This window comes from Streptomyces sp. XH2 (assembly GCF_049725035.1).
GTDB lineage: Bacteria > Actinomycetota > Actinomycetes > Streptomycetales > Streptomycetaceae > Streptomyces > Streptomyces roseoverticillatus.
This window is the reverse complement of record NZ_JBMMMZ010000002.1, coordinates 54,236-111,906: the sequence shown is the minus strand read 5'-3', so window position 1 is coordinate 111,906 and position 57,671 is coordinate 54,236. Positions and strand designations below refer to the sequence as shown.

Here is a 57,671-nt window from a genome sequence, read left to right as displayed (position 1 = left end):
CGCTTCGAGGACCCCGAGGACGGCGAGGTCTACCTCTACACCCAGTACGAGCCCGCGGACGCCCGCCGCGTCTTCGCGGGCTTCGAGCAGCCCGACCTCAAGGCGCCCTTCGCCCTCTCGGTGACGGCGCCCGCCGGCTGGACGGTGCTGGGCAACGGCGCGCAGGCCGGCGAGCCCGAGCCCGTCGCGCCGTCCGCAGCCACCTGGCGGTTCGCGGAGACGCTGCCGATCTCCACGTACATCACGGCGGTCGTGGCCGGCCCGTACCACGTGGTCCGCGACCACTACAGCCGCACGCTGCCGGACGGCACGGCCCTGGAGATCCCGCTGGCCGCGCTGTGCCGCAAGGGCCTGGCCCGGCACTTCGACGCGGACGACATCTTCACCGTCACCAAGCAGGGCCTGGACTTCTTCCACGACCACTTCGACTACCCGTACCCCTTCGGGAAGTACGACCAGGCGTTCGTGCCCGAGTACAACCTCGGCGCGATGGAGAACCCGGGCCTGGTGACCTTCCGCGAGGAGTTCGTCTTCCGCGGCAAGGTGACGCAGACGGCCTACGAGGGCCGCGCCAACGTCATCCTCCACGAGATGGCGCACATGTGGTTCGGCGACCTGGTGACCATGGAGTGGTGGGACGACCTGTGGCTCAAGGAGTCCTTCGCGGACTTCATGGGCACCTTCTCGATGGTCGAGGCGACACGTTTCACCAACGGCTGGATCACCTTCGCCAACCGCCGCAAGGCCTGGGCCTACCGCGCCGACCAGCTGCCCTCCACGCACCCGGTCACGGCCGACATCCACGACCTGGAGGAGGCCAAGCTCAACTTCGACGGCATCACGTACGCCAAGGGCGCGTCCGTGCTCAAGCAACTCGTCGCCTACGCGGGGCGGGAGGCCTTCCTGGAGGGCGCCCGGCGCTACTTCAAGCGGCACGCCTTCGGCAACACGCGGCTGTCGCACCTGCTGGAGGTGCTGGAGGAGACCTCGGGCCGCGACATGGCCGCGTGGGCGCGGTCCTGGCTGCAGACCGCGGGCGTCAACTCGCTCACGCCGCTCGCGACGTACGACGCCGCCGACCGGATCACCGAGCTCGCGATCCTGCAGGAGGCCTCGCCCGAGCACCCCGAGCTGCGCCCGCACCGGGTGGCCGTGGGCCTCTACCGCCGCGAGGGCGCGGACGGCGCGCTCGTGCGCTACGCCGGCACCGAGGTGGACGTCGCGGGCCCGCGCACGGTCGTGACCGGGCTGGCCGGCGCCGAGCGCCCGGAGCTGATCCTGGTCAACGACGAGGACCTGACCTACTGCAAGGTCCGCTTCGACGAGGGCTCGCTGGACACGCTGCGCGCGCACCTGGGCGACGTCGCGGACCCGCTGGCGCGCGCCCTGTGCTGGTCGGCGCTGTGGAACCTCACGCGCGACGGGCTGATGCCCGCCCGCGACTTCGCCGGCCTCGTGGAGCGGTTCGCGGGCGCCGAGAGCGAGGTCGGCGTGCTGCAGATGCTGCAGGCGTGGGCGCGGACCGCCCTCGTGCACTACGCCTCGCCGGCGTGGCGCGAGCGGGGCGGGCGGGAGCTCGCCGAGGGCGCGCTGCGCGAGCTGCGGCGCGCCGAGCCGGGCAGCGGCCACCAGCTGGCGTGGGCGCGCTTCTTCGCCCAGCAGGCGGCCGACGCCTCCCACCTGCAGCTGCTGCGCGGCCTGCTCGACGGGTCCGCGCAGATCGACGGGCTGGAGGTGGACCAGGAGCTGCGCTGGGCGTTCCTGGCCGCGCTGGCCGGGCAGGGCGCGGCCGACGAGGCGGCGGTCGCCGCGGAGCTGGCCCGCGACAACACCGCCTCCGGCGAGCGGCACAGCGTCCGCTGCCTGGCGTCCCGGCCGTCCGCCGCGGTCAAGGAGGAGGCGTGGGAGGCCGTCGTCGGCTCCGACAAGCTCTCCAACGCCCTCGCCGAGGCCACCATCGCGGGCTTCGACCAGCCCGGCCAGCGGGAGCTGCTCGCGCCGTACGCCGAGCGCTACTTCGCGGCGATCGAGGGCGTCTGGCGCGAGCGGTCCATCGAGTACGCGATGGCCGTCGTGCGGGGGCTCTTCCCGATGCTGCAGGACGACTCCCGCACGCTCGGCGCGGCGGACGCGTGGCTCGCGGAGCACGCGGACGCGCCCGCGGCACTGCGGCGGCTCGTGCTCGAAGGGCGCGACGATCTCGCTCGCGCGCTGCGGGCCCAGGAGTGTGATCGCGCCGCGGAGTAACTCCGCGGCGCGCGGGGTACGGTCCGGCTGCGGGGCGCTCCCGCAGCCGGGGCGCAGGGATTTCCCCGCCAGGCTGCGTACGGCACCGCCGAGCACGTCGACCTGGGTTGCTCGCCGCTGCGGCGGACACAAGAAGCCGCCTGCGGCGGAGACGAGAAGGGACTCCGCCCCGGCTCAAGGCCAAGAGCCCGGCCTCGGATCGAAGGCCGAGCGTCCGGACCCGGCCCGCAAGGCGGGCCGGACGTCGAACACCCGTGCTTTAGGGCGGCGTTGTCCTGAATTGTCGACGGGCATGTAACACCGGGTTAGGGCCCGCCGCGGACGCGGGAACGTGCCGGGCATGAACTCCGACACCCCTCTCTCCCCGCGCCCCCTGCATCACCTCTCCGACGTCCGTCACCGTGTCATGACCGCACGTCAGCTGCGCGACCACGGTGTGTCCGGACCCGCCGCCGGGGAGCGCTGCCGCCCCGGCGGGCCGTGGCAGCAGCTGCTGCCCGGTGTCTTCCTGCTCCGCACGGGGCCCGCCACCAGCGAGGAGCGGCTGCACGCCGCCCTGCTGTACACGGTGCCGCGCACCCAGGGCCCGCCCGTCCAGCCGGGCCCCGCCACCGCCACCGCCGCGGCCCGGGAGGCGGCGGCCGGCCCGTACGGCCCCGCGATGATCACCGGGGCGGCGGCGCTGGCCCTGCACCGGTTCACGTCCGTGCCCCCGCTGCTCGCCCTCGACCACATCGACGTGCTCGTGCCGCGCACCCGCCGACTGCGGGCGACCGGTTTCGTCCGGATCGTCCGGGCGCACTCGCTGCCGCAGCCGCAGCTGCTGACGGGGGTGCCCGTCGCGCCGGTCGCCCGGGCGGTCGCGGACGCGATCGGGCAGCTGACCGACGCCTCCACGGTGCGCCGGCTGCTGGCGGAGGCGGTGCGCGGCGGGCACTGCGAAGCGGCGGCGGTCGTCCAGGAGTTGACGCGGGCGCGGCTGCTGGGACGGGCCCACGTGGTGGATGCGGTGGACACGCTGCTGGCGGAGGGGCGGGCCGTCGCCGAGGGCCGGCTCTACGACCTGGTGCGCGACCACCAGCTGCCCGCGCCGCTGTGGAACGTGGACCTGCGGCTGCCCGGGGGCCCGCACCTGGGCCGGGTGGACGCGTACTGGCCGGAGCACAGCGTGGCCGTGGAGATCGACGCGCGGACGCCCCGGCAGGACGAGGAGGCCGTGTGGTCGGCGCAGTTCCGCAAGCGGGAGCACCTGGAGCGGCTCGGGGTCATGGTCGTGCACGTCACGCCGAAGAAGCTGCGCGAGTCGGCGCGGCAGCAGGCCGCGGTGGTCCGTACCGCCCTGATGGCGTCGGCCGACCGCGACCCCGCCGCATATCTGGTGGTGCTGCCCCGGTGAGGCCGCTTCAGCGGCGGGACAGCAGGAGTTCGGTGTTGCGGTCGGCGGGTGCGCCGCCGAGGGAGGTGTCGGATCCCGGTGCGTTGAAGGCGAGTTCGCGGTAGAGGGAGGCGAGACCGGTCTGGGAGAGGTCGCCGAAGTCCGTGCGGTAGGGGGCGGCGGACTCGATGAGGGTGGTGAAGAGCGAGACCGTCCCGTCGTGGTTGTCCGTCACCTCGATGACGCGCGCGAGCTGCGGGTAGTCGACGTGCGAGGCGGTGGCGATCTCCCAGAACGTGCCGCGGGGGCGGATCCGGTTGCGGTGGCTGTGGCCGTTGATCCAGGCGAGGACGTTGTTGTGGTCCTGCAGGACGGCGATGAGCTCGTTGCCGTCGTGGCGGTCCTCGCCCGGGCGGGTGGGGTCGGGGTTGAGGTTGTCCATGCTCCAGCTGGGGTGGTGGCTGAAGACGAGCGCGTACTTGTCCGCGTAGCGCTTCAGGGTGCTCTCCAGCCAGCGCAGTTGGCCGGTGCCGAGCGAGCCCTGGTAGTGGCCGCCGGGGTCGGTGGTGTCGAGGCTGATGCCGATGACCTTGTCGGAGATCTTGAAGGAGTAGTAGAGGTTGCCGGAGTCGAGGTTCTCGCGGGTGTAGCCGTGGCCCACGGGCCCGCGGCCCTTGTAGCGCGCGTCGAGGTGGGCGGCCACGTACTGCCGCGCCGTCAGCGGCACGCGCCGGGGGTCGGCGGTGACCGTGCGCATCTCCTTCTTGTGCTCCTTCAGCAGCTCCTCTATGCGCTTGCCCTTGGGGTCGACGCCCTTGGACTCGCCCTCCATCAGCCATTTGGCCTGGGCGGCGGAGACGATCTGGAGCTTCTTGTTCCCGGTCGCGGCCTCGGCGATGAAGGTGCCCGCGGCGGGGTAGCAGCCGCCGGAGAGGCCGTCGTGGTTGCCGTAGGTGGAGTACCAGGGGATGGCGAGGCCGGGGCTGTTGACCTGGCGGGTGGCCGCGGCGAGGTAGCCGGGGATGCGCGGGTAGCCGGCCTGCTTGTCCTGGTCGCGCACGGCGCTTTCGGGCTGCCAGAACAGCTTCAGGCCGCTGTTCTGGACGCCCTCGTAGTGGCGCGGGTCGCCGGTGTTGGGGGTCATGCGGCCGCCGCTCATGGCGGTCAGGAACCACTCCACCTCGATCTTGGCGTTCTCGTCGCCGTTGTCGCCGGTGGTGATGGCGAAGGAGAGCGGCGAGCCCGTCGCGGGCCCGTGCCGGAGCCGGTTGACGCGCTCGATCAACGAGACGACGCCGGGCAGGGTCAGCGCCTCGTGCGGCCGCCACGCGCCGGGCTCGCCGGCCCGGAAGAACTCGTAGCGCAGCGGGTGCTGCACGTCCGTCAGGTGCAGGTCGGTGAACTGCACGAAGGAGGCGAGCGTCGTGCGGCGGTCCTCGCGGCCGCGCTGCGGCTCGGCCAGCTCGGAGCGGGTCTGCCGGGGCCAGCCGGGGCCGTCGCCGAGCCGCCGGTAGCCGCCGGTGCCGCGCGGGGCGGCGACCGAGACGAGCGTCGTGCCGGCGCCGTTCGGGCCGTAGACGGACGCGGCGTCCGCGCCCGCGGAGGCGGCCGCCGCGGCCCCCGCCCCCGGGCCCGGATCCGGTGGCTGCGCGGCGGCCGGCACCGCGTCGGCCCCCAGGGCCAGGCCGATTCCGGTGGCGGCGGTCACGGCCCCCGCGGCCGCGAGGAACGTACGGCGGTCGAGGCGGGCGTCTGCGGATCTGTCGGATCTGCGGTGCATAGCGGTCTCCCCGAGTGCGAACGCGAAGCGGGCTGAAGCGGGCTACGGGCTGCGGTGCCGGCCGGCAGCGATCCTTCCTACCGAGGATCGTTGGCAGCGGGGGTGACCTGGGCGTGAACGCGGCCGCAACGGCCGCCGCCGATCACCGCACATCGATCTTGGCGAATGCGAACGGACATACAGCACTCGTCCCCTGGCGGGCTGACGCTCACTCAGCGTTCACTCTCGGGTGGAAGACTGGGCCGGTTGCGGGGCCGGTGCTGTAGTCCGTTTGCCCTACAGCCTCTGAGCTGCGAGAACGCCGCTGCCCGCTTCACGGCCTCCGTCACGCTTCCTCCCGAGTGGCGCCTGGCGGGTTTACGCCATCCTTACCTTCCCGCTCCGACAACTCTCCCCAAACCCCCGTCACTTCCATAAAAGTGATCGGTCATCCGGCTCCGATTTCCGGACGTCCGCTGTTCAGCGGCACCCTCACGTCAATTTCAGCCAGGGATGGTCATGACCCCCGAATCCCGCACCACCCGCCCCGGCGGCTCCAGACGCACGGCCCGAATAGCCGTCGCGGCCTCCCTCGTGGCCGCACTCTCGGCCGCGGGCGCCGTGCCCGCCTTCGCCGACGACCCGCTGCCCGCGCCGGGCCCGGTCAAGTCCCCGGCGGACAAGCTCGGTTCGCACGACGCCGCGCTGCTCGCCGGCGCCAAGGCGGGCGGCGACAAGACGGTCACCATGATGATCGCCACCGCGCCCGGGCAGACCGGCCAGGTCACCGGCAAGCTCGGGGCCATCAAGGGCGCCTCCGTGGGCCGCACGGACGACAAGCTCGGCTACGTCCGGGCCACCGTGCCCACGGGCAAGGCCGACGCCGCCATCGCCGAGGCGCAGAAGCTGGGCTCGGTGCACGGCATCGACCTCAAGCAGGAGATCAAGCTGCCGGACCCGACGCCGCGCGCCGACGCGGCCGAGGGCGCCCGCGGCGCCAAGGCCGGCACCTTCCCGGGCCCCGGCAAGGACACCCCGGCGAAGAACCCCTACCAGCCGGCCTTCGAGACCGGCGCCGTCGACTTCACCGAGGACCACCCGAAGGCCGACGGCCGCGGCGTGACCATCGGCATCCTGGACTCCGGCATCGACCTGGGCCACCCGGCGCTGCAGAAGACCAGCACCGGCGAACGCAAGATCGTCGACTGGGTCACCGCGACCGACCCGCTCACCGACCAGGACGGCACCTGGCTGCCGATGACCTCCGACGTCTTTGGCCCGTCGTTCTCCTTCAACGGCCGCAGCTACACGGCGCCCGGCAACGGCGCCTACCAGGTCGCCCTCTTCCGGGAGAACGCGACCGCCGGCGGCGACATGAAGGGCGACCTCAACCGGGACGGCGACACCACCGACTCCTGGGCCGTCCTCTACGACAAGGCGAAGGGCACCGTCCGCGTCGACCTCGACGACGACGGCGACTTCACCAACGACGAGGAGCTCAAGCCCTACAAGGACGGCTTCCAGGTCGGCTACTTCGGCAAGGACGACCCGAAGACCCCGATCGCCGAGCGCATCCCGTTCGTCGTGCAGATCCGCAAGGACGTGCCGATGGACCCCAAGGGCGGCGACTGGGTCGGCAAGAAGGCCGACTTCGTCAACATCGGCGTCATCGAGTCCGAACACGGCACGCACGTCGCGGGCATCACCGCGGCCAACGGCCTCTTCGGCGGGAAGATGAACGGCGCGGCGCCCGGCGCCAAGCTCGTCTCCTCCCGGGCCTGCACCTGGAGCGGCGGCTGCACCAACGTCGCCCTCACCGAGGGCATGATCGACCTCGTGGTCAACCGCGGCGTCGACATCGTCAACATGTCGATCGGCGGCCTGCCCGCGCTCAACGACGGCAACAACGCCCGCTCCGAGCTCTACACGCGCCTCATCGACACCTACGGCGTCCAGCTCGTGATCTCCGCGGGCAACAGCGGCCCCGGCGCCAACACCATCGGTGACCCCGGCCTGGCCGACAAGGTCATCAGCGTCGGCGCGTCCGTCTCCAAGGAGACCTGGGCTGCCAACTACGGCTCGGAGGTGAAGACCACGTACGCGATGATGCCGTTCTCCTCCCGCGGCCCGCGCGAGGACGGCGGCTTCACTCCGACGATCACCGCTCCGGGCGCGTCGATCAACACCACGCCGACCTGGGAGCCGGGCGCCCCCGTCAAGGAGGCCGGCTACGACCTGCCGCCCGGCTACGGCATGCTGCAGGGCACCTCGATGGCCTCCCCGCAGGCCGCCGGCGCCTCCGCGCTGCTGATCTCGGCCGCCAAGCAGAAGAACATGAAGCTCACCCCGGCCGACCTGCGCACGGCGCTGACCAGCACCGCCAAGCAGATCAAGGGCGCGCAGGCCTACGAGCAGGGCGCGGGCCTCATCAACATCCCGGACGCGTGGGAGGCGCTGCGCGATCACGCCACCGCCCACGACTACACGGTGAAGGCCCCGGTCTCCACCGCGCTGTCCTCCGCGCTCAAGACCCCGGGCTTCGGCACCGGCATCTACGACCGCGAGGGCGGCCTGAAGGCCGGCGAGACCCGTACCTACGAGGTCACGATCACCCGCACCTCGGGGCCCGACAAGGCCGTGTGGCACGAGCTGAAGTGGCGCAACAACGACGGCACGTTCAAGGTCGACGGCGACGACGAGGTCAGGCTGCCGCTGAACAAGCCGGTGACCGTCAAGGTCAAGGCGAAGGCGAAGACGGCCGGCCTGCACAGCGCGATCCTCACCGTGGACGACGACCGCACCGAGGGCATCGACAAGCAGGTCCTCGCGACCGTCGTCGCCGCCGAGCCGGTCGCGGCGCCCACGTACGTGGTCAAGAAGACCGCCACGGCCGTGCGCAACGCCGCCACCTCGTACTTCGTCAGCGTGCCGAAGGGCGCGAAGACGCTGGAGGTCGCGCTCGGCGGCCTGGCCAAGGACAGCCAGACCCGGTTCATCGCGATCAACCCGTACGGCGTGCCCGTTGACGAGACCTCCACCGTCAACTGCTACCCGAACTACCCGAACCCGGCCAACAAGTGCCGCCCGGACCTGCGCAGCTACGCCAACCCGCTGCCGGGCGTCTGGGAGATCGAGGTCGAGTCGCGGCGCACCTCGCCGCTGCTGGAGAACCCGTACACGCTCGGCGTCACCGCGCTCGGCGTCACCTTCGACCCGGCGGTGCAGACGGTGCCCGAGGCGAAGATCGGCACCCCGGCCGCCGTGTCCTGGAAGGCCGTCAACGGCTTCGCGGCGCTCGACGGCAAGCTCAAGGGCGGGCAGCTCGGCTCCTCGAAGACCGCCCGGCCGGTGATCAAGGAGGGCGAGAAGCAGGTCACCAAGGTCACGCTCGGCGAGGGCGTCACCCGCTTCGACGCCGCGATCGGCGCGACCGCGGACGCCAAGGCCGACCTCGACCTGACCGTCTACAAGGACGGCAAGGCCGTGGGCTCCTCCACCAGCGGCGGCTCCGACGAGCTCGTGAGCCTGACCAAGCCGGCGGCGGGCGAGTACACCGTCGAGGTCACGGGCTACTCGGTGCCCGCGGGCTCGACCGCCTACGACTACCGCGACGTGTACTTCGCGCCCTCGCTGGGGGAGATCAAGGTCGCCGACGGTGCGGCGGTCAAGCTGGGCGCCGGGCAGTCCGCGCAGGTCACGGCGGAGGTCGTGGTCGCGGGGGCGGCTCCGGAGGGGCGGTCCTTCTTCGGTGACGTGCAGCTGGTCAACGCGGCCGGGACGGTCGCGGGGAACGGCAGCGTGAAGATCGAGAAGGTCACCGGCTAGCCGGACGCGGGGAACGGAGAGGGGCGGGCGCGCGGTATGGGCGCCCGCCCCTTGCGCGCTTCGAGTGCCTCTTCGTGCGCCCCTGCGCGCTCCTACCGTGGCCCGGATTCCCGGAGGAGATTCGAGCACACAGTTGCGCTTATGCCCTGTTCGATGCGGTCTGCGGACCTTGCCGTCGAAGGGACGGTTCCGCCATGTCACAGGCCCTGCCACAGGACCCCCACACCCCCGTCTCCAGCGAACCCCCGGCGGGCCTGCTGCCCACCGACGGGCAGCCCGTGTTCCAGCCGCCCGGCACGGGCGAGGGCGGCGAGCCCGCCCCGGGCGGCTCCACGGGCACCGAGCCCGTCGAGAACTACCGGCTGCCGGAGGCGCCCGAGGCCGGAAGCGCCTTCGGCGGTCCCCTCCCCGACATCGGCGAGGCCTCGTTCGGGCCGCTGACCGGCCCGGAGACCGTCCACCCGCCGGACGACCGGGTGCAGATCACCTCCACCGGCGTCTACCCGTGGCGCGTGCACTGCTTCCTGGAGATCACGGCCGCCGACGGCAGCGCCTGGCTCGGCACCGGCTGGTTCATCGGCCCGCACACGATCGCCACCGCCGGGCACGTCGTCTTCATCAAGAACAGCGGGGTGCCCGGGCGGGACGGCTGGGTCCGCAGCATCAAGGTGTGGCCCGGGCGCAACGGCGGCACGGCGCCCTACGGGCCGGTCGTCAGCACGAACTTCCGGTCGGTGACCGGCTGGACCGGAAGCGGCGACGAGAACTACGACTACGGCGCGATCATCCTCTCCACCGACCTGGGCGCGCAGACCGGCTGGTTCGGCTTCGGCGTCTGGTCCGACGCCGACCTGCTCCAGGTCACCGGCAACATCGCCGGCTATCCGGCCGACAAGCCGTACGCCACGCTCTGGTACGACGCGCGCCGCATCGACTCGGTGGGGCCGCGCAAGGTGTACTACGACATCGACACCTTCGGCGGGCAGAGCGGCAGCTCCGTCTACCGGATCATCGGCAACGACCGGTACGGGGTCGCCGTCCACGCGTACGGCGGGGCCCGGGTGAACTCCGGGACCCGGATCACCACGCCGGTCTACAACAACTTCGTGGCCTGGAAGGCGTGACCCGATCCGTATGACCGAGCGCTCATGAGCACCCCGCCCGCGCCCGCCGGCGTGATCCGCGGCACGGTCCGCGACGCCGCGGGCGCGCCCGTCGCCGGGGCCCGCGTGGCCTTCGCCGACGGGCCGGTGCCCCTGCCCGACGTCGCCGCCGTCACCGGCGGCGACGGCCGCTTCGCGCTCACCGCCCCGGCCGGGGGGACGTACACCCTCGTGTGCCGGGGGGACGGCGGGACGGCGACCGCCCGGGTGCGCGTCACCACCGCTCCCGCCGCCCGCCCGGAGGATGTCCGGGCCGACCTGCGCCTGGGCTGAAGATTTCCCGCCCGCCCGGCCCGGTCTCGTACGCCGGTCAAAGGATTGGACTTTTGGGGCGGGTGTGACCACATGATGGAACCGGCGTGCCAGGCGGGACGTCCCTGGCAGCAGGTTGCATGTGATGTACATGAGTAGGGAGCCCTCATGAGGATCGGAATCGTCGGAGCCACCGGGCAGGTCGGCGGAGTCATGCGCAAGATCCTCGCCGACCGGGACTTCCCGGTCAGCGAGCTGCGCCTGTTCGCCTCGTCGCGCTCCGCCGGGTCCACCCTCCCCTGGAAGGGCACGGAGGTCACGGTCGAGGACGCCGCGACCGCCGACTACACCGGCCTGGACATCGTGCTCTTCTCCGCCGGCGGCGCGACCTCGCGGGCGCTGGCCGAGAAGGTCGCCGGGCAGGGCGCCGTCGTGATCGACAACTCCTCCGCCTGGCGCATGGACCCCGAGGTCCCGCTGGTCGTCTCCGAGGTCAACCCGCACGCGGTCAAGGACCGCCCCAAGGGCATCATCGCCAACCCGAACTGCACCACCATGGCCGCCATGCCCGTGCTGCGCCCGCTGCACGAGGAGGCGGGGCTGACGGCCCTGATCGCCACCACCTACCAGGCCGTCTCCGGCTCGGGCCTCGCCGGTGTGGCGGAGCTCGACGGCCAGATCCGCGGCGTCGGCGAGCGGGCCCCGGAGCTCGTCCACGACGGCGAGGCCGTCGAGTTCCCCGAGCCCGGCGTCTACAAGCGCCCCATCGCCTTCAACGTGCTCCCGCTGGCCGGCTCGATCGTCGACGACGGCCGCTTCGAGACCGACGAGGAGCAGAAGCTCCGCAACGAGTCCCGGAAGATCCTGGAGATCCCGGACCTCAAGGTCTCCGGCACCTGCGTCCGCGTCCCCGTCTTCTCCGGCCACTCCCTGCAGGTCAACGCCCGCTTCGAGCGCCCGGTCAGCGTCGAGCGCGCGTACGAGCTGCTGGCGGACGCCCCCGGCGTCGAGCTCTCGGAGATCCCCACCCCGCTGCAGGCGGCCGGCAAGGACGCCTCCTACGTGGGCCGCATCCGCGTGGACGAGACCGTCGAGAACGGCCTCGCGCTCTTCCTCTCCAACGACAACCTCCGCAAGGGTGCGGCGCTCAACGCCGTGCAGATCGCGGAGCTCGTCGCCGCCGAGCTCAAGGGCTGACCCCTCACCCGGCCCTCCCGCGCCGCCCTGCCCCCTCGGGGCCGGGCGGCGCGGGCGTTTTCGCTTCCGGAAAACAGGGCGGGCGCCGCGGGCACCCGCCGTGGAAGGATGGCCGGAAAGTCGCGAAGTTAAGGAGATGCCCAGGTGCCTGGAACGAATCTGACCCGCGAAGAGGCGCAGCGGAGGGCCCGTCTGCTGACCGTCGACGCGTACGAGATCGCGCTCGATCTCTCCGGCGCGCAGGAGGGAGGCACCTACCGCTCCGAGACCGTGGTGCGGTTCGACGCGGCCGAGGCGGGCGCGGAGACGTTCATCGACCTGGTGGCGCCCGCGGTGCACGAGGTCGTGCTGAACGGGACCGCCCTCGACGTGGCCGAGGTGTTCGCGGACAGCCGGATCGCGCTGCCGGGCCTGGTGGCCGGCCGCAACGAGCTGAAGGTCGTCGCGGACTGCGCCTACACCAACACCGGCGAGGGCCTGCACCGCTTCGTCGACCCCGTCGACCAGCAGGCCTACCTGTACACGCAGTTCGAGGTGCCGGACGCGCGGCGCGTCTTCGCCTCCTTCGAGCAGCCCGACCTGAAGGCCGTCTTCACCTTCACCGTGAAGGCGCCCGAGGGCTGGACCGTCATCTCCAACTCGCCGACCCCCGAGCGGCCGGCCGACAACATCTGGCGCTTCGCGCCGACGCAGCGGATCTCCACGTACATCACGGCCCTGATCGCCGGCCCGTACCACGCCGTGCACAGCACGTACGAGAAGGACGGCCGCAGCATTCCGCTGGGCATCTACTGCCGTCCCTCGCTGGCCGAGTTCCTGGACGCGGACCACATCTTCGAGGTGACGCGGCAGGGCTTCGACTGGTTCGAGGAGAAGTTCGCCTACGCCTACCCGTTCCCCAAGTACGACCAGCTGTTCGTGCCGGAGTTCAACGCGGGCGCGATGGAGAACGCCGGCGCGGTCACCATCCGCGACCAGTACGTCTTCCGCTCGAAGGTGACGGACGCCGCGTACGAGACGCGGGCCGAGACGATCCTGCACGAGCTGGCCCACATGTGGTTCGGCGACCTGGTCACCATGGAGTGGTGGAACGACCTGTGGCTGAACGAGTCGTTCGCCACCTTCACCTCGATCGCCTGCCAGGCCTCCACCCCGGGCTCGCGGTGGCCCCACGCGTGGACCACCTTCGCGAACTCCATGAAGACCTGGGCGTACCGGCAGGACCAGCTGCCCTCCACCCACCCGATCATGGCCGAGATCCGCGACCTGGACGACGTCCTCGTCAACTTCGACGGGATCACCTACGCCAAGGGCGCGTCCGTCCTCAAGCAGCTCGTCGCCTATGTGGGAGAGGACGCGTTCTTCCGCGGCGTCCAGGCGTACTTCAAGGAGCACGCCTACAAGAACACGCGCCTCGCGGACCTGCTCGGCGCGCTGGAGAAGACCTCCGGCCGCGACCTGACCACGTGGTCGAAGCTGTGGCTGGAGACCGCCGGCATCAACGTCCTGCGCCCGGAGATCGAGACCGACGCGTCCGGCGTCATCACCTCCTTCGCCGTCCGCCAGGAAGCGCCCGCGCTGCCCGCCGGCGCCAAGGGCGAGCCCACGCTGCGGCCGCACCGCATCGCGATCGGCCTGTACGAGCTGGAGGGCGGCAAGCTCGTCCGCACCGAGCGGATCGAGCTCGACGTCGACGGTGAGCTGACCGCCGTCGACGCGCTCGTGGGCAAGGCCCGGCCGGCCGTCGTGCTGCTCAACGACGACGACCTGTCGTACGCCAAGGTCCGCCTCGACGAGCAGTCGCTGGCGACCGTCACCGCCCACCTCGGCGACTTCGCCGAGTCCCTGCCGCGCGCCCTGTGCTGGGCCTCCGCGTGGGACATGACGCGCGACGGCGAGCTCGCCGCCCGCGACTACCTCGCGCTCGTCCTCTCCGGCATCGCCAAGGAGTCGGACATCGGCGTCGTCCAGTCGCTGCAGCGGCAGGTCAAGCTCGCCATGGACCTGTACGCCGCCCCCGAGTGGCGTGCCACCGGGCTCGCGCGGTGGACCGAGGCGACCCTCGCCCACCTGAAGTCCGCCGAGCCGGGCAGCGACCACCAGCTCGCCTGGGCCCGGGCGTTCGCCGCCACGGCCCGCACGGACGAGCAGCTCGACCTGCTGCAGGGGCTCCTCGACGGCAGCGAGAAGATCGACGGCCTCGCCGTCGACACCGAGCTGCGCTGGGCGCTGCTGGGCCGCCTCGCGGCGACCGGCCGCGCGGACGAGGCCGCGATCGCGGCCGAGCTCGACCGCGACCGGACGTCCGCGGGCGAGCGGTACGCGGCGTCGGCGCGGGCCTCCCGGCCCACCGCCGAGGCGAAGGAGGCCGCCTGGACGTCGGTCGTCGAGTCGGCCGACCTGCCCAACGCGGTGCAGGAGGCCGTCATCGGCGGCTTCGTCCAGACGGACCAGCGGGAGCTGCTCGCGCCCTACGCCGAGAAGTACTTCGCCGCGGTCAAGCCCGTGTGGGAGACCCGCAGCCACGAGATCGCCCAGCAGATCGCGGTCGGGCTCTACCCCGCGCTCCTCGTCTCCCAGGAGACCCTGGACACGACGGACGCGTGGCTGGCCTCGGCGTCGCCGAACGCGGCGCTGCGGCGTCTGGTGATGGAGTCCCGCTCGGGCGTGGAGCGGGCGCTGCGGGCGCAGGCGGCGGACGCGGCCGCGGCGAGCTGACGCTCGGTGCGCGGAGGGTGCGGGGTGCGCACCCTTCACCGCGCCGCGGGGGGGGTGTGAGGCGTGGCCTCACGCTCCCGCCGCGGCGGAAGACTGCGCCGGGGCCCATCCCTGGTTGTGAGGCCCTGCCTCACATTCCCGCCGCGACGGCGACCAGCCACAACGGCCGCATCCGGCGGTGCCGGGCCCACCTGAGCCCGTACGGCACCGCCGAACCGCGCCGTGGTGGTTTCTCGCCGCTGCGGCGGACTCAAGGGTGCAGGCACCCTTGACCCGGTGCCCCGTCCGGAGGACCCACGGCACCGCCGGTCACCGCCGCTGTGGCTGATCGCCGTCGCGGCGGATTCAAGGGCCCGGGCGCCTCGGGCGCCCTTGGTGCGGCGTACGCCCTCGCTGGACGCTCAGGCCTGCTCGGCCCTCGCCGCGCGCCGCGCCAGCAGCGCGGCGCGGCGCTCGTCGAACTTCGTCGCCTGGTCGTCCAGGCCGCCCATGAACAGACCCAGCTCCTCCTGGGCCCGGAGGCCGTCCGGGCCCAGGCCGGTGATTTCCAGGACCTTCAGGAAGCGCAGCACCGGCTGCAGGACGTCGTCGTGGTGGATGCGCAGGTTGTAGATGCCGCCGATCGCCATCTGGGCCGCGGCGCGTTCGAAGCCGGGGATGCCGTGGCCGGGCATCCGGAAGTTGACGACGACGTCGCGGACGGCCGCCATCGTCTGGTCCGGCGCGAGCTCGAAGGCCTTTCCGAGCAGGTTGCGGTAGAAGACCATGTGGAGGTTCTCGTCCGTGGCGATGCGGGCGAGCATCCGGTCGCAGACGGGGTCGCCGGAGTGGTGGCCGGTGTTGCGGTGGGAGATGCGGGTGGCGAGCTCCTGGAAGGCCACGTAGGCGACCGAGTGCAGCATGCTGTGCCGGTTGTCGGACTCGAAGCCCTCGCTCATGTGCGACATCCGGAACCGCTCCAGGGCGACGGGGTCGACGGCCCGCGAGGTCAGCAGGTAGTCCCGCATGACGATGCCGTGCCGGCCCTCCTCCGCGGTCCAGCGGTGCACCCAGGTGCCCCAGGCGCCGTCGCGGCCGAAGAGCTGGGCGATCTCGTGGTGGTAGCTGGGGAGGTTGTCCTCGGTCAGCAGGTTGACGACGAGCGCGATGCGGCCGATGTCGGTGACCTTGGACTGCTCGGGCGCCCAGGCCTCCCCGCCCATGATGCCGTCGAAGTTGCGCCCGTCGCTCCAGGGCACGTACTCGTGCGGCATCCACTCCTTGGCGACCTTCAGGTGCCGGTTGAGCTCGGTCTCGACGACCTCTTCGAGTGCGTACAGCAGGCGGCTGTCGCTCCACACGGCCCGGGCATGGTGGCGGAGGGGGGCGATGGTCACGGACAGCTCCAGGGGAAGATCGTACTTACGGCTGCGTAGGTTACGACACCGTAGGTTACGCGGGCCGTAAAGCGAAATCCCTAGTTCCGGAAATGAGGCCGGGAACACATGCGCAAAAGCCCGGTGCCCCCGGTCCGAGAAGGACCGGGGGCACCGGGCTGAAGCGGGACGAAGCGGCTGGCGCCTGCGCGGCTAGCGCGTGCGCGGGTGGTGGGTGTCGACGGTGTGCGGGTTGTCCGAGTGCCTGGCGGCGACCATCGTGAGGCCGGCGATCACCAGGAAGAGGACGATCGGCGCGGCGACGTAGAGGCCGAGCGTGCTGGCCACGCTCAGGCCCGGACCCGGGTCGTCACCGTCGTCGCGGGTGAGCGCGAACGCGGGGGACGACATCAGCAGCATCAGCAGCGTGCCGGCCGAGATGGCACCGGCTCGCACGGCGTTCTTGTTCTTAGAGCTCACGGCCTCAAGATATCGGGAGCGTAAGAGGCCCGCGCGCCCGGGGGTGGGGCTACGGCTCCGCCACCGCCGCGACCTCGGCCATCAGGGCCCGCAGCCGGGGCGAGGCGGTCAGCTCCTCCAGGGACAGCGGGCGCCCGTCGGGCCCGGCGACGGGCAGCCGCCAGTTGGGGTACTGGTCCCACGTGCCGGGCACGTTCTGCGGGCGGCGGTCCCCGACGGCGTCGGGCAGCCAGACGCCGACGAGGCGGGCGGGGGTGCGCAGCAGATAGCGGTGGACGGCCAGGACGAGCGCCTCCTCGTCGTCCTCGCCGTACGGCCCCTCGGGCAGGAGCCCGAGCCGGGCGAAGAGCTCCAGCCACTCCCCCGTCTCGCGGGCGTCCTCGCGCTGCTCCTCGGCGAGGGGCCGGGTGAGCAGCCCGAGCCGGTGGCGCAGGCCGACGTGGTCGCCGGTGAGCCGGGCGGCGGTGCTGGGCAGGTCGTGCGTGGTGGCGGTGGCGAGGCAGCCGGCGCGCCACCGGCCGGGCGGCAGGGGTGCGGCCGCGCCGGTCGCGTAGTCCCGCTCGAACCACAGCACGGACGTCCCGAGCACGCCGCGCTCGGCCAGGGCCTCGCGCACCCCGGGCTCGACCGTGCCGAGGTCCTCGCCCACCACGGTGGCGCCGGCCCGGTGCGCCTCCAGGGCGAGGACGCCGAGCATGGCCTCGGGGTCGTAGCGCACGTACGTGCCGCGCGTGGGCTCCTCGCCCTGCGGCACCCACCAGAGCCGGAAGAGGCCCATGACGTGGTCGACGCGCAGGCCGCCGGCGTGCCGCAGGAGGCCGCGCAGCAGCTCGCGGTAGGGGCGGTAGCCGCCGGCCTCCAGGGCGTCGGGGCGCCAGGGCGGCAGGCCCCAGTCCTGGCCGCGGGGGCTGAAGGCGTCGGGCGGGGCGCCGACGGACATGCCGGCGGCGTAGGCGTCCTGCTGCGCCCAGGTGTCCGCGCCGGAGGGGTGGACGCCGACGGCGAGGTCGTGGACGAGGCCGATGCGCATGCCGGCGGCGCGCGCGGCGCGCTGGGCGGCGGCGAGCTGCTGGTCGGTGAGCCAGGCGAGCCAGCGGTGGAAGTCGATGCGGCCGGCGAGCCCGGTGCGCGCGCGGGCGGTGGCGGCGGAGCGGGGGTCGGCGAGCCCGCCGGGCCAGGAGCGCCAGTGCGGGCCGTGCACCTCGGCGAGGGCGTTCCAGGTGCAGTGGTCGTCGAGGGCGCGGCCCTGCTCGGCGACGAAGGCCTCGTAGGCGGTGCGGCGGGCGGGGGCGAGCGGCACCGTGCGGACGAGCTCCAGGGCGCGCCGCTTGAGCTCCCAGGCGGCGTCGCGGTCGATGAGCTCGCCCTTGTGGAGGACCGCGTCGCGCAGGGCGGCGGCCCGGCCGAGGAGCGCTCCGGCGCGCTCGCGCGCCTCGCCGGTGAGCAGGGCGAACTCGGGGACGTCCGCGACGCGCAGGTGGACGGGGTCGGGGAAGCGGCGGGACGAGGGCCGGTAGGGCGAGGGGTCGGTGGGGGCGCCGCCGGCGCCGGGGACGGCCGCGTGCAGGGGGTTGACCTGGACGAAGTCCGTGCCGAAGGCGCGGCCGGACCAGCCGGCGAGCGCGGCCAGGTCGCCGAGGTCGCCCATGCCCCACGAGCCGGCGGAGAGCAGGGAGTAGAGCTGGACGAGGAAGCCGTGGCCGCGCGCGGGCGGGGCGGGCAGCCGGTCCGGGGCGACGATCAGGGGCGCGGCGGCGGAGCGGCCGTCGGGGGCGTGGGCGCGCAGCAGGTGCGTGCCGAGCGGGAGCGCGCCGGGGGCGTACGCGGAGGCCGCCGGCCCGTCACCCGCCCGGGGGCCGCCGGACGCGAGGTCCAGGACGACGACCGCGCCGTCCTCGGTCTCCACGCACGCCTCGGTGCCGGGCGGCAGCGCCGGGAGCGCGCCGCGCCCCGCGCGCAGGACCACGGTGGCGGGCAGCAGCCTGCGCCGGGCCGCTTCCTCGTGGGCGGCCAGGGCGTCGCGCACGGAGGCGGGCGTGGCGGCGTCGACGCCGAGCGCGGCGAGGACGGCGACGACGGTGTCCTCGGGCACCTCCGCGCTGCGGCCGGGCGCGGGGCTGTAGGACGTCGCGATGCCGTGCAGTGCGGCGAGCCGCGCCCTGGCCGTGAGCACCTCGGCCATCACCACCTCCGCAGGTGTCCGTGCGAAAGGCCGTACCCGCCGCCGGGCGGCGGGACACCACTCGAATTCCCGTTCACCCGCGGAGGTTCGGCTTTCGCCGTCGACGCGCCGGGCAATACAGGCACTTCGGTCACGTGCGTTGACACGTCCACCGGCTGGTGATGGGCTCGCCCCCGTCTGGAGTACCGCGAGGGCGAGGGAGACGGCCGTGCACTTCCGGGGCAGCGACTCCGCACCCGCCGGCCACGGGCCCGCGCGCCCCCGGCGGGCCGGGGTGACCGTCCTGGCGGCGGCCCTGCTCAGCGGCCTGCTGGCGGGCGCGCCCGGGACCGCCGCGGCCCCCCGCCCGGGCGACGCGGCGGCCGCCGCGACCGACCCGCAGAGCGACGGCGCGCTGCCGCCGGTGTGGCCGCGGCCCCAGGTCTCGCGCGCGCTCGGCTCGTTCGCCCCGGCCGGCGACGAGGTCACGCTGATGACGGAGCCGGGCACGGACCCGTACGCGGTCGAGGCGCTGCGGGACGTGCTGCGCGCGGCGGGTGCCCGTACGGTCGTGGACGCGGCCCCCGGCGGGACGCCGCCCCCGAGCGGGCTGATCGTCTACGCGGGCGGGAAGGGCGCCGAGGAGGCACTGCGGGCGCTGGGCGCGCCGGAGGCCGGGGACCTGCCGGCCGGAGGCTACCGGCTGGCGACGGGTCAGGTGGCGGGCCGGCCGACGGCGGCGCTCGCGGGCGTCGGCGCCGACGGGCTGTTCCACGCGGTGCAGACGCTGCGTCAGCTGACGGTGGAGCGGGGCGGCGCGAAGGGCTTCGCGGGAGCGGTGGTGCGCGACTGGCCGGGCACGGCGGTACGGGGCCTGTCCGAGGGCTTCTACGGCGAGCCGTGGACGCGCGAGCAGCGGCTGGCGCAGCTGGACTTCATGGGCCGCACCAAGCAGAACCGCTATCTGTACGCGCCGGGCGACGACCCGTACCGGCAAGCCCGCTGGCGCGCCGCCTATCCCGCGGCGCAGCGCGAGGAGTTCCGGGCGCTGGCCGAGCGGGCGCGCCGCAACCATGTGACGCTGGGCTGGGCGGTGACGCCCGGGCAGGCCTTGTGCTTCTCGTCGGCGGAGGACCTGCGGGCGCTCAAGCGCAAGGTGGACGGCATGTGGGCGCTGGGCTTCCGGGCGTTCCAGCTGCAGTTCCAGGACGTGAGCTACAGCGAGTGGCACTGCGGGGCGGACGCGGACGCGTTCGGGTCGGGGCCGAAGGCGGCGGCGAAGGCGCAGGCGAAGGTGGCGGGCGCGCTGGCGGAGCACCTGGCGGCGAAGGGCCCGGAGGCGGCCCCGCTGTCGCTGCTGCCCACCGAGTACTACCAGGACGGGCGGACGGCGTTCCGGCGGGCGCTCGCGGAGCAGCTCGACCCGCGCGTGGAGGTGGCGTGGACGGGCGTCGGGGTGGTGCCGAAGACCATCACCGGGGGTGAACTGGCCGACGCCCGGGCGGCGTTCGGGCACCCGCTGGTGACGATGGACAACTACCCGGTCAACGACTTCGCGCAGGACCGTATCTTCCTCGGCCCGTACACCGGCCGCGAGCCGGCCGTCGCGGCCGGCTCCGCCGCGCTGCTGGCCAACGCCTCGTCCCAGGCCGCGGTCTCGCGGATCCCGCTGTTCACGGCGGCCGACTACGCCTGGAACCCGCGCGGCTACCGCCCCCAGGAGTCGTGGCAGGCGGCGGTCAACGACCTGGCGGGGCCGGACGCGCGCACCCGGGAGGCGCTGCGGGCGCTGGCGGGCAACGACGCGTCCTCGGTGCTCGGCGGCGAGGAGTCGGCCTACCTGCGCCCGCTGCTGGACGCGTTCTGGACCGCCCTGGCGGGGACGGACGCCAAGGCGCGGGAGGAGGCCGCGGACCGGCTGCGGGCCGCCTTCGGCACGATGCGGGACGCCCCGCAGCGCCTGTCGGGGACCTTCGGCGACGAGGCCGGCCCGTGGCTGGAGCAGCTCGCGCGGCACGGCGAGGCCGGGGCGCGGGCCCTGGACATGCTCCTCGCGCAGGCCCGCGGCGACGGCGCGGAGGCCTGGCGGGCCCAGCTGGACGTGCAGCGGCTGCGCGGGCGGATCAAGGACAGCCCGGTGACGGTCGGCAAGGGCGTGCTCACGCCCTTCCTCGATCAGGCCCTGACCAGGGCGAACGGCTGGACGGGCGTGGACCGGCCGGTGCGCTCGGCGGGCGCGGCGACCGACGGCGACCCGGCCACCGCGTTCACGGGCGCCGCGGGCGAGCCGCTGACCGTGCGGCTGGCCGGGCCGCGGCCGCTGACGGCCGTCACGGTGCTCACCGCCCCGGCGCCGGGCGCGCGCGGCACGGCCTGGGCGCACGACGTCGCCAAGGGCTGGCAGCCGCTGGGCGCGGTGTCGGACAGCGGCTGGACGCAGGTGCCGGGCAAGGGCCTGAAGGCGGACGCGCTGCGGGTGGTGTGGGAGGGGGACGGCACGCCGCCGCCCGTCCACGAGCTCGCCCCGTGGTTCGCGGACACGCCCACGGCGGACGTCGAGCTCACGCGCACGGAGGCGGAGGCGGAGCTCGGCGGGGCCCCGGCGGCGGTGGACGTACGGATGATCAACCGGCGGCCGGAGCAGGTGCGGGAGAAGCTCACCGTGCGGGCGCCCGACGGGGTCCGGGTGACGGCCCCCGCCGAGGTGAGCGTGGCGCGCGGCGGGGTGACCACGGCCCGGATCGAGCTCGCGGTCCCGGCGGGCGGCCCGGCCCGCACCTTCACCGTGCCGGTGCGCCTGGGCGACCAGGAGCGGGTCCTGACCGTACGGGCCTACCCGCAGGCCGGAGGGCCGGACCTGGCGCGCGGCGCGGCCCTGAGCTCGCCGGGCGAGGGCGTCCGGCAGCTGGAGCTGGCCCGCCCCGTACGGCTGGGGCGGCTGGTGCTGCACTGGCAGGACGGTCAGAAGCCTGCCGGCTGCCGCGTCCAGGTGTCCGCGGACGGCCGCACCTGGCGGGATGCCGCCCGGGCCACCGGCGCCGGCGGGACGGAGGTGGTGCGCACGGACGCACCGGACACCCGTTTCGTCCGCGTACAGGGCGAGGGGTCCGGGAGCGCTCTGAGGCGCGTGGAGGCGTACGAGGCGAACGCGGCCCGCTAGCGCGGCCGGTGCGGCAGGACGTGCCGCTCCGGTTGCAGCGCGTTCCGCCGGACTCTCGCCGTCATGGCGGATCACCGTTGCGACGGGCGGATCCTTCCCGCCGCAACGGCGCGGGCTCCGGCTACCGGAGCAAGCCGGGAGCATCGCCCAGTGCCAACGTTGATGGCCCGGAACCGTCAGGCGGAAATGCCGTCGATCCGGGCCATCGCGTCCTCCGCGCCGAATGCCTCCAGATAAGGCAGCCAGCGCGGATCCCTATGGCCCGTGCCGATGATGCGCCAGGCCAGGCCGGACGGCGGTGCGGGCTGGTGGCGCAGCCGCCAGCCCAGCTCGGCGACGTGCCGGTCGGCCTTGACGTGATTGCAGCGGCGGCAGGCCGCCACCACGTTCTCCCAGGCGTGCTGGCCGCCGCGGCTGCGCGGGACCACGTGATCGACGCTGGTTGCGACGCCACCGCAATACGCGCAGCGCCCGCCGTCACGGGCGAAGAGAGCACGGCGGGTGAGCGGGACGGGCCCCCGAAAGGGCACGCGCACGAAGCGTTTGAGGCGGACCACGCTGGGAGCGGGGATGGTGCACGTTGCGCTGTGCATATAGGCGCCGGTGTCCTCGAGGCTGACGGCCTTTTCATTGAGGACGAGTATGAGCGCGCGGCGGAGCGGTACGACGCCGAGCGGCTCGTACGACGCGTTGAGGACCAGGACATGCGGCACGGGTGCCTCCTTGTACGCCGGCGGCGCGTGGCTCGCGCCGGGACGATCTCCTGCAAGTGTCCCCCGGCCCCTGGTCGGAGCGCCACCATGACCAGGTAACGGGTCACGGGTGTTTTGGAACACATCTTGTTCATCCCCCGCTCAGGACCGGTCGCATCTCGAACACAGCAACGGACGATCACCTGCGCCCCGATAGTGTGGGGGGTCTTGCCCGCCCGCCTCCCGCGGGCCGGCATCACACACGGAGGGTTCCTGCAGTGTTCTGGTCCGCTGCCCTGGCCGCAGAAGAGACGCCTCGGCCTGTCTCTCTCGACGAGGCACAACGGACGGCGAACGACGCCGCCGGCTGGGTCGAGGAGAACTGGTCCGTCTGGCTCAGCAACAGCCTGCGCATCATCCTGATCCTGGTCATCGCGATCGTGATGCGCTCCTTGATCCGGCGTGCCATCACCAAGCTCATAGCGCGGATGAACCGCACGGCCTCGGCCGTGGACGGCACGGCCCTCGGGGGCCTGCTGGTCAACGCGGAGCGGCGCCGGCAGCGCTCGGAGGCCATCGGCTCCGTGCTGCGCAGCGTCACCTCGTTCCTGATCATGGGCACGGCGGCGCTCACCGTGCTGTCGGTCCTGCAGATCAATCTGGCCCCGCTGCTGGCGAGCGCGGGTGTGGCGGGCGTCGCGATCGGTTTCGGCGCCCGCAATCTGGTCACCGACTTCCTCTCCGGCGTCTTCATGATCTTGGAGGACCAGTACGGCGTAGGCGACTCGATCGACGCCGGGGTCGCCTCCGGCGAGGTGATCGAGGTGGGCCTGCGCGTGACCAAGCTGCGCGGCACGGACGGCGAGATCTGGTACGTGCGCAACGGCGAGGTCAAGCGCATCGGCAACCTGAGCCAGGGCTGGGCGACTGCGGGCGTCGACATCCAGGTCCGCGCCGACGAGGACCTGGACCGGGTGCGCGAGGTCCTCACCCGTACGGGCGAGGAGATGCACAAGGACGAGCCGTGGACGGAGCGGCTGTGGGAGCCCGTCGAGGTCCTGGGCCTGAACGCGGTCTACCTGGACTCGGTGGTCATCCGGGTGTCGGCCAAGACCATGCCGGGCAAGGCGCTGGGCGTCGAGCGGGAGCTGCGCTGGCGCATCAAGCAGGCGCTGGACGCGGAGGGGATCCGGATCGTGGGGCGCCCGCCGGAGGCGAACCTGGAGACGGAGTCCGGGCCCGATCCGATGGCGGCCGTGGCCGCCCCGTCCGTCCTGGCCAATCCCGCCTCGCCGCAGTCCAAGGCGACGACGCCGATCCCGCCGCCGGGGCAGCCGCTCGGGAATTGAATCCTCCCCTCCCGGATGGAGGGGATTTCTGGCTCAGGCCGCCTCCCGGAGCGGTGCTCCGGGAGGTCTTGCGCCATCAGCACCAGCCGGGGTGAGACCAGCCCGGATGAGCATGACGTGTGCGGGGTTCTTGTCCCGTGGGGACACGGTTCCGCACGAGGTGCAGGTGTAGGTGCGCTCACCCAGCGGCAGTGCGTGCTTGGCTCTCGCATCGCAGCGCGCGCAGTCCATCGTGGTGTACGCAGGGTGTACAAGGCGGATGTCCCGCCCGTGCTTGCGGCCCATCTCGATCAGAGCGGCTTTGGTGGCGCCGATGGCGGCGTCAGCGACTTTTCTGGCCATCGTTGTCTTGGCCAGGAACTTCGGACGGAAGTCCTCAACAGCGACGACGTCGTGGTCACGAACAGCCTTTTTGGCCCACTTGCGGGCGGTGTCCTCCCGCTGCCGGGCAACCTTCTTGCAGACCTTGGCGCGCAGGTGCTTGGCCTCGCGGTAGCCCTTCGATCCGGGCTGCCCCTTCTTCGGCTTGCGGCGGGCCACCATCCGGTCGTACCGGGTCAGCTTGGCAGCGGCCTTTTTGCCGTGCTCGGCGTGCGGGAGATCGTGCTTGTCTGACGTGGTGGTGGCGGTCTCCTTGACGCCCCAGTCCACGCCGATCGCACGCCCGGTACCGGGCAAAGGTTCGGACTGGGCGGGGACGACGAAGCTGGCGTACCAGTGGCCGAGGCTGTCGCGGTAGACGCGCACCGACGAAGGCTCGGCGGCCAGGTCCCGCGACCACACCACGGTCAGCACGATCCCGCCCGCCAGGTACAGACCGCCGTCCTTCAACCGGAACCCGCGCCGGGTGTAGTTCAGGGACGGCAGCTCCTCGCGCTTGGTCTTCCAGCGCGGCATCCCGGCCCGCTGCCGCATCGGCAGCCGCTCACGGATGTCCTTCTGCGCCTTGGCACGGGAGCGGCTGAAGTCCCGGATGATCTGCTGCTGAGGAACGCTGGAACCCTCGCGCAGCCAGGACATCGACCGGCGTGCCTCGGTCAGCATCTTGTCCAGTTGAGCCGGGCCGCACGTGGCCTTCTGGCCAGTGGCCTTGTTGCGTAGGTGCACGGCCTTGGACTTGGCGACACATTCGTTCCACACCCACCGGCACCGGCCCCACTCCGCCGCCAGGGCCGCGCCGGCGGTGGACGAGACACGAAGCCGGTACGTGTAGCGGGCATGCCCGCCCTCCGCAGCCGCCTTCACCTGTGCCATCCCCGCCCCCGGCGCTCCCCGGCCGGGAGCCATGGCAACTCCCAACCCTGCGAAGGGCCATACGCACGATCACCGCACACATGTACCCGAACCCATGACCACCACCCCAACCAGCGACCATACGCACGCGCGTTCGCATCACGCACGATTCCTCCCCGGCGCGAACGCCAGGGTCTCCTCGCAGGAAACAAGTGACGTCAAAGCCGGAGGGGCCCGACCGCATCGGTCGGGACCCTCCGGCTTTCCGCCGTTCCGCGGTGCGTCAGCCGCGCCGGACCTTCGCCAGGAAGTCGTCCAGGTTCCCGAGCATGCGGGCGATCCGCTCCTCCTCGCCGAGGGTTTCCTTGTAGCGCATCGACAGCTCCGGAACCCGCTTGCCCCGCACGTAGAGCGAGCACGCGAGGTCCGCGCACATGTAGGCGCCGACGGTGTTGCCCTCGCGGCCGGCGGCGCCGACGCGGCGGGCGGCCAGCAGGGAGACGCCCGAGCCCGGGTGGCTCGTCAGGCACAGCGAGCACATCGTGGTCTTCGCCATGCTCCGCGGCCCGCCCTGCGGCACCCGCAGGGTCACACCGGTCAGCCGCCCGTCGCGCTCGGCGACGACGTAGCCGCGGTCCGGCGCGCCCGGGTCCCGCCAGCCCAGGAAGTCGAGGTCCTCCCAGGGGACTTCGGAGAGGTTGCGCGGAAGCGCGATCCGGCGGGCCTCCCCCTTGGAGCAGTTGATGAAGGACGCGCGTATGTCACTGTCGGCGAGCGGTTGCATGGTCAGGGAAATTAACAGCGTTCGGGCGATTCGTCGCCCGATTTTCGGGCGGAGCCGTTGACGCCCGGCCCGGCGGGTGCCTACGCTCCGGTCATCGATAGGAAAGTTTCCTAACAGATTGGGGAGCGAGATGGCCGGGGCCCCCGGGACGCCGCGCGTGCTGCGAGCCATGAACGACCGCGCCGCCCTCGACCTCCTCATCGCCCACGGCCCGCTCACCCGCACCCGCCTCGGCGAGCTGACCGGCCTGTCCAAGCCCACCGCCTCCCAGCTGCTCACCCGCCTGGAGACCGCCGGCCTGGTGCGCCGCACCGGCAGCGTCACCGGGCGCCCCGGCCCCAGCGCCCAGCTGTACGAGATCGATCCCGGCATCGCCCACGTCGCCGCGCTGGCCGTCGACCCCGAGGGCATCACCGCGCAGGTCGCGGACATCGCCGGCACGGTCGCCGGCGAGCACCGCGTACGCCCGGAGGAGGGCCGCGGGACGGCGGAGCTCGTCGCGCGGGCCGTCGACGGCGCCCTCGCCGCGGCCGGGCTCGACCGGGCCGCCCTGCACCACACCGTCATCGGCACCCCCGGCGCCCTCGACCCGCGCACCGGCGTCCTGCGCTACGCCCCTCACTTGCCGGGCTGGCAGTCCCGCACCCTGCGCGGCGAGCTCACGGCGGCCCTGGGCACGCCCGTCGTCATCGAGAACGACGTCAACCTCGCCGCCGTCGCCGAGCAGCACGCCGGCGCGGCGCAGGGCTGCGGCGACTACGTCCTGGTGTGGGCGGACGAGGGCGTCGGCGCCGCGGTCGTGCTCGGCGGCCGGCTGCTGCGCGGCGCCACGGGCGGCGCCGGCGAGATCGGCTACATGCCGCTGCCGGGCGCGCCGCTCGCCCGCGGCGGGGACGACGCCACGGCCGGCCCCGACGGCGGCGGGGGCTTCCAGATGCTCGTGTCCTCCTCCGCCGTCGTCGCGCTGGCCCGTTCCCACGGCATCGACGCCCGTACGGCTCCCGAGGCGCTCGCCCGCGCGGCGGAGCTGCCGGGCGCCGGCGACGACGTGTTCGCCGAGCTGGGCCGGCGGCTGGCCGTCGGGCTCGCGGCCGTCGTCGCCGTGGTCGACCCCGCCCTGGTGGTGCTCTCCGGCGCGGTGTGCCGGGCGGGCGGCGAGCGGCTGCGCGCGATGGCCGAGGCCGAGCTCACCGGGCTGGCCCTGCCCCGGCCCGAGCTGCGGCTGAGCGCCGTGGAGGGCCGCCCGATCCTGACCGGCGCCCTGCGGACGGCGCTCGCGGCGGCCCGGGAGACCGCGTTCGACACGGCCTGAGCCCTCGTCGTCCCGGCCGGGGCGACCGACGAAGGAGTCACGGTTGAAGCTCGCAGTGGTGGGTGGCGGCTCCACGTACACCCCCGAACTCGCCGACGGCTTCGCGCGGCTGCGCGACGTGCTGCCGGTGACGGAACTCGTCCTGATCGACCCGGACGCGCGGCGGCTGGAACTCGTCGGCGGGCTCGCGCGGCGGATCCTCGCCCGGCAGGGCCACCCCGGCCGCGTCTCCTGGACCGCCGACCTGGACGCCGGCGTGGACGGCGCGGACGCCGTCCTGCTGCAGCTGCGCGTGGGCGGCCAGGCGGCCCGGCAGCAGGACGAGACGTGGCCGCTGGAGTGCGGCTGCGTCGGCCAGGAGACCACCGGCGCGGGCGGCCTCGCCAAGGCGCTGCGCACGGTCCCGGTGGTGCTGGACATCGCCGAGCGCGTGCGGCGGCGCAGCCCGGACGCCTGGATCGTGGACTTCACCAACCCGGTCGGCATCGTGACCCGGGCGCTGCTGGGCGCCGGGCACCGGGCCGTGGGGCTGTGCAACGTGGCGATCGGCTTCCAGCGGAAGTTCGCCCGGCTGCTCGGGGTGGCGCCGGGGGACGTGGCGCTGGAGCACGTCGGCCTCAACCACCTCACGTGGGAGCGGTCGGTGACCGTGGGCGGGCGGGACGTCCTGCCGGAGCTGATCGCCGGGCACGGGGACGCCATCGCCGCGGACCTGCGCATGCCGCGCTCGGTCGTGGACCGGCTGGGCGTCGTGCCCTCCTACTACCTGCGCTACTTCTACCGGCACGACGAGGTGGTCCGGGAGCTGCGGAGCGGGCCGTCGCGGGCGGCCGAAGTGGCCGCGATGGAGCGGGAGCTGCTGGCCCTGTACGCCGATCCCGCGCTCGACGAGAAGCCCGCGCTGCTGGCGAAGCGCGGCGGCGCCTTCTACTCGGAGGCGGCGGTGGCCCTGACCGCGTCGCTGCTGCGGGACACGGGGGACGTCCAGGTCGTCAACGCCCTCAACAACGGCACCCTGCCCTTCCTCCCGGACGACGCGGTGATCGAGGTGCCCGCGGCCGTGGACGCGCGGGGCGCCCGCCCGCTGCCCGTGCGCCCCCTGGAGCCGCTCTACGCGGGGCTGGTCGCGAGCGTCACGGCGTACGAGCACCTGGCGCTGGAGGCGGCGCTCAAGGGCGGCCGGGACCGCGTGTTCGCGGCGCTGCTCGCGCACCCGCTGGTCGGGCAGCTCGACCACGCCGACCGGCTGACCGACGCCCTCCTCGCGCACAACCGGGACCACCTCGCGTGGGCGTGACGCGCGCGGACGGCGCGCTGCTCGCCGTCGACGCGGGCAACAGCAAGACCGACGTGGCGCTGGTGGGGCCGGACGGCGCGGTGCTGGGGGCGGCGCGCGGCGGCGGGTTCCAGCCGCAGGGCGGGAACGTGCGGAGCGCGGTGGACGGCCTGGCGGAGCTGGTGGAACGGGCCGTCGCGGGAGCCGGCGACGGCGGGCCCGGCCCGCTCCCGTACGCGGCCCGCGTCCAGGCGTGCCTGGCCAACTGCGACCTGCCGGTGGAGGAGGAGCGGCTGACCGCGGAGATCACCGCCCGCGGCTGGGGGCGGGCGGTCGCCGTCGCCAACGACACCTTCGCGCTGCTGCGGGCGGGGCTGCCCGACGGGGGCGAGCCGGTGGGGGTCGCGGTGGTGTGCGGGGCGGGCATCAACTGCTCCGGGCTCGGCCCGGGCGGGCGGACGGCCCGCTTCCCGGCGCTCGGGCGGCTCTCCGGCGACCGGGGCGGCGGCACGGACCTGGCGGAGGAGGCGCTGTGGTGGGCGGCGCGGGCGGCCGACGGCCGCGGCGGGCCCACCGCGCTGGCAAACGCCCTGCCCGCGCGCTTCGGCCTGGACGGGATGCCCGCGCTGATCGAGGCGCTGCACCTGGGCGCGGTGGCGGCGGCGCGGCGGCACGAGCTCGTGCCGGTGCTGTTCGCGGTGGCCGCCGCGGGCGATCCGGTGGCCCGCGGCATCGTGGACCGGCAGGCGGAGGAGGTCGTCACCATGGCCGCGGTCGCGCTGGGGCGGCTGGACCTGCTGGGGGCGCGGGTGCCGGTGGTGCTGGGCGGCGGTGTGCTCGCGGCCCGGCACCCCCTGCTGCACGAGCGGGTGGTGGCCCTGCTGGCGCGGCGCGCGCCGGGGGCCGTGCCGGTGGTGGTGACGGCGCCGCCGGTGCTGGGCGCGGCGCTGCTGGCGCTGGACCGCGCGGGGGCCCCGGCGGCGGCGTACGCGCGGCTGCGCGCGCACTACGCGTAGGGGCGGGGAGCCGGGCCGCGCGGGTGCGGAGAACCGGACGAGCACGGCCGGAATCCGCCGTACCGCCGCATTCTTCACGTCACGTTCACATCGTGAGAGACGTCACCACACCTCACCCTCCACAGGAAGATCTTTCGGCGGACCCCCTCGCGGCCGTCAAGTTTCCTGACTCGGCGTCAACAACGTCACGAGTCGGAAATTCCTTCCTCAAGCACTTGTTGACCGTTCATTTACCTAATGTCCCAAAACCGGCCAACCGTTTTCCTCCCCCTTCCCGATCATGCGAGAGTCCGCCCCGCACGGATTGATCACGAAATACAACAAGCAACCGTCATCAAAAGGGATTTACGGCTGCATTCGTGACGACTTCCGCCACTGATCGTCCATTCCGCGCCTTGTCGGCGCGTTACCCGAGGGGGACCGACCATGTCGTCCAACGTCAGCCGACGCGTTGTGCTCAGAGGAACCGCCGCTGCCGCCGCCGGCGTGGCGCTGCTCGCCACCGGTGCCCGGGCGGCCGACCACACCGGCCACACCATGGACCACACCGGACACGGCGGCCACGGCACCGGGCCTGCGGCGTTCGACGAGGTCTACAAGGGCCGCCGCATCGTCGGCAAGCCGGCGACGAGCGGCCACGAGGCCCACCACGGCGGCTTCGCCGTCACGATCGACGGCAAGGAACTGCACGTCATGCAGAACGCCGACGGCTCCTGGATCAGCGTGGTCAACCACTACCAGGTCTTCGACGAGCCGCTCGCGCTCACCCGCGCCGCCGTCGACGCCCTCCGCGGCGCGACGCTCGTCCCGATCGCGATGAACTGACCGGCCACTGCCGCACGCACCCCACCGCCCCACACTTCTCACTCACGAGGACACGAACCCCATGGCAGTGCGCAAGAACCAGGCGAACCTGACCGCCACCGAGAAGCGCAACTTCGTCAACGCCGTGCTGGAGCTCAAGCGCACCGGCGTCTACGACGGCTTCGTCAGAACGCACAACGAGTTCATCATGAGCGACCGCGACGACAGCGACCGCGTCGGCCACCGCTCCCCCTCCTTCCTGCCCTGGCACCGCCGCTTCCTGATCCAGTTCGAGCAGGAGCTGCAGAAGGTCGACTCCTCGGTCACGCTCCCCTACTGGGACTGGACCGCCGACCGCACGGCCAACGCCTCGATCTTCGGCGCCGACTTCATGGGCGGCAACGGCCGCAGCCGTGACGCGCAGGTCACCACCGGCCCCTTCGCCTACTCCACGGGCAAGTGGAACATCAACGTCAGCGTGGACAACCGTCCCTTCCTGCAGCGCGAGATGGGCGCCGCGGGCACGCTGCCCACGCGCGCCCAGGTGGACGCCGTCCTCGCCATGCCGGTCTACGACACGGCCCCGTGGAACAGCGCCTCGGAGGGCAGCTTCCGCAACTACCTGGAGGGCTGGCGCGGCGCGGGCCGCGTCCACAACAACGTCCACGTGTGGATGGGCGGCCAGATGGCCACCGGCGTCTCCCCCAACGACCCGGTCTTCTGGCTGCACCACGCCCACATCGACAAGCTGTGGTCCGACTGGCAGCGCATGCACCCCTCCTCGGCCTACCTGCCGGCCGCCGGCACCGCGAACGTCGTCGACCTCAACGACACCATGCGTCCGTGGAACAACGTCACCCCGGCCCAGATGCTCGACCACAGCGCGTACTACACATACGCGTAAGGCACGGCACACCACACGCGCACGCGCGTCCGGCCCGGTGCGGGGAACCGCACCGGGCCGGCGGGCGTGATGGGGAGCGAGGGCCGCCACGGGCCCCGGTGAAGAGCGCGACCGCACACATGATCGGTCCGGCACCGGTGTGTTTGCCGGTTCTTGCGGCCATACTGCTGGCCGGGCACCTGTTCCCCGCGATCCGGGAGACGGGCCGCCCTCAGCGACCGAGGGGGAGGTCACGTGTCACAGCCGCAGCCGGCGGGGGGAAAGCCGGAGGCGCCCGGCCGCAGCGCCGTCCCGGCGTGGCGCGAGGCGCTCGACCGCGTGCGGGCCGCGGCCGTCACCGAGCCCGGCCGGCTGCGCGCCATCGGCGCCGTCCTGGCCCTGGTCCTCGTGGCGTTCGGGGCGGTCACCGCCTGGCAGGTCGCGTCCAGATCCGCGGCGGCCGACGCCGTCGTGGACACCAGCCAGCCGCTGAGCGCCGACGCGGCCGCCATCTACCGCTCGCTCGCGGACGCCGACACCACGGCCGCGAGCGGCTTCCTCGCCGGCGGCCAGGAGCCGCGCGCGGTCCGGCAGCGCTACGAGAAGGACATCGCGCTCGCCTCGCGGCTGCTCGTGAAGGCCGCGGCCGCCGGCGAGGCCTCGGGCGCGGCCCGCAGCCGGATCGCCGCCCTCAACGAAGGACTGCCGCGCTACACCGGCCTCGTGGAGGCCGCCCGCGCCAACAACCGCCAGGGCCTGCCGCTCGGCGGCGCCTACCTGCGCTACGCGGGCGACCGGATGCGCGAGGAGCTGCTGCCCGCCGCCCGCGGCCTGTACGAGGCCGAGACGGGCCGCCTCGGCTCGGACTACGACGACGCGGAGTCCTGGCCGTGGGCCGCCCTGGCCCTCGGCGTCGTCGCGCTCGGCACGCTGGCCTGGGCCCAGCGGCGCAACTACCTGCGCACCAACCGGGTCTTCAACCACGGCCTGCTGGCGGCCACCGCGGCCACCGCCGTCGTCCTGCTGTGGCTGGTCGCCGGCCACGCCGTGGCCCGCTCCGGCCTGGAGAGCTCCTACGCCCACGGCGCGCGGTCCCTGCAGGCGCTGACCGAGGCCCGGATCGGCTCGCTCCAGGCCCGCGGCGACGAGAACCTCACGATGGTCGCCCGCGGCGCCGTGCTCACGAAGGACGGCGACGACCAGTACGAGAGCAACTACCGCGCCGGCATGGGCCGGCTCATCGGCGGCGACCGGGGCCCGGCCCGCGAGGGCAGCCTGCTGGACCGCGCCCTCGCCCTCGCCGACGACGCCGAGGGCCGCGCGCCGGTCGACGCCGCGATCAAGGACGTCCGCACGTGGCAGCAGCGCCACGGCGAGGTGCGGGCGCTCGCCGACGACCGCGGCGACTACAAGGACGCCCTGCAGAAGGTGATCGGCGACAAGGACAGCACCGGCGCGTCCTTCGACCGCGTGGACACCGAACTGGAGCGCGCGCTGGGCTACGAGCAGGACGAGTTCCGGCAGGCGGCCGACGACGGGCGCGGCGCGTTCTCGGGCCTGGCCGCCGGAGCGTCCGTGCTGTCCGTCCTCGGCGCGGCGGGCGCCGTGGCCGGCGTCGGGCGCAGGCTGTCGGAGTACCGGTGAGGCCGGTGCTGCGGGAGGAGGGGGAGACCGTGGGAGAGACCCGTACGGCACGGCGGCTGCGCATGGGGTCCCGGCCCGCGGCCGTGGCCGCCGCCGCGTGCGCCCTCGCCGCGGTGGCCACGGCCGTGCTGCCCGCCGGCCAGGGGCCGGCCCGGGGCGGGCCGGGGCGTTCCTCGTCCGCCGCGCACGCCGCACCCGCACCCGCACCCGCACCCGGCCCGGAGGCCGCCGCCGCCCCCGCGCAGTGCACCGACCCCGAGGCGAGCCTGCGGCCCGCGGGCGGCACCGACGGCCCCGCCGTGCAGCGCATCAAGGCCCGCGGCCGGCTCATCGCGGGCGTCGACCAGAACAGCTACCGCTGGGGCTACCGCAACCCCGCCGACGGCGAGCTGAGCGGCTTCGACATCGACCTCGTGCGGGCGGTCGCCAAGGACATCCTCGGCGACCCGGAGAAGGTCACCTTTCTCGCGATCCCCACGAGCCGGCGCATACCCGCCCTGCAAACGGGCAAGGTGGACATCGTCGCCCGCACGATGACCATCACCTGCGACCGGATCAGGCAAGTGGCGTTCTCCACCGCCTACTTCGAGTCCGGGCAGCAGGTCATGGTCCCCAAGGGGTCACCGGTGACGGCGTTCGACGACTCGCTGAAGGGGAAGAAGGTCTGTACGGCGGAGGGGTCCACGGCCGAGCTCAAGGTCCGGGAGGAACCGCACGGTTCGTCCCTGCTGACCGTCCCCAACCATCTGGACTGCCTGGTGCGGCTCCAGCTCGGCGAGGTCGACGCGGTGGTCAACGACAGGGCGCTGGCGGCCGGCCAGGCGGCCCAGGACCCGTCCGTGCAGCTCGTCGGAAAGCCGTTCACCACCGAACCGTACGGCGTGGCGATGAACCTCGCGGACACGGACCTGGTACGCCGGGTCAACAAGGTGCTGGAGGACTACCGCGGCGGCGGCGCCGCAAGCCTCTGGATGAAGGCGTACGAGCGGTGGCTCGCCAGCGACCTGAAGGGGATCACCGGCCCGCCGATGCCCAAGTACCGGGACTGACGGCGGGACGGGGAGCACAGCCGTAACGGACCGGCCCGCGGCGCGGGCGGCGGACAGGAGAGAGGGGATCGATGGCGGTCGCGGAGCCCACCGGGCCGGCCCTGACCCGCGAGGAGGCGGACCGCGCGCTGGCCAGGCTCGGCGCGGAGCACGAGGCCGTGGAGTCCTCGCTGCTCGCCCTCCAGGACCACGCGGGGCGGCGCCTGCTGGAGGGGGCGGAGCTCACCGGCGAGACCAGGAGCCGCTGGGCGGCCGCCGAGGCCCTCATCGGGCAGCTGTGGGCGTACTTCGACGCCTACACGGCCGCCCTGACCACCGCCCGCGAGCTGCGCGCCCGCCGCCGCTGGCCCACCCAGGGCGAGCTGTCCGAGCTCACCGAACTGCTGCGCGGCTCCGGCATCACCCTGGCCGCCCACGGCACGGCCGCGTCCGGCGCCGCGGGCCTGACGGCGGGGGTGCCGGGGCTGACCGCCCGGCTCAGCGAGCGGCTGAGCCTGCAGGAGCTGCTGGACCGGATGAACGGCTGGTACGCCCAGGCCCTCGACGTCGTCGTCATCGCCGACGCCGTCTGGTCCGCGCTGCCCGCCCGCATCGACCTGCTCGCCGCCGAGCTGCGGCGCACCCGCTCCCTCGCCCACTCGGTGGGCGTGCGGCCCGGCGAGCACCCCTCCGGCGACGACCTGGAGCAGATCACGCGGGAACTGACCGCGCTGCGCGCCGAGGTGATAGGGGATCCCCTGGCCTTCTGGGCCGGCGCCTCGCCCAGCTCTGCGCCGGGCGGCGGCCGCCCCGACACCACGCGCTACGACCGGGCCGCGCGGGCCCTGGAGGACGTGCGCCGGGAGGTCGAGGCCGTCCTCGACGTCCGGCAGGACGCCGAGCAGCGGCTGATGCGCGTGCGCGACGTCCTCTCGCGCGCGGACCGCACGCTGAACGAGGCCCGTCAGGCGCGCGCCGAGGTCCTGTCGAAGATCGCCGCCTCCGTGGTGCCGGCCGTGTCGGGCCCGCCCACGGCCCTCTACGAGCAGCTGACGGCCGCCGCCGACCACCGCAGGCACGCGCGCTGGCACCGGCTGTCGCCGCTCCTGGAGGGGCTGGAGCAGCGCGCGGAGGAGGAGCTGCTGCGCGCCCGCGAGTCGCTGACGGCGGTGACGGCCCCGCTGGCGGTCCGGGCGGAGCTGCGCGGCCGCCTGGACGCGTACAAGGCGAAGACCGCCCGGCACGGGCTCGCGGAGGACTCGCTGCTCGTCGAGCGCTACGACGCGGCGCGGCGCATGCTGTGGAGTGCGCCGTGCGATCTGGTCGCCGCCGAAGGGGCGGTGCTGCGCTATCAGCAGGCGCTGGCCGAGGCGCTGGCGGCGACGGGTGCCGGGGAGCGGGCCACGGGCCGGAGGGGGGAGTCGTGAGCGGGGCGTGTCAGCGGCCGGGGTGTGCCGGTTCGTACGAGGACGTCGGCGGCGGCGAGCTGTACTGCGACACGTGCGGGCTGGCGCCTGTCGTGTCGCCGAACGGGTCGGTGGGCTCGCCGGCCACAGGGGTCACGGGAGGCGCGGCGAGCGCGTCCTCGAAGGACAGCGGCAGCGGGGGATCGGGCTCGCGGGGCTCGTCGTCGCGCTCCGGGTCGGCGCGCTCGGCGTCGTCGCGCCGCTCGGTCTCGGGGCGGCTGTCGCGCTCCCGGCCGGGCTCCGAGGGCTCGTCTCCCTCGTCGTCGCGGGCGGTGTCGGTGCGCAGCTCCGGCTCGGTGCCCGCGGGATCGGGCCGCGGCAAGCTGGGGGCCGGGCTGGTCAAGGTTCCGGAGGTGCCGCGTCCGGATCCGCGGACGGCCGTGCTGGAGAACCCGGAGGTCCCCGAGCGGAAGCGCTTCTGCAGCCGCGGCGACTGCGGGGCGCCGGTGGGGCGGGCGCGCGGCGACCGGCCCGGCCGCACGGAGGGCTTCTGCACGAAGTGCGGCCACCCGTACTCCTTCGTGCCCAAGCTGCGCGCGGGCGACGTGGTGCACGGGCAGTACGAGGTGGCGGGCTGCCTCGCGCACGGCGGGCTCGGCTGGATCTACCTGGCCATCGACCGAGCCGTGTCCGACCGCTGGGTGGTGCTCAAGGGCCTGCTGGACACCGGCGACGAGGACGCCCTGGCGGTGGCGGTCTCCGAGCGGCGCTTCCTCGCCGAGATCGAGCACGCCAACATCGTCCGCATCTACAACTTCGTCGAGCACCTCGACCAGCGCACCGGCAGCCTCGACGGCTACATCGTCATGGAGTACGTCGGCGGCAGGTCGCTGAAGGAGATCGCCAACGCGCGGCGGACGCCGGACGGCCGGCGCGATCCGCTGCCGGTCGCGCAGGCCTGCGCGTACGGCATCGAGGCGCTGGAGGCGCTCGGCCACCTGCACAGCCGCAACCTGCTGTACTGCGACTTCAAGGTGGACAACGCCATCCAGCAGCAGGACCAGCTCAAGCTGATCGACATGGGCGCGGTCCGGCGGATGGACGACCAGGACAGCGCGATCTACGGCACGGTGGGCTACCAGGCCCCCGAGGTCGCGGAGGTGGGCCCGTCGGTCGCCTCCGACCTGTACACGGTCGCCCGTACGCTCGCCGTGCTCACCTTCGACTTCCAGGGCTACACGAACGTCTTCGCGGACCGCCTGCCCGACCCGGACCACATCGAGGTGTTCGCCCGCTACGAGTCCTTCTACCGGCTGCTCGTGCGCGCCACGGACCCGGATGCGGCGCGGCGGTTCGCGTCCGCCGCGGAGATGGCCGACCAGCTGACGGGGGTGCTGCGGGAGGTCGTCGCGCTGGAGACGGGCCGGCCGCGGCCGGCGCTGTCCACGCTGTTCGGGCCGGAGCTGCGGGTGGTGGACACCCGGCTGTTCGCGGAGGCCGACGGGGAGGAGGTGTCGGCGCTGGGCGGGCGGGTGCCGGCGGGCCGCAGAGCAGTGCCGTCCGGGGCGGCGGCCCGGCCGGCCCTCGGGGGCGCGCCCCCCTCTCCTGCTCCGTCTCCCCCCACCGCCCCCGTCGCCGCGCTGGACACCCGCGCCGCCGCGCTCGCCCTGCCCGTGCCGCTCGTCGACCCCGGCGACCCCAACGCGGGCTTCCTCGCGGGCCTGATCGCCTCGCAGCCCGCCGAGCTGTACGCCGCGCTGCGGACCGCGCCGGCCGAGTCGCCGGAGCTGCGGCTGCGGCGGATCCGCGCCCAGCTGGAACTGGGCGAGGAGGCGCAGGCGTCCCACGCTCTGGAGAGCCTGGAAGCCGCCCATCCGGGCGACTGGCGGATCGTCTGGTACCGCGGGCTCCACGCACTGGTCCGCGGCGACAAGGAGACGGCGGCGCTGTCCTTCGATGCGGTCTACGACGCCTTCCCGGGCGAACCCGCCCCGAAGCTGGCGCTCGGCGTGTGCGCGGAGGTCCTCGGGCAGCTGGACAACGCCGCCGAGTACTACCGGCTGGTGTGGGCGACCGACCCGAGCTACGTCAGCGCCGCCTTCGGGCTGGCGCGGGTGCGGCTCGCCGGCGGGGACCGCCCGGGCGCGGTGCGCGCCCTGGAGTCCGTGCCGGAGGCGTCCATCCACTACACCGCGGCGCGCGTCGCCGCGGTGCGGGCCCGGCTGCGGCGGCGCTCGCCGCAGGAGCCGCTGCTGGACGACCTGGTGGCCGCCGCGGGCCAGGTCGAGCGGCTCGCGGACTTCGGGCTGGACGCCGTGCGCCGCGAGCGGCTCTCCGCGGAGGTGCTGGGCAGCGCCCTGGACTGGGTGCTGTCGGGCTCCCCCGGCGCGGGCGGCGGCCCGCGGGCGGCCCGCCCGGGCGCCCTGCTGGGCCGCGGGCTGGACGAGCGCGAGCTGCGCTTCGGGCTGGAGCGCTCGTACCGCGTGCTCGCGCGGCTGGCCCAGCGCGGCGAGGAACGGATCGAACTGGTGGAGCGGGCCAACCGCTTCCGCCCCAGGACATGGGTGTGATCGATGTCGCAAGTGCCGCGCCCCTCACAGCTGACGGCGTGCCCCGCCTGCCGCGAGCCGCTGGACCCGGCCGACAACTTCTGCGGCGGCTGCGGCGCCGACCTGTCGGCGGTGCCGCCGCCGGCCCTCCTCGACGAGGGCCCGGCCGACTACCGGCTCGCGCTGCCCGACCCCGGCGCCCGTACGGCCGTGCGGGCTCCCCTCGCGCCTCCCGCGCCCCCGGGCGACGGCCCGCACCGGCCCGCCTGGCCGCCGGGCGCCGACGCGTCGGCCGGGCCCGCCGCGCCCGACCCGCGCACCGGCGCTGTGCTGGGGGTCCCTCCGCAGGCCGGCCACGCGGCCCCCGGGGCGCCGCCCGGGCCGGGCACGGTCCGCCCGGGCGCGGGCAGGACCGGGCGGAGCTGCGGGTCGTGCCGATCCGGCATGATCGACAAGGACGGGTACTGCGAACACTGCGGGCATGCACAGCCGCGCGAACGGGATCACATGGAGCACGAGTTGCCAGGCGTCGCGGCGGTCAGCGACCGCGGACTGCGCCACCACCGGAACGAGGACGCGTACGCCGTGTCCGCCATCGCCCTCGCCGACGGGGCCCCGGCCACCGTCGCCGTCGTCAGTGACGGCGTGTCGTCCGCGACCCGCCCCGACGAGGCGTCGGCGGCGGCCTGCGCGGCCGCGCGGGAGCTGCTGGTCACGGCCCTGCCGCGGGGCGAGGACCCGCGGGAGGCCACCCACGACGCGATCATGCGGGCGGCCGAGGCCGTCAACGCGCTGGCCGCGCCCGCGCGCGGCCCGCTGCAGCACGACCCGCACCGCCACGAGAACGCCCCCGCCTGCACGATCGTGACGGCCGTCGTCACGGGCGAGCTGCTCACCGTCGGCTGGGTCGGCGACAGCCGCGCCTACTGGGTGCCGGAGGACCGTTCCACCCAGCCCGCCCGGCTCACCGAGGACGACTCCTGGGCCGCCCAGATGGTGGCGGCGGGCCTGCTGTCGGAGGCCGAGGCGTACGCGGACGAGCGGGCCCACGCCATCACCGGCTGGCTGGGCGCGGACGCCTACGAGGTCGAGCCGCACACCGCGTCCTTCCACCCCGACCGCAAGGGCGTGGTCATCGTCTGCACGGACGGGCTGTGGAACTACGCCGAGTCCGCCGAGCTGATGGCCGAGGTCACCCCGCCCGACGCCCGGACCCGGCCGCTGGAGTGCGCCCGGCAACTGCTGGCCCACGCCCTGGACGGAGGGGGCCACGACAACGTAACAGTGGCCGTACTGCCGTTCCCCCTGGCTCCCGAGGGGGCAGGATCGGCCTGAGGCCGGGGCGGTCGCAGGGGGGATGCAACGCCGGTGCCCGCGTGGCACCGCGCGCCGGCCCGCCCCCTCGTGCCCCGGCACGGACGGAGTACCGAGGAGCGGATCAGATGGCCAATTTCTCCAAGAGCGGCGCACACCGGTTCACGGTCGACGTGTACCAGAACGCCCATCTGCCCGAGGGCGGACGCGAGGTCGACGCGATCGTCACCGTCACCGCCACGGGCGGAGGGACCACCGCGACGATGCCCCTCGTGTCCGCCGTGCCCCACCCGTCCCCGGCGTCGTACGGCCTGCAGCCCGCGGGGCCGGACGCGGCCGTGGTCGTCATGGTCGACTGCTCGGGCTCGATGGACTACCCGCCGACCAAGATGCGCAACGCCCGCGCCGCCACGGCCGCCGCCATCGACACCCTGCGCGACGGCGTGGCCTTCGCCGTGGTGGCCGGCACCCACCAGGCGAAGGAGGCCTACCCCGGCGGCGGACGGCTCGCACCGGCCGACGCCACCACCCGGCAGCAGGCCAAGGAGGCCCTGCGCAAGCTGACTCCGGGCGGCGGCACGGCGATCGGCACCTGGCTGCGCCTGGCCGGCCGGCTCCTGGAGACGTCCGAGGCGCCGATACGGCACGGCATCCTGCTCACCGACGGCCGCAACGAGCACGAGGAGCCCGACGCGCTGCGCGCCTCCCTGAAGCACTGCGCGGGCCGCTTCACCTGCGACGCCCGCGGCGTGGGCACCGACTGGGAGGTCAAGGAGGTCACCGCGATCGCCTCGGCGCTGCTGGGCACCGCCGACATCGTCGCCGACCCGGCCGGGCTGGCCGCCGACTTCACGCGGATGATGGAGACCGCGATGGGCAAGGAGGTCGCGGACGTCGCCCTGCGCCTGTGGACGCCGCAGGGCGCCGAGGTGAAGTTCCTCAAGCAGGTGGCGCCCGCGCTGGAGACGCTCACCGAGCGGCGCGTCGACGCGGGCCCGCGCATCGGCGACTACCCGACCGGCTCGTGGGGCGACGAGTCGCGCGACTACCACCTGTGCGTCCGGGTGCCGGCCGCCGCGGTGGGCGAGGAGATGCTCGCCGCCCGGGTCTCGCTGGTGCTGCCCACGCCTGACGGGTCCTCACCGCGCGTGCTCGCCCAGGGCCTGGTGCGGGCGATCTGGACGGACGACCTGTCCGCGTCGACCTCCATCAACGCGCAGGTCGCCCACTACACCGGCCAGGCCGAGCTCGCCCGGTACATCCAGGAGGGCCTGGACCTGCGCCGCTCCGGCGACCTGGACGGCGCCACGGCCAAGCTCGGCCGCGCCGTCCAGCTGGCGAACCGCTCCGGCAACGAGGACACGGCCAAACTCCTCGCCAAGGTGGTGGACGTGGTGGACGCCGCGACGGGTACTGTGCGGCTGAAGGCGAAGGTCACCGCGGAGGCGCAGATGACCCTCGAAACGCGCTCGACGAAAACCGTACGGGTGAAGAAGTAGCGCCGGGCCCGGGCAACGCGGACCGGCGACAACCGCAACGAACGGCACACGAGGGGGATCAACCGACATGCCGACCTGCCCGAACGGCCACCAGTCGACGGCCGAGGACTGGTGCGAGGTGTGCGGCCACCGCATGTCGGGGGCGCCCGACCGGCCCGTCCCCTCCGGGGCCACGGGAGCCGGCGGGGCCGTCCCGCCGCCGCCCCCCGCCCCGCCCACGGGCGCGCCCCTGCCGCCCCCGAGCGGCCCGCAGGGCGCCCCCGGCTACGGCTACGGGCCGCACACCGGGAGCGCGCGTCCCGAGCACACGGGGGACACGACCGTGCAGGCGGAGCTGTGCCCGCACTGCCGTACGCCCCGCGAGGCGCAGGCGCCCTTCTGCGAGGAGTGCCGCTACAACTTCCTGACGCGGACGGGCGCCACAGGCTTCGGGCCGCCCCCGCCGCCGACCCCGCAGGGACTGCAGTCGGCGCCGCCGCCCCCGCCGCAGCACACCCAGCCGCCGCAGTCGTACGAGTACTACGGCTCGCGCCCGTCGCGCATCAACCGCCCTGCCGAGCCGCTCACTCCGGAGACGCACCCGGCCTCGCCCTACGCGGACCCGGCGTACGGCGAGTCCCCCTACGCGGACTCCCCGTACAGCGATTCGCCGGCCTACGCCGACGGCCCCGACGGCGACTGGATGCTGCCACCGCCGACCACGCCCCCGGCGCAGCCCGCGCCCCCGTACGGCTACGAGCACGGGGCGACGGGCGGCGTGCCGGGCCAGCAGGGCGCGCAGCAGCAGGCGCCGGCCGCGTGGACGGCCGTCGTGGCGCCCGACCGCGAGTACTTCACGGCGATGATGAACCGCAGCGGCCCCGAGGCCGCCGCGCTCAACCTGCCCGCGTACTCCCCCGAGCTGCAGCTGCAGCTGAGCGGGCCGCAGGTCACGGTCGGCCGGAAGCGGCACAGCACGGGTGAGTCCCCCGACATCGACCTGTCGCGCCCGCCGGAGGACCCGGGCGTCTCGCACCAGCACGCGATGTTCGTGCAGCAGCCGGACGGCACGTGGGCGGTCGTCGACCAGGACTCCACCAACGGCACGACGATCAACGGCTCGGAGACGCCGATCCAGCCCTACGTGCCGGTGCCGCTGCAGGACGGCGACCGGGTGCACGTGGGGGCGTGGACGACGATCACGCTGCGCCGGGGCTGACGCCGGCCCCGCGCGGGCCCGCGGCGCCCAGCGGCCACCGGTACAGCCCGTCCGGGTGGTCCAGCCAGGCCCACTGGGCGTCGCCCGCGACGGAGACGCCGTAGCGCTCGCGGCCCGGGCGGCCCGTGCCGCGCCACAGCCGGTGGGCGTCGCCCGGGTCCAGCACGCCCGCGGTCAGCGCCAGCAGGAAGCGGAAGCGGTCGCTCTGCAGCAGCCGGAAGGGCAGGCCCCGTACGCGCGGCACGGGCGCGGGGGCGGCGCCGCGCAGCGGGACGAAGTAGGCAGGGGTGCGCAGGAAGCGGCCCTCGGCGTGGGTGGCGCTCCTGACCCGCAGGGCGATCAGGCCGGTGGCGAGCGGGGCGAGGACCAGCCCGTCGGGGCGGGTCTGGGCGAGCCAGGCAGGGGGCACCCGGCTGATCGCGCAGGTGGCGAGGATCCGGTCGAAGGGGGCGCGCCACGGGCAGCCGAACGCGCCGTCGCCCGTGACGACCTCCGGGTGGAAGCCGGCCTCGGCGAGGTGGGCGCGGGCGGGCCCGGTGATCTCCGGGGCGAGGTCGACGGTGGTGACCTTGTCGTCGCCGAGGCGGTGGGAGAGCAGGGCCGCGTTGTAGCCGGTGCCCGTGCCGATCTCCAGCACGGTGTGGCCGTCCTGGACGTTCAGGGCGGCGAGCATCTTCGCCATCAGGGAGGGCTGGCTGCTGGAGGAGATCAGCTCCCCGTCCCGGAGGTGCGTGGCGAGCGGCTCGTCCGCGTAGGCGCCGACCAGCCAGCTCTCGTGGCGCAGGGGGTCGGGGTCGTCGCCGGAGAAGCGCTGGTAGCCGCCGACGACTCCGACGTGGTAGGCGGGGACGAACAGCTCCCGGGGCACGTCGGCGAAGGCGCGCCGCCACCGGGGGTCGGTGAGCTCACCGGCCGCCCGCAGCCCCTCGACGAGCTCGGCCCGCAGCGCGGAGGAGAGCTCGGCATCCCGCTTCAGGTGCGTATCGCCCATGAGTCCACTGTGCGCCGGGGCCGCCGGTCGTGCGCCGGGGCCGCCGGTCGGGCCGAAGGACCGAAGGACCTACGTCCCCCGTCCTCGGCCGGTCCGTCTGAGACCATGGAGGGGTGATGGAGATTCCGCGCGGCACCCTTCAGGAGCAGACCTTCTACGAGCAGGTCGGCGGCGAGGAGACCTTCCGGCGCCTGGTCCGCCGCTTCTACGAGGGCGTGGCCGCCGATCCGCTGCTGCGGCCGATGTACCCGGAAGAGGACCTCGGCCCGGCCGAGGAGCGGCTGGTGCTCTTCCTCATGCAGTACTGGGGCGGGCCGCGGACCTACAGCGAGAACCGGGGCCACCCGCGGCTGCGGATGCGCCACGCGCCCTTCACCGTGGACCGGGCCGCGCACGACGCCTGGCTGCGGCACATGCGCGACGCGGTGGACGAGCTGCAGCTCGCTCCGGAGCTGGAGAAGCAGCTGTGGAACTACCTGACGTACGCGGCGGCGTCGATGGTGAACACCGGCTCGTAAAGCTCATACGTCAGGGGCCCGGGGGCGGAGCCCCCGGTTACGGCCCGGTCAGGCAGGGGTGACCGTCAGCCCCGGGACCCCACCTGTCCGTACGGCGACCGAGCCGTAGGGCGTGCTCAGGCGCAGCCATCCGGACGCCGCGAACAGCACCACCGGCTCTTCCGGCGCGAACGCCGTGCCCGCGCCGCCTCGTGCCGCGGCGGTCGCCACGGCCCGTACGGGCCGCAGGAAGCCCAGCGACTGCGCGGCATGCACCGCGCGCAGCGGCAGCTCCGTGTCACCGAGCGTGCGGGACCAGATCTCGCGGCCGATGCGGTCGCGCTCGACCCGCGTGCGCCGGTGCTCGGGCAGCTCTTCGTCGCGGGCGCGGAACTCCGCGACCGCAGCTCCGACCGCGCCCCGCAGGGCCTCCTGGCCGGGCAGCCCCGGCACGCGCCGCCAGCCGCCGCGGGGTGGCAGCACACCGGCCCAGGGCGGGCCGGTGACGGCGTCGGGGACGGTGATCTCCAGCTCGCCGGAGGGCGCGGCGGGCGCCGCGTCCAGGGCGTCGGCGAGCTGCCCGGCCGAGACGGTGACGTCGAACGTCCCGCCGCGGGCCAGCCGGGCCGTGCGCACCGCGAGCACCTCGAAGGACGGCGGGCGGCCGAAGACGCCGAGGACGCCGTCGCCGGCCTGCAGCCGGACGACGGCGGCCCGGTCGTAGTGGATCAGCCGGGCCAGGAAGGCGACCAGGTCGGCCGCCTCCCCGGCGTCGGCGAACCGCAGCCGGTGCCCGGGCGGAGGCTGGAGCCCCGTCATGCGGCGACGGCCTCCTCCGCGGCGTCGTCCCGGAACTCCTCCAGGAACATGCGCTCCTCGTCGGTGATCCGGCGCGGCCGGCCCGCCTCGAAGTCGAACGGGACGACGACGGTGCTGGCCCGCACGTACACCCGGTCCTCGTCCTTGACCTCGTAGGCGACGGTCAGGGACGCGGCACCCACCTTGGTCACCCAGGTCTCCACGGTCACCGGCGCGTGCCGGTGGACCAGGGGGCGCAGATAGTCGATCTCGTGCCGGGCCACGACGGACCCGCCCTGGAACGACTCGCTCCCCTCCCCCGGCGCCAGCCGGAACATGAAGTCGATCCGTGCCTCTTCGAGGTAGCGGATGAAGACCGCGTTGTTGACATGGCCGAAGGCGTCCATGTCGGACCAGCGCAGGGGGCAGGAGTAGAGGTGACGCGCCATGGTCAGCCCCGGGTGAGCTTCTTGTAGGTGGCGCGGTGCGGACGGGCCGCGTCCGGGCCGAGGCGCTCGATCTTGTTCTTCTCGTAGGACTCGAAGTTGCCCTCGAACCAGAACCACTTGGAGTCGCCCTCGTAGGCCAGGATGTGCGTGGCCACCCGGTCCAGGAACCAGCGGTCGTGGGAGACGACCACAGCGGCGCCCGGGAAGTCGAGCAGGGCGTTCTCCAGCGAGGAGAGGGTCTCGACGTCGAGGTCGTTGGTGGGCTCGTCGAGGAGGAGCAGGTTGCCGCCCTGCTTGAGGGTCAGCGCCAGGTTGAGGCGGTTGCGCTCACCACCGGAGAGCACGCCGGCCGGCTTCTGCTGGTCCGGGCCCTTGAAGCCGAACGCGGAGACGTAGGCGCGGGAGGGCATCTCGACGTGGCCGACGTTGATGTAGTCCAGCTCGTCGGAGACGACGGCCCACAGCGTCTTCTTGGGGTCGATGTTGGCGCGGCTCTGGTCGACGTACGAGATCTTGACGGTCTCGCCGACCTTGATCTCGCCGGAGTCCGGGGTCTCCAGGCCCTGGATCATCTTGAACAGCGTGGTCTTGCCGGCGCCGTTCGGGCCGATGACGCCCACGATGCCGTTGCGCGGCAGGGTGAAGGACAGGTCGTCGATGAGGACCTTCTCGCCGAAGGCCTTGGAGAGGTTGTTGACCTCGACGACGATGTTGCCCAGGCGCGGGCCCGGCGGGATCTGGATCTCCTCGAAGTCCAGCTTCCGCATCTTGTCGGCCTCGGCGGCCATCTCCTCGTAACGGGCGAGGCGCGCCTTGGACTTGGCCTGGCGGCCCTTGGCGTTGGAGCGGACCCACTCCAGCTCTTCCTTGAGGCGCTTCTGGCGCTTGGCGTCCTTCTGGCCCTCGACCTTCAGACGGGCGGCCTTGTTCTCCAGGTAGGTGGAGTAGTTGCCCTCGTAGGGGTGGGCGCGGCCGCGGTCGAGCTCCAGGATCCACTCGGCGACGTTGTCCAGGAAGTACCGGTCGTGGGTGATCGCCACGACGGTGCCGGCGTACTTGGCCAGGTGCTGCTCCAGCCAGTTCACCGACTCGGCGTCGAGGTGGTTGGTGGGCTCGTCGAGGAGCAGCAGGTCGGGGGCCTCCAGCAGCAGCTTGCAGAGGGCGACGCGGCGCTTCTCACCACCGGAGAGGTTGACGACCGGCCAGTCGGCGGGCGGGCAGCCCAGGGCGTCCATGGCCTGCTCGAGCTGGGCGTCGAGGTCCCAGGCGTTGGCGTGGTCGAGCTCCTCCTGGAGCTTGCCCATCTCGTCGAGCAGGGCGTCCGAGTAGTCGGTCGCCATGAGCTCGGCGATCTCGTTGAAGCGGTTGAGCTTGCCCTTGACCTCCGCGACGCCGTCCTCGACGTTCTCCAGGACGGTCTTGGACTCGTCCAGCTTCGGCTCCTGCATCAGGATGCCGACGCTGTAGCCCGGCGACAGGAACGCGTCGCCGTTGGACGGCTGCTCCAGACCCGCCATGATCTTGAGGACGGTGGACTTACCGGCACCGTTGGGGCCGACCACACCGATCTTCGCACCGGGCAGGAAGCTCAGCGTCACGTCATCGAGGATGACCTTGTCGCCGTGCGCCTTGCGCGTCTTGCGCATGGTGTAGATGTACTCAGCCAAGAGAAACCGTCCGGCAATCGAGAAGGGCCAATGTGCGGCTCCGCCGCGTGAGGGCAGATACACCCATCTTGCCGCACCGGACGCCCGGGGCGGAAACCCGATTCGGGCGCGGCCCGCTCGCGGGCCGCCGGAGGGGGCCGCCGGGGGGCCGCCGGAGGGCTTTTGCGGCCTTCCCGGCGCCCCGGGCGGGGCGCCGGGCCCCGCCCCGCGGACCGCGCGCCGGGGCCCGCCGGCTCACTCCCCGGCGGCTCACTCCCCGGCGGAGGCGCGCTCCCTGCGCAGCAGGTAGACCGCACCGCTGCCCACGACGATCAGGGCGATCGCTATCCCGGCGATCGTGGGCGTGGTGTTGCTGCCCCCGGTCGCGGCGAGGTCACCGTCGGCCCTGACGGCGGCCTTGCCACTGCCGCCGCCCGTCGACGCCGGGCTCATACGGGAGGCCAGGGTGGCCTTGGTGCCGCCGTCCCCGGCGGCCGCGGTGCCGGAACCCGCTCGGTCCTCGTGGCCGGATCCTGCGGCACCCTCCGCGGGGGGCGCGGCCGCGGTGGCGGCGAAGGTCGCGCAGTCCATGATCCCGGAGAAGGTCCTGGACAGCCCGCCCGGTCCCGTGATCGTGAACCGGTAGGCCCGGTCCTCGCCGACCTTCACCAGCGTGGTCTCGGAGCGGCCGGGAGCGACGGTGTGCGTCCGGCCGGCCAGCTCGTAGGTGAAGGGGGCGTCGCCCTGGTTGTCGGCGGTGACGTCGACACCGCCCTTGGCGCAGTTCTTGCGGGCGGACAGGGCCGGGGCCGCGCCCTTGGCCGTCCAGTGCGCGGTGGCGCCCGCGGAGACGGTGCTCTCGCTGGAGCCGGCCAGGATCTGCGTCTGGGTGGTGGTGTGATCGCCGACGAAGACGCGGCCGACCGGGACCTTGGCGGCGCCCGAGGCCTTCAGCGACATGGAGCCGTCGGGGGCGCCCGCCGGGACGTCCACGTAGAACTCGCCGCCGTTGCCGGTGGCGGCGACCGGCTTGCCGTCCTTGTCGACGATCTTCACGCCCCGGGCCACCGCATCACCCGAAGGGGTGAGGGTGACACTGCTCGCCGTGGTGCGCACCGTGACCGGGCCGAGCTTGCGGCCCGGCTTGCCGGAGAGCGCCGACGGGCTGAGGGTCAGCGACGCCTCGGGCTCCTCGACGTCCTTCGCGGTCTTGTAGAGGTAGTCGGCGAGCTTGGCGGCCGCGGGGTCCTTGGCCTCGACCTTGGCGGCGTCCGAATACCGCCAGATGGCGACCTGGGTGCCGGCGGCGGCGGTGTTCGCGTCCAGCGTGCCCGAGCCGGCGTCCTTGGCGAGCGCGGCGAGGTCGTTCACCTGCGGGTAGGAGTGCTGCAGGATCCAGCGGATCTTCCCCGCGTCCTTGTTGGCGTGCAGGGACGACTCGGCCGCGCCGACCTCGCGGTAGCGGGCGCCGTCCACGGTGTTGGTGAGGATGTCGACGCAGTACGTCTGCAGCGAGCCGCCGCCGTCGACCTTCATCTCGAACAGGCCCGCAGGGATCTCGGCCGTCCGGCGCCGGTCGTGCACCACGACGCCCGAGCCCGCGGTGATGCCGCCGAGCGTGGCGGTGACGCCTCCCGCGTTCTGCGGCGCGTCGTCCGCGACGGCGGGGCCCGCCACGGCTATCGTGCCCACCGCGGCGAGCCCTGCTGCCAGGCAGGCTGCGGCAAGGCGGGCGGCTCCCCGCCTCCTGACAGAAATCATCGACTTCCTTCCGGGCGAACGCAGATCAGATCGGCGCGCCTCGCCACCGAACTCAAGACTCAGAAGCCCCCGTTGCACGCTGTCGCTCGCAGCCGTTGACACGTCGCCGCGGCCCCCCGTTGCACGTTGCTGTGAACGTGATCTTAAGGAGCGGGCGCGGCGCCATCCCCACGCGGGGGGCCGCTCAATCGATCCGAATCGGAATCGTTACCAGCGGACCTCGGCCCGACCCGGCAATATCGATAAATCGCCGGGACAAACCGGGTGTTTCAGAAGGGCGGCACCTCGGTTCCGGCGACCGCGGCCTCCCGATCCGGAACGGCCGGAGCGGACGGCTCCGTCTGGGCCGCCGGGACCACCGCCGGGACGACCGCCATCCGGACCGGATCCCCCGGCAGCGGCCTCGCCTGCGACACCCTGCGGAACACCGACGTCCCGCGGCTCAGGTCGTGGCCGATCGACACCGCGTCAATGTCCGCCGACAGCCACCGCTTTCCCTCGCGCTCCTCTTCACGGATGCGCAACTTGCCCTGGACCACGACCGGTTCCCCCACGCCGAGCGACGCCGCGACGTTGGCCCCGAGGGCGCGCCACGCCCACACGGTGTAGAAGCTCGTGTACGCGTCCGCCCACTCCTCCTTGGCCCGGTCCCAGCGGCGCACCGACGCCGCCAAGCGGAACCGCGAGGATGCCGCGCCGCTCGCCGCCTCCCTGAATTCCGGCTCCGTCGCGACGTTTCCCACGACCGTCACCAGCGTCTCGTTCATGCGGATCCCCCTGTTTTCCCCGTTCGGCGACTGCTTCGTGAAGCCATGGTGTCGGCGACGGCGGGATCCTGCTGAGGCCTGTGGACGACGAGCGGGATGGGGATAACCCCGTCACCCCCAGGGCTCTCCGGATCAGGCCCCTCCGGATCAGGCTTCCCCAGATCAGGCCTCCGCGGGGCAGCCTCTCCGGATCACGCTCGTCCGGATCAGGCCTCCGCGGGGCACGCCTCTCGGGATCAGCCCGTCCGGATCAGGCCTCCCCGGGTCCCGCCTCTCCGGATCACGCCTCCCCGGATCACGCCTCCCCAGCCGCGATCACGTACTGGGCGCGGACTTCCTGATACCGCAGCAGTTCCGCGGCGACGGGCTCCAGCACCCGCTCCCGCCCGCAGCCCGCGGCGGCGTTCCGCAGCCGCCGCTCCGTCTCCAGCCCGTAGCGGCGAGCCGGGCCCCGCGCCATCGCCCGGCAGCACCAGGCCAGGGCCGGGCCGCTCGCGACGGCGCCCGTCAACAGCAGCGCGGGGATCCACCACTCACCGCCCCAGACGCCGGTCAGCAGCCCCAGCAGCCACGCCGCGGTGAGCACCTGCAGCGCCGACAGCACCCACTGCACGGCGGCCGCCACGGCCCACCAGCCGGGCCGGACCGGCCGGGCCGGGCCGCCCGCGCGGGCCCGCCGGCCGCCGATGATCCACCCGCCCGAGCGGCCCCCGGCAGGCTCGCCGGTGCGCCCTGCGGTGCGGCCTCCGGCCTCCGGAGACCCGGCCTGGCGCCCCACGCTCGTGCACCAGGCGCTCGCCCGGCGCGCCCCGGTGCGCCACATCCCCGCGCGGCCCGGCCCCGCCGCGGCCATCGCGGCGGCAGCGGCGGCGGAGGCCGCGTCAAGGGCCTCCGCGAGGCCCTCGGCCCCGCGTCGCGCCGCCTCGCGCACGGCCAGCGCCCAGGGGTCGGGAAGCCCCGTGGACGCCTCGTAGGCCAGGGCCCGTACGGCCTGCTCCACGAGCGGGCGGGAGACGGCGCGGCAGGGAGAGGAGGGAGAGGAGGGCGCACCCGCGCCAAGGGCCGCACCCGTCTCCAGGGCCGCAGCAGACCCCAGGGCTGTGGCAGTCTCCAGAGCCGCACCCGCCCCTACGGATCCAGCCGCCCCTACGACTCCCGACGCCCCTACGGCTCCAGCCGTCCTGGCCGTTGCAGCCGTCCCGGCCGTTGCAGCCTCGGGCGTGCGCGGCGGCCCCGCGATCATCCCGGCAATCGCTGCTGCCTCTGCCATCGCCACTGCCTCCGCGATCGCAGCCGCACTGCTCGTCGCACCCGTCGACTTCCGCCGGGCGCGCCCCCGTACGTACCACCGGTGCGCCCGCGTCCACGGCGTCCCGCACGCCCGTCCGGCGTCCCGGAGCCAGGCGCGTTCCGCCGCGAGCCCGGCCGCCTGGGCGCCCACCGCCTCGGCCAGCCGGTCCTCGAACTCGTGCCGGGCCGACTCCGTCAGCCCGGGCCGCCCGTCCGCCACGTACGCGCTGCGCAGCCGCGCCGAGACCCCGTCGACGTCGGCCGTCAGCCGACGCAGCGCGGCGCCCCGCGAGGCCGTGAACCGGCCGAGGCTCTCGCGGAGTTCCCCGACGCCGTCGCCGGTGAGGGCCGACAGGGCCAGCACCTCGGCGCCCGGTTCGCCGTGCTCGCCGAGCGCGATGCCGTCGTCGTCCAGGAGCCGCCGCAGGTCGTCGAGGACCTGGTCGGCCGCGTCCATGCTCAGCCGGTCGGTCTGGTTGAGGACGATGAACGAGACCTCGGCGTAGCCCGCGAGGGGCCGCAGGTAGCGCTCGTGGAGGACGGCGTCCGCGTACTTCTCCGGGTCCACCACCCAGATCACCGCGTCGACGAGCCCGAGGAGCCGGTCGACCTGTTCGCGGTGGCCGGGGCTGGCCGAGTCGTGGTCGGGCAGGTCGAGCAGGACGAGCCCGTTGAGGGCCGGGTCGTACGGGCGGACCGGCTGCCGTCGGGAGCGGGCGGGGATGCCGAGCCGGTCGAGGACGCCGTCCGCGCGCTCGGGCTCCTCCGTCCACACGCAGGCCACGGGCGCGGCGGTGGTGGGGCGGCGGACGCCCGCCTCCGAGAGCTGGGCCCGGGCGAGCGCGTTGAAGAGGGTGGACTTGCCGCTGCCGGACGCCCCGGCGATGGCCACGACGGTGAGGTCGAGGGGGTGCCGCTGCCGGGCGACGGCCTCGTCCAGGACGCGTCCCGCCTCGGCGAGCGTCCGCCGGTCCAGGCGGGCCCGGGACAGCCCGACGAGCTCCCGCAGGGCGTCCAGGCGCGGCCGGAGGACGGCGGCGCCGGGGTGCGGCGCGGGCGCGGACGGGGGGCGCGGGGCGGTCTCCGGGCGCGGTGGGGGTGCGGTGCGCGCCTCGGGGCCGCCCGCGCGCGGGGGTCGGCCGGGGCGGGCGCGGCGGGCGATGAGGCCGTCGTCCCAGATGCCGGCGGAGGTGCGCGGGCGGGCGGTGGCCTGGTCGGGGGGCGGAGGAGCGGCCGGAGCGGCTCCCTCGGCGGGGCGGCCGGCTGATCGGTCGGCTGATCGGTCGGTGGGGCGCACGGTGGTCACCTCTCCCTCTGCAGTACGGACAGCGCGGCGATGAGCTCGACCTGGTGGTCGGGGGTGACCTCCAGGGCTTCCAGCGGGGCGGTCCGGCGATCGCGCTCGGCGTCGAGCACGCCGTCGAGGCACTCGGTGAGGAGGTGACCGCCGCGGTCGCGCAGGCGCAGGGCGCCCTGGGCGCCGAGCAGTTCGGCGAGGCTCTCCCCGGCCGGGCGGGCCTGTCCGCCGCCGAGCAGGGCGGCGGCGAGGAGGGCGGCCGCCCGGTCGGCGTCGAGGCCGGCCCCGCGCTCGGCGGCCCGCACCTCCTCCTCCGCGAGCTCCTCCAGGCAGCGCCGCCAGCGGCGCACGGCGACGCCGATCCGGCCGACCGCGCCGTCCGGGTCGCGCGGGGCGAGGACGGCGTCCGCGGCGGGGTCGCCCGCGCAGGCCGAAGCGACCTCCTCGTCGGCGGCGGCGACGGCGCAGCCGACCAGGGCGGCGAGGGCGGCCGTGAGCGCGCCGAGCAGCTCGTCGGAGGTGCTGTCCTCGGGGTGGCCGCGCCAGTGGGTGAGCGCGTCGCCCGCGAGGGCCTCACCGGCCGCGACCCCGTCCCGTACGCGCGCCGCGGCCTTCCCGTACGCGTCCTCCACGCGCTGGGTCAGCCGGACCGCGGCCGCGTGCTGGACGGCGGCGGCGCCGGCGAGCCCGGGCAGCCGCGACCCCAGGGAGGCCAGCAGCCCGGCGACGGTGCGGGCGGAGGCCACGGCGCGGGCGGCGGGGTCCTGCGCCCGCTGGTGCAGCCAGGCGCGCAGCCCCGCGACCGCGGTGTCGGGCAGCAGGCCGGTGCCGCCGCCCGCGGACTCCGGGAGCTCGGGAATGGTGAAGCGCGGGACGTCCCCGAGGCCGGCGGCGGCCAGCAGCGCCCCGTAGTGCTTGGAGACCTCGGTGGCGACCTGATGGGGCACCCGGTCGAGCACGGTGACGAGGGTGACGTCGTACTCCTTGGCCGTCCGCATCAGGTGCCACGGCACCGCATCGGCGTACCTGGTCGCGGTGGTGACGAGTACCCAGATGTCCGCCGCGCAGATCAGCTCGGCGGCGAGCTCGCGGTTGCGGGCGACGAGGGAGTCGATGTCGGGGGCGTCGACGAGGGCGAGCCCGGGCGGCATCGCGCGATCGGTCTCGATCCGCAGGGACGGGGGCTCGCCGGCGTCCTCCTCGTCACCGCGGCGGGCGTCGGGGTCCGGGTCGTAGAGGGTGGAGACGTCCTGGGCTGGCACCCAGACGCGGCGCAGTTCGGGCAGGACCCGCTGTCCCGCGAACCAGTGGTGGTCGTCCGGGTGGCAGACCAGTACAGGCGTACGGGTCGTCGGCCGCAGCACCCCCGCCTCAGTGACCCGCCGCCCCACCAGGGAGTTGACGAGGGTGGACTTGCCGGCCCCCGTCGAGCCCCCGACGACCGCGAGCAGCGGCGCTTCGGGGGCGCACAGGCGGGGCACCAAGTAGTCATCGAGTTGCGCCAGGAGTTCGGCACGGTTCCGGCGGGCGCGGGCGGCGCCGGGAAGGGGAAGGGGGAAGCGTGCGGCGTCGACACGGTCACGCAGTGCGGACAGTGCGTCGAGCAGTCGGGGCCGTACGTCCAAGGTCGCCACACGTGCAGAATGCCCAATTCTGGTGTGATTTTGAAGCGTATAGGCCATGGCGCGCGAGGCGTGGCGCACGGGGCTCAGGCATAACGAGTACACAACACCCGTCGCCTGAGGCGTGAAAAACGGTGCAAGATTCGTACCCGCCTGCGATTATCAGGACCGCTTCACTAAACCTCCACATCGTGGCACGGAGGTGAAGCAACCGGGACGAGGTGAGCGGAGCCCTATCCTTGTCCCCGGCAAGGTCACGGCACCACCGAGCCCGGGGCTTCAGCCGTCCGCGACACCGCCGCACACACCGGCCCCCGTAGCTCAGTGGATAGAGCAGGCGCCTTCTAAGCGCTTGGCCGCAGGTTCGAGTCCTGCCGGGGGCGCACCGCACGGCCCTCCTTCGGGAGGGCCTTTTTGCTGTTCAGAGGGCCTACGCAACGCCAGAACAGCCGGAGGTCACCACCGAAATTTCGGGGGTGACCTCCGGCTCCATCCGGCTGACACCGGGTACCTACGGGTGGCCACGGTGGATACGCGGTGGCGTTCTCACCTGCAGGCCGAGCGAGCGCAGGACAAGATCACAGGCTGCTGCACCACAGCGGTTCAGCACGCCCAGCTGCCCCTACCCCCTCCGCATGAGCCGCCGCCACCAACTGCTGGAGGTGGTCGGCTCCGCCGAGGCGGTGATGCCAACCGGCCGAGGGCGCGGCCCAGTCTCCACGTAAAGCGGAGTAGCCACGATCAGCCGATGCTCCAACCCCACAGGAGCGAAGTTGCATAACACTCGGGCATGACCATGCAGGTAGGCAGGCCCACCCGCAAAGTAGTGCGAGATCATGGAGTAGCACGAGCGGGCCGCGAACTCCTGGTCCCCTCGGCTAGTGGAAGACAAGCGGGCTGGCAGCGACATGTCTCCTCGCGCTTCACTGTCGACCAGGTCGGCCGCAAGGTCGTGAAGCCAATCAGAGCCTGACCCCATACGCGTCGGCGGGCGGTCCCGGTATTCCAGTACATGCTGGGTCGAACCGCACAAGATGACTTCAACGCCCGAGCACTCTTCGCCGTTCCTCAGTGGGCAGGCAGCGTCTTCCAGCGACGCATAGGTGTACACCCCACGATCAGCCAGGCCCAGGTCACGTAGTCCAGGGCCGTAGCGGAAGCGGCCCGTGAACTCGATCCAGTCACGAGCCTCCAAGGACTCACACGAGCCTGGGACGGGGGTGTGCGCCCAACACTTCTCCCGAATGTGGGCCACCACCTGTTCCAGGCGAACCTCAGCCGATGCTTCCTCCGTGGGCGCTTCTCCCAAGGAGAAGCGGGCCCCAAGGCCAAGCACTGATGCCTCAGCCTCAGCTGCCCGCCGGGTGGAGAACCCGCTTCTTCCCGGGACTCGATAGAACTCACCTAGCTTGGCCGTCGACAGGTAGAGCAGTTCCCGCTCCCGCATTGGACCCCCAGAACCTATGGACTCCCCACCTGCAACAGGTAGGCCCTGGGCGCATTCTCGAACAGATACAGGGCTAAAGCTTTGGGTTGGCGAAAAGCGGGGCAGGGGATCCTCCATGGCCCGATCTGATGTTCAGGTCCAGCGACGGTCAGCCTCTGCCGTACATGTCCGCCAGGTCGTCCCCCGCCTCGATGCGCTTCTGCAGGTCCTTGAGCTGGCCGGAGATGCATCGTGCGTACGTGGCGAGGAGAACGGGGACGCTGTTGCCGGCCCACTCGGCGACCTGGGCGGGCGGGACCCCCTTGTTGAGCCACGTCGTCAAGCACGTGTGCCGCAGGTCGTAGACGCGCTTGCCGAGGGGTGACGCGTACTCGTCCGGGGTGAGGACCTTCCGTCGCGCGCTGCGCCATGCCCGGCGGAAGACCGACCCGGCGAGCAGGTCGCCCTTCTCGCCGGGGAACAGCAAGTCGCCGGGCTTCAGCTCCTCCGCCTCGATGTGGTCGCGCAGGATCTTCGCCAGGGCCGGGCGGCAGGGCACGGTCCGGGTGTCATCGGTGGCTCGACCCTTCAGCCCGCGTTCCTCGTGCACGTCACCCGTATCGGTCCATTGCTTGCCGACCTCGGGCTGTGCCGTGTGGAAGAGCAGTTCCCCCCATTGGTCCTCGGCGCCCTCCGCCGGCAGGATCGCGTCCCGTACGCGCATCGCCACGACTTCCTCCGGCCGTGGCCCGGCGAGATAGATGGTGGCGAAGAACGCGTGCAGCCGCCGGCCCCCGCGAGGGCGCTGCCAGATCCAGCCGAGTAACGCCCCCGCCTGGGCGGGGTTGACCAAGCAGCGCTTGTCCACGGCCGACGACGTCTTGGGGGAAGTCCCTCTGCCCTTCGGAAGGGGGTTCTCTCGCAGGATCCGGTGTTTGACCGCGTACTCCATGGCCACATTCAGGATCCGGCGGTTGCGCTTTGCCGACGATGCGGCCCCGGGCGTGCCGTCCAGCTTGGTGGCCAGAGCATTCAGCACCTCCTCGACCTTACGAGGGTCCTCCCACGCGGCCATGGTGAGGGTGTTCCGCTCGATCCACCTGAGGATCGCCACGACGTCGGCCGGGGCCGAGTCGCGACGCTTGGTGTTGAAAGCCCACTCCCGCAGGGCCCTGCGGACATCGATGGGCTTGAAGCTGCTCGGCTGGACACGCAGGAGCGCGATGGTGGTCGTCATCAGCGCCTTCGCGACGTTCTTGCGATTGTTCCCCGAAGTTCGAGCCCATTGAGCGTCGGTGAACTGAACGGCGAAGTCGTACCAGTTCACGGCGCTCGCCCCGGACTGGTGAGATACGGGCCGCCCGGTCGTGAGGCTGAAGGCCTCGCCCCGCCGGGTGGCACTGACGAGCTCGGAGCGGAACGCGTCGGCGAGGGCGCGTGTCACAAACGGGGCCCGCCATTCCTTGCCGTCCAGTGTCCAGCGGACCGTGTACGTGGTGCCGCGGGCCTGCTTGCGAGTCCCGATCTTCCAGACCTTGACGTTGTACGTGGTGTCCATCAGCCTCGGTCCTCCCGATCGTCGAGCCAGATGTTCAAGTCGCTGCGGCGGATCCGGAGGTCTCCGTTCGGGAGCTTGATGCAGCGCGGCGCGCGGCCCTTCGCGCGCCAGTCGTAGAAGGTCGATGGAGAGATCCGGAGTTCGGCACAGAGCTCGGCGAGGGTAAGCATCGACCGCATGCCGGAGGTGGACGTCGTCACCGTGCGGTCCTCTCGCTCGGCTCGCAGCAGGGGTGAGCTGTTGCACCCTGCGTGACGAGGGAAGGGTTAATCGGAGTGCGGCAGACCTCGCAAAGGCCGGTCGGCACAGAGATGTGCTGCAACGCAGCACCCGGAGCGCCCGCAGCACCCGCCAGCGCTGCTTCGCGCTGGCCAAAGGGGAAGCGGATTCCGGGTGCTGGCGTCTCCTCAGCACCCGGTGCAGCTCCCGCAGCACCCGGAACGGGGTGCTCATGAGTGCTGCCGGGTGCTGTGCGGGTGCTGGGCTCGTTGTCAGCACCCGGGCGCTCGTGCTGGTCATCTGTGGTTCCGGGTGCTGCGGGTGTTCCGGGTGCTGGAATGCGGCTTCCCTCTAATGAGGTGAGCCGGTAGAGGCGGGAGCGGTTGCCGTCGGGTTCACGCTCCGTATCGTCGACGTCGATGCCGATCGCCCTCAGCGCGGGAGCGAGGCGCTTGAGCTGACCGCCGGCGCGGGTGGCGTCCTTGGGCCACTTCTTCGGGAGCTTCTCCGGGGTGGCGACCTTTTTCAGGATGTCGCCCGCGGTCATACGGACCCCGGCGGGGCCGGCTGCGCGGACGAGGTCGACTACTGCACGAGCGAACGGCTCGCCTTCCAGAACATCGGCGACCGCATCGGCGGCAGTGGCACGGTAGCTGCCCTGGGTGTCCCAGCCCGTGACGTGGTCGACTGCCGCCAGGACGCGGGCGAAGTCGGCCATGCGTGGGCGGTGGGTGAGCTCCACCTCGGGAAGGACCCTCAGGACTTCGACGAGGAGATCGAAGAGCGAGGCGAGGACGGCAGGGTGGGCGTCCCGGTACGCACGGTCCAGCTCGGCTTCCTCTCGCCGGTTCCGGTCCGGGATGGTGTGCAGCTCGATGGTGAGCAGACGCTCGGCGAGATCTCCGGCGAGGGCGCCCGCGTCGATAGTGGTCATGGCCAACACCCGGCGGAATTCCAGGACCACGACGTCATCGTCGGTGTAGAGGGCACGGTCGACGATTCCGTCCCCGGTCACTGCTCGGCACAGCGCGTCGGAGAACCAGTCCGGGATGTACGAGACGTTGTCGATACACAGTGCCCAGGAGTTGAAGGCCTGCGTCGCCCAGGACTTCACGTCCCGCGGCGCGGTCCGTTTCGGAGCGCCGGAGGGGTCGACGATGCCGATCACCATGGCGGCGCCCTTGGACTTCCCGGTGCCCTGCTCGCCCCGGAAAGTGAGGATCGGATGGGGCAGGTCCGGAATGAACGAGGCGATCAGCCATGCGGTGAGCAGGTGGAATCCCTCGTCGCTGGTGTTCATCAGGGCGCGCAGTTTGGCCAGGCCATCGCCATCGCGGACGGGCACGGGGAGAGCCTTCATGGCGCCGGAGCGACGGAAGAGGACGGGCGAGCGGGGGCTGCGCTCCCAGCCGTCGGGTCCGATGAGGACGCAGCGGCCGTCGGGGGTGGCAAGGTCGACGACGATGCGGTCCTCGTGGCGGGCCGTGCGCAGCTGCGGGGTACAGGGCTCGGCGACAGCCGCGACGCCTTCCAGAACGGTCATGGCGTCCGCCAGGGCGGATTGCGAAGGGACGTTGCCGCCGGTGACGTCGGTGTAGAGCCGGGCGAGCTGAGAGCGCAGGCCTGCCTTCCCGCGCAGGGGCAGGGCGACGTTCGGGCCGCCCTGGGTGA

General features: G+C 73.5%; 41 protein-coding genes and 1 tRNA gene (2 of these 42 running past the window's edge). 23 read left to right on the top strand and 19 right to left on the bottom strand.

The window, feature by feature from the left end; genetic code table 11:
• A protein-coding gene (gene pepN, locus ACOTKD_RS04040; RefSeq protein WP_424887471.1) for an aminopeptidase N crosses the window boundary here: on the top strand, positions 1 to 2,247 show its 3' portion. 348 nt of this gene lie to the left of the window's left edge; 2,247 of the gene's 2,595 nt are visible here — the last part of the coding sequence; its start codon lies off the left edge, out of view; it ends in the stop codon at positions 2,245 to 2,247.
• Between the two features lie 340 nt (positions 2,248 to 2,587).
• Positions 2,588 to 3,643 carry a hypothetical protein gene (locus ACOTKD_RS04035; protein WP_424887470.1) on the top strand — a complete coding sequence of 352 codons (1,056 nt, stop codon included), beginning with the start codon at positions 2,588 to 2,590 and terminating at the stop codon, positions 3,641 to 3,643.
• Between the two features lie 7 nt (positions 3,644 to 3,650).
• Here ACOTKD_RS04035 and ACOTKD_RS04030 read toward each other — a convergent pair whose 3' ends face one another.
• Positions 3,651 to 5,402, bottom strand: a complete 1,752-nt coding sequence (locus tag ACOTKD_RS04030; RefSeq protein WP_424887469.1) for a TIGR03767 family metallophosphoesterase — start codon at positions 5,400 to 5,402, stop codon at positions 3,651 to 3,653.
• A gap of 498 nt (positions 5,403 to 5,900) precedes the next feature.
• On the opposite strand from ACOTKD_RS04030, the gene ACOTKD_RS04025 reads away from it, so the two are divergent.
• The 5 genes from ACOTKD_RS04025 to pepN (ACOTKD_RS04005) all read left to right on the top strand — a co-directional run bounded on the left by ACOTKD_RS04025 (position 5,901) and on the right by pepN (ACOTKD_RS04005) (position 14,536).
• Positions 5,901 to 9,206: a S8 family serine peptidase gene (locus ACOTKD_RS04025; protein WP_424887468.1), complete on the top strand. Its 3,306-nt coding sequence runs from the start codon at positions 5,901 to 5,903 to the stop codon at positions 9,204 to 9,206.
• Between the two features lie 194 nt (positions 9,207 to 9,400).
• The gene (locus ACOTKD_RS04020; protein WP_424887467.1) at positions 9,401 to 10,330 is read left to right on the top strand and encodes a trypsin-like serine peptidase; all 930 of its coding nucleotides are present in this window, start codon (positions 9,401 to 9,403) and stop codon (positions 10,328 to 10,330) included.
• Positions 10,331 to 10,354: 24 nt separating this feature from the next.
• The gene (locus ACOTKD_RS04015) at positions 10,355 to 10,642 is read left to right on the top strand and encodes a carboxypeptidase-like regulatory domain-containing protein (RefSeq protein ID WP_424887466.1); all 288 of its coding nucleotides are present in this window, start codon (positions 10,355 to 10,357) and stop codon (positions 10,640 to 10,642) included.
• A gap of 147 nt (positions 10,643 to 10,789) precedes the next feature.
• Entirely contained in the window at positions 10,790 to 11,818 is a 1,029-nt protein-coding gene (locus ACOTKD_RS04010) for an aspartate-semialdehyde dehydrogenase (protein ID WP_424887465.1), read from the top strand.
• A 144-nt stretch (positions 11,819 to 11,962) separates the two neighbouring features.
• On the top strand, positions 11,963 to 14,536 hold the full coding sequence (gene pepN / locus ACOTKD_RS04005; protein ID WP_424887464.1) for an aminopeptidase N: 2,574 nt from the start codon (positions 11,963 to 11,965) through the stop codon (positions 14,534 to 14,536).
• Between the two features lie 401 nt (positions 14,537 to 14,937).
• Here pepN (ACOTKD_RS04005) and ACOTKD_RS04000 read toward each other — a convergent pair whose 3' ends face one another.
• The 3 genes from ACOTKD_RS04000 to malQ all read right to left on the bottom strand — a co-directional run bounded on the left by ACOTKD_RS04000 (position 14,938) and on the right by malQ (position 18,553).
• Complete coding sequence (locus ACOTKD_RS04000; RefSeq protein ID WP_424887463.1) at positions 14,938 to 15,912, bottom strand: acyl-ACP desaturase; 975 nt, start codon at positions 15,910 to 15,912, stop codon at positions 14,938 to 14,940.
• A gap of 192 nt (positions 15,913 to 16,104) precedes the next feature.
• Complete coding sequence (locus ACOTKD_RS03995) at positions 16,105 to 16,371, bottom strand: hypothetical protein (protein ID WP_424887462.1); 267 nt, start codon at positions 16,369 to 16,371, stop codon at positions 16,105 to 16,107.
• A gap of 49 nt (positions 16,372 to 16,420) precedes the next feature.
• Complete coding sequence (malQ, locus tag ACOTKD_RS03990) at positions 16,421 to 18,553, bottom strand: 4-alpha-glucanotransferase (RefSeq protein ID WP_424887461.1); 2,133 nt, start codon at positions 18,551 to 18,553, stop codon at positions 16,421 to 16,423.
• Positions 18,554 to 18,761: 208 nt separating this feature from the next.
• Between malQ and ACOTKD_RS03985 the strand changes: the two genes are divergently transcribed.
• The gene (locus ACOTKD_RS03985) at positions 18,762 to 21,692 is read left to right on the top strand and encodes a beta-N-acetylhexosaminidase family protein (RefSeq protein ID WP_424887460.1); all 2,931 of its coding nucleotides are present in this window, start codon (positions 18,762 to 18,764) and stop codon (positions 21,690 to 21,692) included.
• Positions 21,693 to 21,868: 176 nt separating this feature from the next.
• Here ACOTKD_RS03985 and ACOTKD_RS03980 read toward each other — a convergent pair whose 3' ends face one another.
• Positions 21,869 to 22,405, bottom strand: coding sequence for an HNH endonuclease (locus tag ACOTKD_RS03980; protein ID WP_030366446.1), 537 nt, complete (start codon positions 22,403 to 22,405; stop codon positions 21,869 to 21,871).
• Between the two features lie 257 nt (positions 22,406 to 22,662).
• On the opposite strand from ACOTKD_RS03980, the gene ACOTKD_RS03975 reads away from it, so the two are divergent.
• Positions 22,663 to 23,733 carry a mechanosensitive ion channel family protein gene (locus tag ACOTKD_RS03975; protein ID WP_424887459.1) on the top strand — a complete coding sequence of 357 codons (1,071 nt, stop codon included), beginning with the start codon at positions 22,663 to 22,665 and terminating at the stop codon, positions 23,731 to 23,733.
• Positions 23,734 to 23,766: 33 nt separating this feature from the next.
• Here the strand turns inward: ACOTKD_RS03975 and ACOTKD_RS03970 are convergent, their stop codons facing one another.
• Positions 23,767 to 24,987: an RNA-guided endonuclease InsQ/TnpB family protein gene (locus ACOTKD_RS03970; protein ID WP_424887458.1), complete on the bottom strand. Its 1,221-nt coding sequence runs from the start codon at positions 24,985 to 24,987 to the stop codon at positions 23,767 to 23,769.
• 262 nt (positions 24,988 to 25,249) lie between these two features.
• Complete coding sequence (locus ACOTKD_RS03965; protein WP_424887457.1) at positions 25,250 to 25,750, bottom strand: FBP domain-containing protein; 501 nt, start codon at positions 25,748 to 25,750, stop codon at positions 25,250 to 25,252.
• A 169-nt stretch (positions 25,751 to 25,919) separates the two neighbouring features.
• On the opposite strand from ACOTKD_RS03965, the gene ACOTKD_RS03960 reads away from it, so the two are divergent.
• The 12 genes from ACOTKD_RS03960 (at position 25,920) to ACOTKD_RS03905 (ending at position 41,679) form a co-directional block, all read left to right on the top strand.
• Positions 25,920 to 27,062 carry an ROK family transcriptional regulator gene (locus tag ACOTKD_RS03960; protein ID WP_424887456.1) on the top strand — a complete coding sequence of 381 codons (1,143 nt, stop codon included), beginning with the start codon at positions 25,920 to 25,922 and terminating at the stop codon, positions 27,060 to 27,062.
• A gap of 58 nt (positions 27,063 to 27,120) precedes the next feature.
• Positions 27,121 to 28,359: a 6-phospho-beta-glucosidase gene (locus tag ACOTKD_RS03955; RefSeq protein ID WP_424887966.1), complete on the top strand. Its 1,239-nt coding sequence runs from the start codon at positions 27,121 to 27,123 to the stop codon at positions 28,357 to 28,359.
• Positions 28,350 to 29,354, top strand: coding sequence for an N-acetylglucosamine kinase (locus ACOTKD_RS03950; RefSeq protein ID WP_424887455.1), 1,005 nt, complete (start codon positions 28,350 to 28,352; stop codon positions 29,352 to 29,354). The genes ACOTKD_RS03955 and ACOTKD_RS03950 overlap by 10 nt, the downstream gene beginning before the upstream one ends.
• A gap of 426 nt (positions 29,355 to 29,780) precedes the next feature.
• Positions 29,781 to 30,179 carry an apotyrosinase chaperone MelC1 gene (melC1, locus tag ACOTKD_RS03945; RefSeq protein ID WP_424887454.1) on the top strand — a complete coding sequence of 133 codons (399 nt, stop codon included), beginning with the start codon at positions 29,781 to 29,783 and terminating at the stop codon, positions 30,177 to 30,179.
• Between the two features lie 61 nt (positions 30,180 to 30,240).
• Positions 30,241 to 31,062, top strand: a complete 822-nt coding sequence (gene melC2 / locus ACOTKD_RS03940) for a tyrosinase MelC2 (protein ID WP_424887453.1) — start codon at positions 30,241 to 30,243, stop codon at positions 31,060 to 31,062.
• 234 nt (positions 31,063 to 31,296) lie between these two features.
• Positions 31,297 to 32,685: a hypothetical protein gene (locus ACOTKD_RS03935; RefSeq protein WP_424887452.1), complete on the top strand. Its 1,389-nt coding sequence runs from the start codon at positions 31,297 to 31,299 to the stop codon at positions 32,683 to 32,685.
• Between the two features lie 62 nt (positions 32,686 to 32,747).
• Positions 32,748 to 33,734 carry a glutamate ABC transporter substrate-binding protein gene (locus tag ACOTKD_RS03930; RefSeq protein WP_424887965.1) on the top strand — a complete coding sequence of 329 codons (987 nt, stop codon included), beginning with the start codon at positions 32,748 to 32,750 and terminating at the stop codon, positions 33,732 to 33,734.
• A 71-nt stretch (positions 33,735 to 33,805) separates the two neighbouring features.
• Positions 33,806 to 35,140, top strand: a complete 1,335-nt coding sequence (locus ACOTKD_RS03925; protein WP_424887451.1) for a hypothetical protein — start codon at positions 33,806 to 33,808, stop codon at positions 35,138 to 35,140.
• Entirely contained in the window at positions 35,137 to 37,689 is a 2,553-nt protein-coding gene (locus ACOTKD_RS03920; protein WP_424887450.1) for a tetratricopeptide repeat protein, read from the top strand. Before ACOTKD_RS03925 ends, ACOTKD_RS03920 begins: the two co-directional genes overlap by 4 nt.
• Before the next feature lie 3 nt (positions 37,690 to 37,692).
• Positions 37,693 to 39,003 carry a protein phosphatase 2C domain-containing protein gene (locus ACOTKD_RS03915; protein ID WP_424887449.1) on the top strand — a complete coding sequence of 437 codons (1,311 nt, stop codon included), beginning with the start codon at positions 37,693 to 37,695 and terminating at the stop codon, positions 39,001 to 39,003.
• A gap of 107 nt (positions 39,004 to 39,110) precedes the next feature.
• Positions 39,111 to 40,481 (top strand): vWA domain-containing protein, encoded by a 1,371-nt coding sequence (locus ACOTKD_RS03910; RefSeq protein WP_424887448.1) that lies wholly within the window; start codon positions 39,111 to 39,113, stop codon positions 40,479 to 40,481.
• A 67-nt stretch (positions 40,482 to 40,548) separates the two neighbouring features.
• Positions 40,549 to 41,679 carry an FHA domain-containing protein gene (locus ACOTKD_RS03905; protein ID WP_424887447.1) on the top strand — a complete coding sequence of 377 codons (1,131 nt, stop codon included), beginning with the start codon at positions 40,549 to 40,551 and terminating at the stop codon, positions 41,677 to 41,679.
• Here ACOTKD_RS03905 and ACOTKD_RS03900 read toward each other — a convergent pair.
• A complete protein-coding gene (locus tag ACOTKD_RS03900) occupies positions 41,660 to 42,670 on the bottom strand; it encodes a methyltransferase domain-containing protein (protein ID WP_424887446.1) in 1,011 nt (336 codons plus the stop codon). The two genes, ACOTKD_RS03905 and ACOTKD_RS03900, sit on opposite strands and share 20 nt — an antisense overlap.
• Positions 42,671 to 42,783: 113 nt before the next feature.
• Between ACOTKD_RS03900 and ACOTKD_RS03895 the strand changes: the two genes are divergently transcribed.
• A complete protein-coding gene (locus ACOTKD_RS03895; RefSeq protein WP_424887445.1) occupies positions 42,784 to 43,188 on the top strand; it encodes a globin in 405 nt (134 codons plus the stop codon).
• A 48-nt stretch (positions 43,189 to 43,236) separates the two neighbouring features.
• Here the strand turns inward: ACOTKD_RS03895 and ACOTKD_RS03890 are convergent, their stop codons facing one another.
• The 7 genes from ACOTKD_RS03890 to ACOTKD_RS03860 form a co-directional block, all read right to left on the bottom strand.
• Positions 43,237 to 43,986, bottom strand: coding sequence for a hypothetical protein (locus ACOTKD_RS03890; protein WP_424887444.1), 750 nt, complete (start codon positions 43,984 to 43,986; stop codon positions 43,237 to 43,239).
• Positions 43,983 to 44,414 (bottom strand): acyl-CoA thioesterase, encoded by a 432-nt coding sequence (locus ACOTKD_RS03885; RefSeq protein WP_424887443.1) that lies wholly within the window; start codon positions 44,412 to 44,414, stop codon positions 43,983 to 43,985. The genes ACOTKD_RS03890 and ACOTKD_RS03885 overlap by 4 nt, the downstream gene beginning before the upstream one ends.
• A 2-nt stretch (positions 44,415 to 44,416) precedes the next feature.
• A complete protein-coding gene (ettA, locus tag ACOTKD_RS03880) occupies positions 44,417 to 46,081 on the bottom strand; it encodes an energy-dependent translational throttle protein EttA (RefSeq protein WP_424887442.1) in 1,665 nt (554 codons plus the stop codon).
• Positions 46,082 to 46,330: 249 nt separating this feature from the next.
• The gene (locus tag ACOTKD_RS03875; protein ID WP_424887441.1) at positions 46,331 to 47,821 is read right to left on the bottom strand and encodes a Cys-Gln thioester bond-forming surface protein; all 1,491 of its coding nucleotides are present in this window, start codon (positions 47,819 to 47,821) and stop codon (positions 46,331 to 46,333) included.
• Positions 47,822 to 48,090: 269 nt separating this feature from the next.
• Positions 48,091 to 48,588 (bottom strand): single-stranded DNA-binding protein, encoded by a 498-nt coding sequence (locus tag ACOTKD_RS03870; RefSeq protein ID WP_424887440.1) that lies wholly within the window; start codon positions 48,586 to 48,588, stop codon positions 48,091 to 48,093.
• 295 nt (positions 48,589 to 48,883) lie between these two features.
• Positions 48,884 to 51,175, bottom strand: a complete 2,292-nt coding sequence (locus tag ACOTKD_RS03865; protein ID WP_424887439.1) for a GTPase — start codon at positions 51,173 to 51,175, stop codon at positions 48,884 to 48,886.
• A gap of 5 nt (positions 51,176 to 51,180) precedes the next feature.
• A complete protein-coding gene (locus tag ACOTKD_RS03860) occupies positions 51,181 to 52,857 on the bottom strand; it encodes a dynamin family protein (RefSeq protein ID WP_424887964.1) in 1,677 nt (558 codons plus the stop codon).
• Positions 52,858 to 53,107: 250 nt separating this feature from the next.
• Here ACOTKD_RS03860 and ACOTKD_RS03855 point away from each other — a divergent pair.
• A tRNA-Arg gene (locus ACOTKD_RS03855) sits at positions 53,108 to 53,180 on the top strand.
• 239 nt (positions 53,181 to 53,419) lie between these two features.
• On the opposite strand, the gene ACOTKD_RS03850 is transcribed toward ACOTKD_RS03855, so the two are convergent.
• The 4 genes from ACOTKD_RS03850 to ACOTKD_RS03835 form a co-directional block, all read right to left on the bottom strand.
• Positions 53,420 to 54,244 carry an SAVMC3_10250 family protein gene (locus tag ACOTKD_RS03850; protein ID WP_424887438.1) on the bottom strand — a complete coding sequence of 275 codons (825 nt, stop codon included), beginning with the start codon at positions 54,242 to 54,244 and terminating at the stop codon, positions 53,420 to 53,422.
• A 148-nt stretch (positions 54,245 to 54,392) separates the two neighbouring features.
• The gene (locus ACOTKD_RS03845; protein WP_424887437.1) at positions 54,393 to 55,781 is read right to left on the bottom strand and encodes a tyrosine-type recombinase/integrase; all 1,389 of its coding nucleotides are present in this window, start codon (positions 55,779 to 55,781) and stop codon (positions 54,393 to 54,395) included.
• Entirely contained in the window at positions 55,781 to 55,960 is a 180-nt protein-coding gene (locus ACOTKD_RS03840; RefSeq protein WP_424887963.1) for a helix-turn-helix transcriptional regulator, read from the bottom strand. Before ACOTKD_RS03840 ends, ACOTKD_RS03845 begins: the two co-directional genes overlap by 1 nt.
• A 17-nt stretch (positions 55,961 to 55,977) precedes the next feature.
• Positions 55,978 to 57,671, bottom strand: partial view of an ATP-binding protein gene (locus tag ACOTKD_RS03835; protein WP_424887436.1) — the 3' portion only. The gene runs 202 nt beyond the window's last position; the window shows 1,694 of its 1,896 coding nt (coding positions 203-1,896); its start codon lies off the right edge, out of view; the stop codon is at positions 55,978 to 55,980.

Coding starts and splice junctions, on each gene's coding strand:
- ACOTKD_RS04035 (WP_424887470.1), top strand. CDS start 2,588: ATGAACTCCGACACCCCTCTCTCCCCGCGCCCCCTGCATCACCTCTCC.
- ACOTKD_RS04030 (WP_424887469.1), bottom strand. CDS start 5,402: ATGCACCGCAGATCCGACAGATCCGCAGACGCCCGCCTCGACCGCCGT.
- ACOTKD_RS04025 (WP_424887468.1), top strand. CDS start 5,901: ATGACCCCCGAATCCCGCACCACCCGCCCCGGCGGCTCCAGACGCACG.
- ACOTKD_RS04020 (WP_424887467.1), top strand. CDS start 9,401: ATGTCACAGGCCCTGCCACAGGACCCCCACACCCCCGTCTCCAGCGAA.
- ACOTKD_RS04015 (WP_424887466.1), top strand. CDS start 10,355: ATGAGCACCCCGCCCGCGCCCGCCGGCGTGATCCGCGGCACGGTCCGC.
- ACOTKD_RS04010 (WP_424887465.1), top strand. CDS start 10,790: ATGAGGATCGGAATCGTCGGAGCCACCGGGCAGGTCGGCGGAGTCATG.
- malQ (WP_424887461.1), bottom strand. CDS start 18,553: ATGGCCGAGGTGCTCACGGCCAGGGCGCGGCTCGCCGCACTGCACGGC.
- ACOTKD_RS03970 (WP_424887458.1), bottom strand. CDS start 24,987: ATGGCACAGGTGAAGGCGGCTGCGGAGGGCGGGCATGCCCGCTACACG.
- ACOTKD_RS03965 (WP_424887457.1), bottom strand. CDS start 25,750: ATGCAACCGCTCGCCGACAGTGACATACGCGCGTCCTTCATCAACTGC.
- ACOTKD_RS03960 (WP_424887456.1), top strand. CDS start 25,920: ATGAACGACCGCGCCGCCCTCGACCTCCTCATCGCCCACGGCCCGCTC.
- melC1 (WP_424887454.1), top strand. CDS start 29,781: ATGTCGTCCAACGTCAGCCGACGCGTTGTGCTCAGAGGAACCGCCGCT.
- melC2 (WP_424887453.1), top strand. CDS start 30,241: ATGGCAGTGCGCAAGAACCAGGCGAACCTGACCGCCACCGAGAAGCGC.
- ACOTKD_RS03930 (WP_424887965.1), top strand. CDS start 32,748: ATGGGGTCCCGGCCCGCGGCCGTGGCCGCCGCCGCGTGCGCCCTCGCC.
- ACOTKD_RS03925 (WP_424887451.1), top strand. CDS start 33,806: ATGGCGGTCGCGGAGCCCACCGGGCCGGCCCTGACCCGCGAGGAGGCG.
- ACOTKD_RS03915 (WP_424887449.1), top strand. CDS start 37,693: ATGTCGCAAGTGCCGCGCCCCTCACAGCTGACGGCGTGCCCCGCCTGC.
- ACOTKD_RS03910 (WP_424887448.1), top strand. CDS start 39,111: ATGGCCAATTTCTCCAAGAGCGGCGCACACCGGTTCACGGTCGACGTG.
- ACOTKD_RS03905 (WP_424887447.1), top strand. CDS start 40,549: ATGCCGACCTGCCCGAACGGCCACCAGTCGACGGCCGAGGACTGGTGC.
- ACOTKD_RS03900 (WP_424887446.1), bottom strand. CDS start 42,670: ATGGGCGATACGCACCTGAAGCGGGATGCCGAGCTCTCCTCCGCGCTG.
- ACOTKD_RS03890 (WP_424887444.1), bottom strand. CDS start 43,986: ATGACGGGGCTCCAGCCTCCGCCCGGGCACCGGCTGCGGTTCGCCGAC.
- ACOTKD_RS03885 (WP_424887443.1), bottom strand. CDS start 44,414: ATGGCGCGTCACCTCTACTCCTGCCCCCTGCGCTGGTCCGACATGGAC.
- ACOTKD_RS03875 (WP_424887441.1), bottom strand. CDS start 47,821: ATGATTTCTGTCAGGAGGCGGGGAGCCGCCCGCCTTGCCGCAGCCTGC.
- ACOTKD_RS03870 (WP_424887440.1), bottom strand. CDS start 48,588: ATGAACGAGACGCTGGTGACGGTCGTGGGAAACGTCGCGACGGAGCCG.
- ACOTKD_RS03860 (WP_424887964.1), bottom strand. CDS start 52,857: ATGGCCTATACGCTTCAAAATCACACCAGAATTGGGCATTCTGCACGT.
- ACOTKD_RS03850 (WP_424887438.1), bottom strand. CDS start 54,244: ATGCGGGAGCGGGAACTGCTCTACCTGTCGACGGCCAAGCTAGGTGAG.
- ACOTKD_RS03845 (WP_424887437.1), bottom strand. CDS start 55,781: ATGGACACCACGTACAACGTCAAGGTCTGGAAGATCGGGACTCGCAAG.
- ACOTKD_RS03840 (WP_424887963.1), bottom strand. CDS start 55,960: ATGCGGTCGATGCTTACCCTCGCCGAGCTCTGTGCCGAACTCCGGATC.